A 56,504-nucleotide genomic window follows, 5' to 3' on the forward strand; every position below is an offset into this window, starting at 1 on the left:
TTCAGACGTATGCTCTTCCGATCTGCCTTCACGCGCTTCGGGGGTGGCGACTGTCCAAAAGGGACATCAGCTCGCGCAAGAGAGTCCGATTCGGCCGCTTTGCGCCGGGTCGTGTGTGTTTTGGGTCGTTCCAGCCAAGGGTGTCTTAGGGGTACCTGCTAGCTCCTGGCCGCTGTTGATCCCGGGCCCGGTTCTTCTGGAGTCGGTGTCGCGAAAGCCAGGACGATGCCGGGCCCGGCAGTACATGAAGGTGAGCAAGACCTCGGTACCGATCGGGTCGGCTCTGGTCTCGTGACCGATCGGACGACACGCGTGATCCGGCGGACGACACGCGTGACTGGACAGACGACACGACCGCGGCCGGTGAGCGCCACGAGCCGTCCGCCCGATCACGCGTGTCGTCCGTCCAATCACGCGCGTCGTCCGTCCAATCACGCGAAAGCGCCATCCGTGCACCTGCAATAGGTACTCAAGACACGGTTGGCCCTAACCCTCCTCGACACTCATGACCCCACTCGAAATCCCGCATATAGGCATGAATGGGACAAATAACCGGCCCTCTGTGTCCACTGTGGACACCTTTGGCCAATTACGACCCCGACGACCAGGTCGCGACCATGGCGCCACGAGCAACTCATCCCCTACGAAGCCGCCAAAGGAAGTCTTCACTGACCTAACACCCGAAGCGGCCAACCGGCTCACGCCACCTTCCCCTTGACGCTCAGGGTGCGTTCGCTATAGGTTCTAACTATCGCGACAAGCGCTAACAAGCGAAGGAGAAAGAGACATGTCCCGCATCGCACGCCGCCGGATCAGCACACGCGCCGCCCTGCTCACGGTCCCGCTGGCCCTCGCCGGCGTCCTCGGCGCCACGGCGCCCGCCCAGGCGACCCCCGCCCACCACACCAAGCCGGCTTCGCTTACCTGCCAAGGAAAAAGCATCGATCGGTCCGCCAAGGTGCACTACCGGACCGAGACCTTCGTCAACGCGCCGCTGCGCACCATCTGGAACCTGCAGACCGACGTGGAGGCCTGGCCGTCCTGGCAGAACCCCGCCATCCCCGTCACCATGAAACGTCTGGACCACGGCCCGCTGCGCAAGCATTCCCGCTTCCAGTGGACCATTCCCGTCCCGCCCGGCATGCCCTACCCGCCCGGTGACGTGACCATCGTTTCCACCGTCCGGCAACTCCAGCCCGGCAAGTGCATCCGCTGGACCGGCCCCCTCGACGGCCCCGGCGGCGTGCACATCGACGGTGTCCACGTCTGGAATTTCGTCAAGGTCCCCGGTGGCGTCATCGTCCGCACCGAGGAGAGCCACACCGGCCCGCAGGTCGACAAGGACGTGCCCGGTTCCACGGCGATGCTCGGGCAGGGCCTCGAAATCTGGCTGAAGGATCTGAAGAAGGCCGCCGAAAGCCGGGGCCAATAAGCTCCTCGCATGCAGATCATCGGACCGGACGACGCTCTTCCCGGACGCCGGATCCGGCGGGCCGCGGTGGCGGGCCCCGCGGGATCCGGCAAATCGACGCTGGCGCGAACCCTGTGCGAGCGCATGGGGGTTCCGTTCGTCGAGTTCGAGTCCTTCTTCCACGCGCCCGGCTGGACGGTGCGGGAGACCTGGCAGGCCGACGTCCTGGACTTCATCAGCGGCGACGAGTGGGCCATCGAATGGCAGGGCGAGGAGGTCCGGGAGCGGATGACCGAGCGGCTGGACGTCCTGGTCTGGCTCGATCATCCGCGTGCGATGACCGTGGCCCGCACGGTCGTCCGGACGCTGAAACGCCGGGTGGGGCGCGGCTCGAAGATCGCCGGCGGCAACGTCGAAGGCCCGCTGCACACGTTCTTCACCGATCGCGACCACATCGTCAAGCTCGCCTGGCGCTACCACCCGCTCATCAGGGCCCGTGTGCACAAGGTCCTCGCCGAGAACCGGTATCCGGATCTCGTCGTCGTCCGCCTGCGTGGTCAGCGCCAGGTCGATCGCTGGCTCGACGGGCCCCTCGCCCGGAATCTCCGCTAGCGCAGATTCCGCACGCGCCGCACCACGCCGAGTTCGATTCGCTCCACCGTGAAACCCTCGCGTTCGCAGAAGGCTCCCGCGCGTACGTTCACCACGAAGTGCTCGGCGTACACCCGCTCGGCCTCCGCCGGCAACTGTCCGATGAGGACACCGAGCAAGCGCGCCCCCAGCCCGCCACCGCGATGCCGGGGATGCACGCACAGCTTGTGGATCACGTACTCGTCACCGTCGCGGCCGCGCTGCCCGACGCCGGCGAGGTATCCGCCTTCTTCGGCGACCACGACCGAACCGCGGGCCACGGCGCCGGCGATGTCCGTCTCGTTCCAGCACATCCGCACTTGTCTGGCAGCGGATTCTTCGCCGATCAACGGCACGTAGTGGGCCAGGGCCTGCTCTTCGCCGAAGCGGCAGACGGCCATGACGTCCTCTCGATCGGCGTTCCGCACGATCATCGTCCTGCCCCGATCCGCCACTTCCGAGGACCTTTCGGGCAGTTCCCGCTCACCGGGGTTGTCCCGAGCGAGCGCCCAGTGGTAACGATACGGGCGAATCGGCGGAACCGGGACGGCCGGTCTACCCTCCGTTCTGGAAGCCGGGGGTGTTCCGCCTCGTCGACCTCTCGATCGTGATCCCATCCCAACCAAGCCAAGGCGACGCATGCAACCCAATTTCGACGCAGGTGAGGACTTCGCACTCCTTTTGGAGCGAGAGGCCAAGAAACTCGAGGAAAAAGCCCATGCCCTGACGGCCGCGTTCACCGCCTCGGCGTCCACGGTGACTTCTCCCGACGGCTCGGTGACGGTGACGGTCGAGGCCAACGGCTCGCTGAGCGCCATCGAGTTCGGCAACCGGGCCACCGCGCTGGGACCGGCCCGGCTCTCCTCCCTGGTCATGCAGACGGTGCGCGAGGCCCAGCGCAAGACCGTCGAGAAGGTCACCGAGTCCTACACCGAGATCAACGGCGAAGACGAGGCCGCGCGGTTGGTCCGCACGTTCCTGCCGAAGGTGGAGGACGAGGCGCCGGACGACCCGGAACAGGACAAGTGGGCTCCCGAGGCGCACAACGAGCCGCCGCCGCCTCAGGCGGGGTACCGGCCGCCGCCACCACCGCAGGCTGGCCCCCCGATGCCCCCGCAGCCCGGCCGTCCCGTGCGGCCGCCGAACCCCCCGGCGCCGCGACCCCGGCGACCGGCCTCCCCCGACGACGACGAAATGAGCCCGTGGTGAGCGGATTCGGTGTCAAGACGGAAGCCCTGAACGAGTTCGCCGGTCACCTCGACAAGCTCGAAGACGCGCTGCGGAAGAGCGCCGGCATGGTGGGCAGCTGCGTGGCCGACCCCGGCATCTTCGGCATTTTCGGCGGCCAGATCTACGGCGCCGGCGCGAGCATGCACTGCGCGAAGGCGCGGGACCACCTGAACAAGTACTCGGAGAACGTGCAGGAGTTCTCCGACAGGGTGCGTGAGGCCGCGAAGAAGTACGACGCCAACGAGCAGGAGGCGGAGAAGCTGATCACCGACGCCGGCAAGGGTATCGACGAGGTGAAGGTCAAGTGAGCGACGAGTACAGCCGCAACGACTTCGGGAACGGCAGCGGCACCAAGGCCGACGACTTCAAGGACGAGAATCGCAGCTTCCTCGCGGGCAGCGGGGACACGGCGGGCGCGGGTTTCTTCGATTCCGCGTTCTCACTGAAGAAAGCCGTCGACGACGGCGACAGCCTCAGCATCGGGCTGGCCTCGGCGGGGATGGCGATCGAGATCCTCGGCATGGTCGTCGACCCGATCGGGTCGCTGCTCACCGCCGGGATCGGCTGGCTGATCGAGCATATCGTCATCTTCCGCTGGCCACTGGACTTCCTGCTGGGTGACCCGAAGGGCATCGAGGCGGCCAAGACGGCGATCTACAACGAGGGCAAGGCCGTCAAGGAGTGGTCTGAGGATCACGCGGCCGCCACCAAGAAGTTCATGGAGAAGTGGGACGGCGAGGCCGCCGACAAGTTCCGTGCCGACATGGAAGGCGTCGCCGCCCAGATCGACGCGCTCGCCGAGTACATCAACTTCGCGGGCAAGCAGATGGGGATCGCCGGTGCCGTGATCGGCGCGGTCCGCGGCATCGTCCGCGACATCATCGCCATGACGCTGGCCGGCATCCTCAAGGCCGCGATCGTGGCGGTGGCGCTGGCGCCCGTCACCTTCGGCGGTTCGATCATCGCGGCGATCGCCTCCATCATGACCACGGTCGGCGTGGCGATCGCCAAGATCGCCAAGCAGATCGCCGACACGGCCAAGAAGCTCGCCGAGATGATCAAGATCCTGGCCAAGACGCGCGGCGCGGCCGACGAGGTCGTCAAGCTGACGCTCGCCGGCGGCAAGGTCACGCTGCCCAAGCCGAAACCCGGTGGTGGCACCCCGATGCCCGGCGGCAAGAAGCCGATCGAAGGCCCGCCGACCAAACCGTCCGACACCACTCCGGACGCTTCGCCCAAGCCCCCTCGGGAGAAGCTCAGCGACATGCCCCTCCGGGTCGTGCGCGAGAAGCTGACGAAGGTGCTGGAGGGGCGCCCCGAGGCGGCGGACATCCTGAAGCGGTTCGACTACTGGAACAGCTTCCCGATCGGCGATCTGCACAAGCGGTTCCCCAAGGTGGCGGACGCGATCGAGAAGACGACCAAGATCCTCAGCGACCCGACCTACGGCGCTTCGGGCATGGCCGGGAAGACCATCGTCGAGCTGACGAAGGCCATCCCGCCGGCCGCGAACGAGAAACCGCCGGAGGACAAGGAAGAGCAGTAAAGACCAGGGGGTCCATCGCGGTGATGTTGGGGTCGGTGCCGGCGCGCTCGTGGGCGCCGCCGAGGCTGTCCTCCCAGTTCGCGCCCCATTCGAGGCTCATCGGTTCCCCGGTGAGGGCCGACCTCGGTTGCTTGACCGGGGTGTCGGTGAGCCCGCCGGGCGCGGTGACGAGGACGTCCTTGTCGAAGGTCGCGGGCTCGTAGTAGTCCTCGAGCGTCGGAAGGTCGGGGTTGGCGAAGATCCGCGAAAGCCGCTTCGCGCGTCCGCCGGAGCGCAGGACCAGCCGTCCCTTCTTGTCGAGCTTCCAGCCGCCCTTCCAGCGTTCCTGGTCCTCGTAGTGCTTGGGGTAACCGATACCGGGTTTGGTCTCGACGTTGTTGAACCAGACGTACTCGGTGCCTTCGCGGTTGGTCCAAGTCTGTTTGCAGGTCACCGAGCAGGTGTGACAGCCGATGCACTTGTCGAGGTTCATCACCATCGCGACCTGGGCGCGGATGCGCATGTCAGTACTCCACTTCCTGGCCGCGGCGGCGGATCACGGTGATCTCGTCGCGCTGGCTGCCGATGGGGCCGTAGTAGTTGAAGGCGTAGGTCATTTGGGCATGGCCGCCCGCGAGATGCGTCGGCTTGATGAGCAGCCGGGTCATCGAGTTGTGGTAGCCGCCGCGNGTGAAGGCCTCCTTCCCTACCTTCAGAGTAGGGAAGGAGGCCTTCACTACCGCCTTGGCCTTCAAGCGAAACCCGACCGGCCGCTCAGGCGGGCGGGGTGAACCCGGGCGGCATCACCATCGGCCTCCCGGTGTTCAGGCCGCCGTCGACGAGAACGGAAGTCCCGGTCAGGTAGGCGAAATCCGGTGACGCCAGGGCGAGGACGGCCGAAGCGATCTCCGCGGCTTCCCCCATCCTCCGCAGACCGTGGACGTTCAGCGGCCCCCAAGCCTCCTTGAACCGCGCCCACAGGTCGTCCGGGATACCCGGCGGGCGCACCAGCCTGGTGTCGATCGTCCCCGGATCGATCGAGAACACCCGGATCCCCCTCGCGCCGTAGTCCAGCGCGGCCGCGCGCACCAGGCCTTGCACGGCGCGTTTGCTCGAGGTGTAGGCGGCGTGCCCCGGCCTGGTCTGGTCGGCCTGCGCCGACGCGGTGCAGACGATCACCCCGCCGCCGGCCTTCAGCAGATGCGGCACCTCGTACTTGATCGAGAGGAACACGCCGCGCGCGTTGGTGCGCTGCACGTCCTCCCACTCGTCGAGGGAGATCTCGTGCAGCGGCTTGCCGAGGTGGATCCCGGCGTTGTTGAACGCGATGTCGAGCTTGCCGTACCGCCGGACGACGGCGTCCACAAAGGACTGAACCTGTTCGGGAACCCGGACGTCCGCCCGGAGATAGATCGCCTCCCCGCCCGCACGGCGGATCTCCCGCTCGACCTCACGCCCGAGCTCTTCCCGCCTGCCACAGAAACCGACCTTCGCACCGGCCGCGGCGAAGGCGATGGCCGTCGCACGGCCGATCCCCGACGTCGCCCCCGTGACGATCACGACCTTGCCCGCGAACCGCCGCCGGTCTTCCCCCGCGGCGGCCGTGTTCGCCGCCAGCATCGTGACACCGGCCGCCATCGCGCCCCCGAGCACGGCGCGCCTGCCCACTGTTCCGTCCACGATTCCCTCCAGATGGATAGCCTCACTTCCCATAACAGAAAGTAGAGCTATCCATCTGAGGGAACTCTCAAGAATCGATCTCCGGCGTGATCCCGCCCGCCGCGGCCAGCGCGCGATGCAACGCCAGCTCCGCCGTCGGCCCTTCGGCGAGGACGATCCCGGTGCACGACCGCTGATCCGCGAGGTGCCGGATCTCGTCGCCGGGGCTCGCCGTCGGATACCACTCCGGCGAACCGGGCAGGCCGGGCAGCCTGTCGAGCCCCGACCATCCCGTCAGCACGCCTTCCGCGGCCGGGTATGCCAAGACGAACCCGATCCCGGGTCCCCCACCGACTTCCTGGGTGAGCAAGGCGGGTTCCTCGCCCAGCGCCATGGCGATCATCGCGGAATAGACGTTGGTGCCCAGCGACCGGCACAGGGCCTCGCCGAGCATCGCTCCGCCGATCCGGATGTTGATCTCGACGACCTCCGGGCCGTCGGCGGCGAGCACGAATTCGGTGTGCGCGAAGCCCTGCTCGTGTCCGGCGGCCTTGAGCACCCTGCCGATCCAGTCCGCCAAGCCCGCGTACTCGGCCGCGGGGAAGGCCACCGGGAACGCCGCGGCTTCCTCCCGCCGCACCGGCTCGGGCGACAGCTGGCGGGAGAGGATCCCGAGCAGCCGGGTACTTCCTTGCCAGGTGACGGTTTCCGCGCTGTAGAGCGGGCCCGCGAAATACGGTTCGGCGATCAGATGCCCCTTGAGCGGCGTGGTCTTCGCCTCCAGTCTGGCTCGTTCGAGTTCGGCCTGATCGCGGACGAGCCAGACGCCCCGCGACGACGTTCCCGAAGAATCCTTGACCACCAGGGGAAACCCGAGCTCTTCGGCGACCATGACCGGCACCGGCCTGCCGCGGGTGAGCCCGTGTTCGTACAACCGGTCGCGTACCGCGCCCTTGTCCCGCAGCACCCGCACGGCGGCCGCGTCCGGGCCGGGCAGGCCGAGCCGGGCGGTGAGTTCCGCGCCGGGCAGTGCCCACGTGTCGGTCGAGTTGATGATCCCGGCGAGGTCCGGGATGGCGCGCAACGCGGTCTCACAGGCCGCGATGTCGGCGGTGTCGATGTCGACGACCTCGACCCGGTCCGGCCCGAGCGTGCCGAGTTCGTAGCGGTAGATGTCGCGATTTCCGGTGAACAGCACCAGTTTCCGCCCGGCCTCCGCCGCCGCGTCGGCGAGCCTGCCCAGGCCGAAGGTGAGTGCTTCCAACAGGACGACGGTCACGAAACCCGCTCCTTCCGGTACAGCGGCTGTGCGGGTATCCCGAATCGGCGGCGGCTCCAGTCCATCGCCGCCCACGGCAGGGCGAGTTCGTCCAGTGAAGCGATCTCGCGCGGCGCGAGGCCCGCCGGGTCCACGGCTTCCCGATGCCGGGCGAAAACCCTTGCGGTGTAACGATGTCCGGTGTCCGCGCCGATCACGACATGGGTCCGCTCCGGATTCCGCGCCGCCTCCCAGCCCGCGACGAGATACGCCGCACCGGTGGAAAGCCCGGCGAACACGGCGTGCTCACGCATGAGGCCGATGGTCGCGGCCATGGCGTGCACGAAGTCCAGCCAGTGGATCCGGTCGTACAGTTCGTGGTCCACGTTGCCGAACGGGATGGCGGAGCCGATACCCGCGATGATCGCGTCCGGATCGGTGAACCGTTCGCTGCCGAAGGTGACACTGCCGAACGGCTGGACGCCGGTCAGGCGGACTTCCGGATCGCGTTCGCGCAGCGAGCGCGCGATCCCGCCGGTCGACGCGCCGGTGCCCACACTGCCGACGACGGTGAGCGGCCCGGACGGCAGCGCGCGGGCGACGAGATCGGCGACCTCGGCGTAGCCCAGGTAATGCACGGGATCGTGGTACTGGCGCATCCAGTGCATGCCCGGATGCCGTTCCAGCAGTTCGCGCACGCGCGCGACGCGGCGCCGCTGGTCGAGGCGGAGGTCGTCCGATGGCGGCATCTGGTCCACTGTCGCCCCCAGGATCTCCAGCTGCGACCGCATGGTGAGGTCGACGGTGGTGGACGCGACGATATGGCAGCGCAGGCCGTAACGATGACAGGCCATCGCCAGCGCGAGCGCGTAGATCCCGCTGGAACTGTCGATCAGCGTCTGTCCTTTTCGGACAGTGCCGTCGGCGAGCAGCGACCGGACCGCGCCGAGTGCCGCGTAGACCTTCAGGGTCTCGAAGCGGATCAGCACGATGTTCGGTTCGAGCCGGATCAACGCGGGCGTCTTGATCGCGTCGGTGACGTGTTCGTGGACCAGCGCGGACATCGCGGTCACCGGCCGATCGAGCGCAGATAAGCGGCCAGCGACTCGGCGCCCGCCGCGTTGCGCGGGCCGCTCACGAGGTCCCCGTACGAGATGACGTGGAACCGGTTGTCGCGCACGGCGGGCGTGTTCTTCAGCTGCGGCGCGGATTTGATGAACGCGATCTTGTCCTGCGCGGGCTGGTCGGCGTAGTCCACCACGACGATCACCTCGGGTTCGGTCTTGACCACGGCTTCCCAGCCGACACTCCCCCAGCCGTCCGGCAGATCGCGGAAGACGTTCGTCCCGCCGGCGGCGTCGATGATGTCGTCGGGAGCGGCGTGTTTTCCGGACGTGAACGGCTGGTCGGTGCCGGAGTCGTAGACGAACACCTTGGCCGGCGGTGTCTTCGGTGCTCCGGCGCGGACCTTGTCGAAGCGCCCCTTGAGTTCCGTGACCAGCTCGTCGGCCCGCTGGCGGACACCGAAGATGTCGCCGAGATTGCGAAGGTCGGTGTAGAGCGCTTCGAGCGGCGTCACCTCCTGCTTCGCCGTCGGATATTCCCAGCAGGTCTCGGTGTGCAGGTAACTCCGGATGCCGACCTGCTCCAGCAGTTTCGGGGTGATCCCGCGTTCCTCGCTGAACCCGGAGTTCCAGCCCGCGATCACCCAGTCCGCCTTGGCGTTGACCAGGATCTCTCGGGTGACCCGCGAGGTGCCGAGGCGTTCGACCTTGGCGTAGTCGTCCTTCCACGGCGAACCGGCGATCGACGGGTCGCCCAGCGAATTCATCACGTAGCCGCGCATGCGGCCGGCGAGCCCGAGCGCGAACATCTTCTCGGCACCCGAAACGTCGTAGGCGACGGGACGTTGCGGCGCCGGAAAGGCGACCTGCGCACCGCAATTGGTCACCGTGGCCTGTGCCGGCGCGGTCGGTCCGGCCTCGACCTGGGCACCGCAGGCGCTCAGGAGCAGCGCCGCGGCGAAGAGCGCGGTCATCCTGGACGGCTTCATCGTGTGATCCCCTCGGTTTCATCGGCGGGAAGGTCGTACAGCAGTTGGAGCGCCCCGGTCACGGGGTGGGTCACCTGGGTGACCTCGACGCCGAACACGGCGCGGACCGTTCCGGGGGTGAGCACTTCGGCCGGGGTCCCGCTGGCGGCGAGCGATCCGCCGCGCAGCAACGCGATCCGGTGACAGACTGCGGCGGCGAGATTGAGATCGTGCAGCGCGACGAGCACGGTGAGCCCGCAGTCGCGCAGGAACTTCAGCAGTTCCACCTGGTGGCGGACGTCGAGATGGTTGGTCGGCTCGTCGAGGACCAGCACCTCCGGTTCCTGCACGAGCGCCCTCGCCACCAGGACCCGCTGCCGTTCGCCACCCGACAGCGTCAGCACACTGCGCTGGGCGAGATGGGTGATGTCCATCCGCCGCAACGCTTCCCGGCACAGCGCGCGTTCGCGGGCCGACAGCCGGAGGTTGCCGCGCTGATGCGGCGACCGCCCGAGCGCGACGATCTCCTCGACGGTGAAGTCCAGATCGGCCCGGCTGTCCTGGGTGAGCGCGGCGATCCGGCGGGCGGTGTCGCGCAGACTTTGTTCGGCGAGGTCGGTCCCGTCGAGCAGGACCGCGCCGCCGGACGGCGACAACGCCCGGTAGACGCAGCGCAACGCCGTCGACTTGCCGCTGCCGTTGGGGCCGAGAAGGCCGACGACCTCGCCCGCGCCGACGTCCAGGCACAGCTCGCGGATCAGCGCCGACCCGGCCACCTCGACGGAAAGTTCGCGCAACGACAGCATCAGCGACCTCCGAACGCGTAGCCGCGGCGCCGCATGACGACGAGGAACACCGGAACGCCGATGAGCGCGGTGATCACGCCGAGCGGGAGTTCCTCGGGGGCGACGAGCGTGCGGGCGAGCAGGTCGACCCACACCAGGAAGACCGCGCCCACCAACGGCGCGAGCGCCAGCACCCGGCGGTGCCCCGAACCGGCGATCATCCGCACCACATGCGGCAGGACCAGCCCGACGAACCCGATCGAGCCGCTGACCGCCACCAGCAAGCCGGTGACGACCGCGGTGAGCAGGAAGAGCCAGCGGCGCAGCGCGGCCGCGTCGGTACCGAGGCTCATCGCGGTCTCGTCGCCCATGGACAGGACGTCGAGCGCGGTGCCGTAGCGCAGCAGGACCACGACGGCGATGGCCACCCCGAGCGCGGCCAGCGGAAGGGAAGCCCACGTCGCCGCGCCGAGGCTGCCGAGCAACCAGAACAGCACGGTCTGCGCGGCCTGGCCGTTCGGCGACAGGTAGACGAGCACGCTCATCACGGCCTGGAAGGCATACGTGAGCGCGACGCCGGTGAGCACGAGGCGCAACGGTGTCAGGCCGAATCTGCCGCGGGCGGCGAGATAGACGATCGCCGTCGCGCCCAGTGCGCCGAGGAAGGCGGCCGTCGACAGCGCCAGCACGCCGAGCCCGGCGAACAGGCCGAACACCACGACGGCGGCGGCACCGACGGAGGCGCCCGACGAGATCCCGAGCACGAACGGATCGGCGAGGGCGTTGCGGACCAGCGCCTGTACCGCGACGCCGACCACCGCGAGCCCCGCGCCGACCACGGCCGCCAGCAGCACCCGCGGGGTGCGGACCTGCCAGACGATCGAGTACCCGGTGACCTCGTCGCCGGTGATGGTTCCGCCGGTGATCGCCTTTCCCAGGTAGCGCAGGACATCCGTGAGCGCGACGTTCGACGGGCCGAGCGCGATGCCCGCGATCAGCGAGATCAGGAGCGCGACCGACAGCAGGATCACCGGGCCGGTGAGCCCGAGCGGGCGTGTGATGTCGTCGTCCGGTTCCGCGAAGAGGCGGAGAGGTTCAGCCGTCACGTTCACCACGCACGATCAGGCGGCGCGCGTGGTTGTCGTACGGCGAGCCGTCGAAGTCCCCGAAGCACTCGACGCCGGTGAAGCCCGCCGTCTCGAACAGCGCCTTCAGTTCCGCGGCGCTGTACAAGAAGGAAAGGATCGACGCCTGCTTCGCCTCGCCGTCGCGGACCAGGGTCCACTCGGTCCTGAGCCGGGTCCAGTCGTCGAGAATGGTGTCGCGCATGAACACCGTCCCGCCGCCGACGTCGACCGCCTTGGGTCGGCCGACCCAGCCGGCCAGCACCTCCTTGCCGAGTACGTCGATCAGCAGCCTGCCGCCGGGCGCGAGACTGGCGTAGGCGTTTCGCAGCACCGTGAGGTTGTCTCCGGGCTCGGTGAAGTAGCCGAACGACGTGTACATGTTGATGATCAGGTCGTACGCGGCGGGCTCGGTGTATTCGAGCATGTCGGCCTGGATCAGCTTCGCGGCGACTCCCGCGTTTTCGCAGGCTTCGCGCGCGCGTTCGAGCATCGCCGGGCTGAGGTCGACGCCGGTCACGTCGGCGCCCCTCCTCGCCAGCGGCACGACGTGGATCGCCGGGCCGCACGCCAGATCGAGCACCTTCGCGCCGTCGGCGACTTCGAGCAGCGGTGACGTGGCCGTCAGGCGTTCGGCCTCTTCGGCCCGGCTGGGCGGGAACATCACGTCCGCGAAGCCGACCCACAGGTCGTCGTCCTCGTACCAGTGCATCTCTCTCCGCTCGCCGGGCCGCACGATTCAGCCCCACAAGTCGTCGAAAGGTCGTCTTCGGTTCCCGGCTCCGCCACCTTTCTCGTGGAGTGATCACGGGAGGCGCGTTCGGGCCGCTCCGTGAAGGCCTCCTTCCCTACCCTCAGAGTAGGAAAGGTGGCCTTCACGGACGTGGGCATGTCCTGGAGGCCCCCTTTGAGACGCTGGATGTCTTCAAGGGAGCCTTGAAGACATCGGGGGGCGTCACAGTGAGCACCGAACGAGTCACCGGCGCCCTTGCCAAGGTGTGAAGGTCGAGTTTCCTCGGCTGAGCCGAGGGAAGGGGTCCTTCACGCGCGGCCGCTGTGCCTGCTGTGGTCGCCGGTGTACCTGACCCACGATCAGCCGCAGCCAAATCCAGTAGGTACCACCCCGGCCCGGGGTTCACGGCGGCGGGATCAGATCGATGAGGAACGTCTGGTCGGGCGCGCCGGAACAACGCTCCCGGACCACCTCCGTACCCGCGACGGTGTCCAGGTCGCGCAGGCCGAGACACTGGCTGGTGCCGACGGGCCGGATGACGAACCGTCCCGGCTCCGCCGGATCCAAGGGGGCGATGGTGAACAACTGGTCCATACCATCGTCGTCGCAGTCGTCTCGGGACTCGATCAGGTCGTGCCCGAGCCCTTCGTTCACGACCGTGAGGCAGCCGACCCCGGTCTCCGGATGGTGCCACTGGAACTGCACGGCGTTCTCTTCCCCGACAGGATCGATGAACAGGCGTGGCGCCGCGTCACCACCGCAGATCTGCTGGGCGACGATGGCACCGGAATAGAGCCTGGTCCGATCCCGCCCTTCGGCGAGACAGAACTCGGGCGACCGGGCGGGGCGGATCTGCGCCCAGCTGCCCACTTCCCGCACGTCCAGCCCCGGCACCACGGCCGCGGTTTCCTTGGCCTTCGAGGACGCGCCGAAGGACCGCGTCAGATATCCCAAGGTCCCGACGAGGACGATGCTCACGATCGCGGCCACGATCATCGGCGCGCGCCAGCGCCGTCGGGGTCGAGGTTCCGGCTCCGGCTCGGGCTCCGGCGGCGGGGGGACGGCTTCCACCTTCGTCTCGTCGGCGGGCCGCGGCGGAGTCCCCATCGCGATCCGGGTCCGGGCGTCGAGCCACCGCCGTACCTCTTCGTCGTTCAGCCCGCACGCGCGCGTGAACGTCTCGACGAACGATTCGCGAGGGAGTGTGGTGCGGCCGAGAGTGGTCGCGACCGTACTCGCCGGAAGTGTTCCCCCGAGTTCTTTCGCCCGCCCGGCCAACTGTCGATAAGTCAATCCGGACCACGTTCTCAATACACGCAGTGCTGCTGTGAACTCAGCCGGTGAAGCCGTCGAGTCCGGCGGGTGAACCGTCGCCGGCGACTCCCCGTCGTCGCCCCCCTCATCAACGATCATCGCTCTAGATTGACTGAGCCGATCTCAGCCGCGATACCGCCATTCAGCGGCGCCGGAAACAGCTGTTCGGACCACTCGAACGATTTCGAACAAGGCCGAACTGGCCGAAGGTTGCCCCTGCGCTGGTCAGGAAGTCAGGCTGGCCCCAGTCGGCCTCACCGCCGATCGAAACTGGGGAGACCCGGGAAAGCCGGGCCGAAGAAAATGAGCAAACCAGAGGCACCCGCACGATCATCGTCAAGGGCGACGGTGAACCCGGCGGAAACTCCTGGTTCATCTCGGAAGGCGTCCACTGAAATCTCCGCACTGAAGACCGGATGACGCCGGCATCGCCCGTATGGGGCGGGCGATGCGCTGATTCCGAAGAAAGACCCTCGTGCGCCGCACATCTGAGCACACACGAGGAGTGAACGCTGCGATTCCCGCAGTGAACCGACTGTTCGGCGCCCGTTCGAGGGCATAACCCTTCGCCATGCCCTCCGGCGGTACGCCCCGGTCTTGTTCGAACTCGGTCGTCCCTGAATTGGCGAACATCGGATTTGTGGAGCGTTGTTGATGGATAACGGTCGAAATACCGTCGCCGAAAGGCAGGTAGTCGTCGTCGGCGCCGGTAATGCGGGCCTCTGTGCGGGAATAGCCGCACTACAGGCGGGTGCGACGGCGGTCAGCGTCCTCGAAGCCGCACCGGAACAATTACGCGGCGGGAACAGTTCCCTGACCAGGACCATGCGTTTCTCGTGGCAGGGAAGCCCTTTCATCACCTCCCTGTTGCGGGAGGCGGACAAGGGCCGGGTCGACGAGATCCTGGCGGGCCGGACCGGGTACGCCGACGAGCAGTACCTCGCCGATTGGCTGGCGGTGTCCGGCGATCAGGTGGACGTCGCCCTCATCGAATCGATCGTCCGCCGTTCGACGGACACGATCACCTGGATGCGCGACTTCGGGCAGCGCTGGGCCCCGAGACCGACGCCGCTGCCCGGTGACGTGCCGATCGTCCTCGACGGCGGCGGCCAGAGCCTCCAGGACCGGAACTTCGCGCGGTTCGAACAGCTCGGTGGAACGGTCTTCTACGACAGCGCGGTCACCGGTTTCGAGAAGACCGCCGGCGACCGGTATCTGCTCCACGGTTCCGGTCCCGCGTTCCCGATGCTCGCCGACGCGCTGGTGCTGGCATCGGCCGGTTTCGAGGCGAACACCCGGCTGCGTGAACGCCACCTCGGCGTGGAGTGGCGGGAAGTGAAGCTGCGCGGTGTTCCGTTCAACGAAGGCGCCCCGCTGGCGGCGGCCGTCGACCTCGGCGCCGACACCGCGGGCAACTGGGAAAAGTGCCACACCACACCGCAGGGCATCAACCTGCCCGACCACATGCTGCCGGGGCAGATGCACAAATCCCACGGCCTCGCCCGCTACGCCTACCCGCTGGGCGTCGTGGTCAACCGGGAAGGGCGCCGATTCTTCGACGAATCCGGCGGCTACAGCAACCTCACCTACGTCACGCTGGGCCAGAAGATCCAGGAACAGCCCGGAAAGATCGCCTTCCAGATCTTCGACGACAAGGTCGTCTCGGCGGGCGCGCTCCCGAAGGGCTACGTCGGCGACCCGGCGTCGGTGTCCGTCTCCTCGCTCGAAGAAGGCGCCCGGCGGCTCGGCATCGACGCGGCGAACCTGACCGCCGAAATCCAGCGGCTGCACGACGGCCAGGCGGAGAAACGTCTCGACACGCCTCCGTTCCTGTTCGTCCCGGTGGTCTGCGGGCTGACGTTCACCTACGGCGGGTTGTCCGTGACCCCGGACGCCGAGGTGCGCGGCGGCGGCGAACCGATCAGCGGTCTCTACGCGGCGGGCGTGATCGTCGGCGGCCTTTACGACCAGGGCTACCCGGGCGGCACCGGCCTGATGGCCGGCGCCGTGCTGGGCCGGGCGGCGGGCACGTCCGCCGCCCGTCACGCCATCCGGTCGCGAGGAGGGGAAGCCCGTGTCGGCACCGCCGCTGGCTGAGAAGAAGATCGTGATCGTCGGGCTCGGCAAGATCGGCTCGCTGTACGCCGCGTGTTACGGACAGGCGGGGCATCGGATCGGCACCGTGGACCTCGGCGACGGCGCGGACTGGGAGCGGGTGGCGCAGGTTCCCGATCCCTCGTCGGTCGACGCCTGGGTGGTCGCCACCCCGACGGCGACCCATCTCGAGGTCGTCGACGAGATCCTGCGGCGGCAACCCGATGCCCGTGTCCTGCTGGAGAAACCGGCCTGCTACCCGGACGACCTCGCCGGTCTCGGTCGCACGGTCCGGCGCCACCCCCGTGCCCGGATCATCGTCAACGACGTGTATTCGCACAGCGAAGCCGTACAGCGCTTCGCGGCGTCGGCGCGGGACCTCGCCGGCTCCGATCCGATCAGGAAGATCACCGTCGAATTCACCAAGAACCGGGAATTCGACGTCGCGAACGGCAGGTTCGTCGACACCCGATACGGCGAAGCCGGCTATGAGGGCTTCCACATGTTGAGCATCCTGCGAGCGATCCTTCCCACCTCGGAATACCGGACGTATCTGCGCACGGTGCCGTCTTCGGTGACACCGGAGATGCGGGTGCGGACCACGGCGCCCGGTATCCCGGAGGTCGAGCTCTACACGTCGTCGACCGGCGCCATCGCCTTCCCCGAACTGGCCGGATTCGCTTTCCCGGAAAGGGTTTCGAGGGAATTCATCGCCCCATCGGCGATCCCGTACGGGTCCGAGTTCCGGTATCGGTTCGCGGACGTCGAACTCTTCTCCGGGAAACACGTCACCCTGGTCTTCGAACCGTTCTTCGGCGCGGATCCCGACCACAAGAACATCCACGCCGTCCACATCCGGAACACCGCCGCTCCGGCGCGCCATTTCCTGATCGCCGTCAACCATTTCAAGGAGGCGCTTCTGACCCAGCTGGACCTTTTGCAGCACCTCGACGAGGGCACCACGGTGGTCCGCCCCGCCGAGCACCGGTTCCTCGCCGCGCTGGGTTCGGCGATGTTCACCGGAACCTTCCCGCAGACAACGGAAAACGAGAAGTTCGCACGAATTGGGAGCGAAGCATGACGCGAAGCATCGAGGATCTTTCGACACTGTTGCGGCCGGCCAAGGACATGTTGCCCGAAGTCTCGGAACGTGAAGTGGCGCTGGCCGAGGTCACCGGCCAGATCAAGAACGACGACGCCGCCCGCGCGCTGTTCGCGAAGGCGTGCCGGTTCGAGGCACCCTTCACCGCGAGCTGGATCCACGGCCCCGGTGACGAATCCCCTTACCTGTCCTTGGAGCTGGCCGCGTCGTCGCTGGACGACGACCGGTATCGCGCCCTGCTCGCCGACGTCGTGCTGTCGACGTCGACCTCGATCCCTTACGACTACCGGGCTTTGGCCGCGGAAAAGCTCGTACAGATCGGCACGGGCGAGTACGCCGGCGCCCTCCGAGAGGTCGTCGACTCCTACGAACCGCTGCCCGCCCGGGGATTGCAGGCGAAGATCGCCGTCCCCACCGACGGCATCGACCACCTCTTCGACATCCCCGAAACGGTGACCGGCAGGCTCAACCTCCTGATCGCGGCCAGCCGCGCGAAAACGCTGGAGAGCAGGCATATGCTCGCCGTGCGGATCCTCGCGAACGGTGTCCTGCCGTCGGAGCCGGTCGGCGAGGCGGAGCGGCTCATCCTCGAAGACGTCGGGACGAGCATGGTGGCGGCGTCGGACTACCTCGTGCCGTGGGACCAGGAATTCCCCGGGGAGCACGGTTCCGGCCTCACCCTCGCGGAACTGGTGCGCATCACCTTGATGTGCGGGGAATTCTCGCTTCCGGACACCACCGTGCGGCCGATCCTGGTCGACTTCTACCGCTCGGTGCTGCGCACCTGCGGCCGCTCGATCATCGGTCTGTCGGCGGGTGTGTTCCATGTGGAGCACGGCACGCTCGCCACGCCTTCGTACTACTACCAGGGCCGCGACGCGATCCTCGGCAAGGGCTGCGTGATCGACTGCGTCGGCGGGGCGGTGCTGCAGGCGGGTTCGTTCCTCGGCGGCGGCTACATGCCGATCCTGATCCACACCCACAAGCACATCCGCAAGGGTGGCCAGGCCGCCGCCTCGGAGCGGAAGCAGATCCTTCCGTGCGTCTTCGCGGCGGAGGCGGGCGCCCGCTACCCGATGGACGCCATCGGCCTGTTCGAAACGGTGGACTACCTCGGCAGGGAGACCCCGTACGAGGGCATCAGGGCCATCCCGCACGCCAAGTGACTCACGGTTCGTCCTGCTGAAAATCCGTATCTCGCGAGGTCATCGGGCAGCGCGGCTCCGTGCTGCCCGATGACCTCGATGACTGGAGGGTAAGGGAATGGGTGCAACTATGGGGGCAGAGGTCGCCGTCATCGGCGCGGGCTACGTCGGGCTGACCACGGCCGCGTGTCTCTCGTCCTTGGGACACCGCGTCGTCTGCGCGGACGTCGACCAGGAGAAGGTCGACGCGCTGCGGCGCGGTGAGGCGACCATCAGGGAACCGGGGATCTGCGAACTCGTGGTGGACGGGCTGGCGTCCGGGCGGCTGCGGTTCGTCCTCGGCGCGAGCGCGGCGGCGGCAGGGGCGGATATCGTGATCCTCTGCGTGCCGACCCCGATGGGCGCGAGCGGCGCGGCGGATCTGTCCACTTTGGAATCCGTCGTGGCCGAGGTGCGGGATCTGCTGCCGCCCGGCTGCGTCGTGGTGAACAAGTCGACGGTCCCCGTCGGCACGGCGGCCCGCGTCGCGGACCTGATCGATCGCCCCGACGTGGCGGTCGTGTCCAATCCCGAGTTCCTGCGCGAAGGGTTCGCGGTCTACGACTTCCTGAACCCCGACCGGATCGTGGTCGGTTCGGCCGACCGTGACCCGGTCCCCGCACGCCGGGTCGCCGAGTTGTACGAGCAGCTCGACACCTCCGTGCTGGTGACCGATTCCGCGAGCGCGGAGATGATCAAGTACGCGTCCAACTGCTACCTCGCGACGCGTCTGTCCTTTGTGAACACCGTCGCCGAACTGTGCGAGTACCTCGACGCGAGTATCGACGACGTGACGACCGGGATGGGTTACGACGAGCGGATCGGCAAGTCGTTCCTGCGACCGGGCCCGGGCTGGGGCGGCTCCTGCCTGCCGAAGGACACTTTCGCGCTGCTGCGCACCGCGGAATCGGCGGGCAGCGATTTCGCCTTGCTGCGAGCGGCGATCGAAACCAACGTGAAGCAGCAGGAGCTCGTGGTCGGCAAGGTGCGCAAGGCCGTCGGCGGCGACCTCGCCGGCGTCCGGATCGGCCTGCTCGGCTTGACGTTCAAGGCCGGGACGGACGATCTGCGGGATTCCCCGTCACTGGCGATCGCGGCGCTGCTGGCCGCCGAAGGCGCTGTACTGACCGGCTACGACCCCAGCGTCCACGCGCCGGTGGCGGGCGTGACGGACGACGTGCGGATCGCCGGGACCGCCTATCACGCGGCGAACGGGGCGGCGGCGGTCGTGCTGCTGACCGAGTGGCCGGAGTTCCGTGCCCTCGACTGGGGGCGGATCGCCGACCGGCTCCACGGCCGGTCCGTCATCGACACCCGGAACCTGCTCGATCCGAACACCGTGGCGCGGACCGGGCTTTCGTATCAGGGAATCGGTCGTCCGGACAGCGTCTGGGCCCCCGTGGCGAACGTCGTCGAAATGGTCACGCAAGCAGGATGACCCCGGGGCGGACGGCGAGCGGCCCTGCTCGTCGTCCACCCTTCCAGCGCCGGAACAGGAGGACGGATGGCGAAGCGGACCCGGCCCTGGCCCGCGCTTTTCGCACTGTGCCTGGGTTTCTTCATGGTCATGCTCGACATCAGCATCGTGAACATCGCGGTGCCGTCGATGGTGCGCGAACTCGGCACCGAGCTGACCGCGGTGATCTGGGTGACCAGCGTGTACCTGCTCGCCTACGCCGTCCCGATCCTGCCCGCCAGCAGGCTGGGCGACCGGTTCGGGCCGAAGCGCGTCTTCGTCGCAGGGTTGCTGGTGTTCACCGCGGCGTCGCTCTGGTGCGGGCTTTCCGGTGACGTCGAGACGCTGATCGCCGCCCGCGCGGTGCAGGGTCTCGGTGCCGCGTTGATGACCCCGCAGACCACGGCCTTCATCACGCATCTGTTCCCGCCGGACGAACGCGGCCCGGCGATGGGCGCCTGGGGCAGTGTGGCGGGGCTCGCCATGATCGCCGGCCCGGTACTGGGCGGTGTGCTCGTCGACCATCTCGGCTGGGAATGGATCTTCTTCGCGAACGTCCCGGTCGGGCTGATCGCGCTGGCGCTCACCGTCGTCCTCGTCCCCGACTGGCGGCCGGGGAATTCGCACCGCTTCGACGTTCCCGGGATCCTGCTCTTCGGCGCGGGTCTCGTTTGCGTCGTCTTCGGTATCCAAAATGGACAGACCTACGGCTGGGGAACGGCCTTCGAGGTCATCGGGGCAGGGGTGCTGCTGCTGGGCGGTTTCGTCCTGTGGCAACGGGCCAACCGCCGCGAACCGCTACTGCCGTTGCGGATCTTCCGCCACCGCGACTTCTCGCTGGGTGCCGCGTCCGCGGTGACGGTCGGTTTCACGATGACCGGCATGCTTCTGCTGTTCGTCATCTACGTCCAGTCGGTGCTCGGCCTGTCCCCGGCCGACGCCGGGCTGCTCATCGCGCCGCTGGCCGTGGTGTCCGGCGGCGTCGCGCCATTCGCGGGCAGGCTCTCGGACCGGGTGAATCCCAAGTACCTGCTGGCGTTCGGGCTGCTCTCGTTGAGCGGCGGCCTGTGCCTCGTCTCGCTGGTGATCATCCCGGCGAGTTCGCCGCAGGCCCTGCTCCCCGGACTGCTGCTCTGCGGTCTCGGGGTCGGGTTCACCTTCTCGCCGATGAACAACGTGACCCTCAACTCCGTCGAGCGTTCGCTGGTCGGCAGCGCGTCGGGCATCTTCAACACCGCGCGCCAGGTCGGCGGGGTGCTCGGCGGCGCGGCCGTCGGAGTCCTGGTGCAGGCGCGGGCAGGCGCCTCGATGACGGCACGGGCGAACGAAGCGGCGGCGGCGTTGCCCGCCGAGTTCCGGCAGCGTTTCGTCGACGGTTTCACCGGGGAGGCCGGGGCGGAGGTCGCCGCCGGCGAGTTCGGCGGCACCCCCGAGCTCCCCCTGGATCTGCCGTCCGAGATCGCGGCCCAGGCACGGGAACTCGCCGCGCAGGTCACCGGCGCCGCGCTCACGGACGGGGTCAAGACCGCTTTCCTCCTTCCCGTCGGCGCGCTGATCCTCGGACTGTTGTGCTCGGTGAACCTGCGCGGGCCGATCGGGCAGCGCAGATCGCCCGATCGAATGACCGCGACCCGGTGATCACCGGCGCGGACCTGGTTACCGTCGCTCCATGACTCTCGTACCGACGGTCGACCTGAGCACCTGGCACGGCGGCGACCGCACTCAGCTCGCGCACGCCGTCGACGAGGCGTTGAAGCGCGTCGGGTTCCTGCAGGTCGTCGGGCACGGCATCCCGCGGGCGACGATCGACGACATGCGCGGAGCGACCGCCGCCTTCTTCGCGCTCCCTGTCGAGGAGAAGCTCCGATCCGCGCCCGCCGACCGCGCCTCGGATCGCGGGTACGCGGCCGAAGGCACCGAAGGGCTGGCGTACAGCCTCGGTGAGACGACGCCACCCGACCTGTCGGAATCGTTCGTCATCGGCGCGGAGCACATCGACGGCGAGGACCCCTATGGCTTCTTCGCCCCCAACATCTGGCCCGACCTGCCGGAGAACCTACGTCCCGCGCTCACCGCGTACGCCGACGAAGCGCACCGGGTCGCGCGAGTGCTGCTGGAGATCTTCGAGAAGGCACTCGGGCTCCCCGACGGCTACCTCGGCGCGTACACCCGGCACCCGACACGCACCTTGCGGGTGAATCACTTCGAGCGCCGCGCCGGAGCGCCCGAGCCCCTGCCGGGCCAGATGCGGCTCGGCGCGCACACCGATTACGGCATCGTCACCGTCCTCTACGCCGACCCCGTCCCCGGCCTGCAGATCCACGGTCCCGACGGCGCCTGGCACGACGTCGTCCCCGCCGAGGACGCGCTGGTGGTGAACCTCGGCGACCTCACCGCACAGTGGACCAACGACCGCTGGCGCTCCACCCTGCACCGGGTCGTGCCGCCATCCGGGCCGGGGCCGTCACGGCGGCGAAGCGTGGCGTTCTTCTTCGACGGCGACCACGACCCCCGGTTCGAATGCCTTCCGACCTGCCAGTCCGCCGACAACCCGCCGAAGTATCCGCCGGTACTGGGCGGCGAGCACCTCTACGCCAAGATCACCGGTGGACGGACCCTGGAACCCGCCGACGCGATGAACACCGCGGCCGACCGCGGCTGAGGAAGAATCCCCGGCGGACCATGTCCGGTCCTGTCCGGCGGCTCCGACGTCCCCGGCAGAAGGCACCGGAGCGGTGCCCGCCGAGAGGAGAGAACCGTGAAGTACATGATCATGATGTTCGGGTCGCAGAAGGACCTCGTCGACATCGCCGGCGCCTGGAGCGCCGACGAAGTCAAGGCCCTGCACGAGTTCATGAGCAAGTGGAACAACGACCTGGTCGAGTCCGGCGAGTTCGTCGACGCTCAGGGCCTCTCCCAGCCGACGCACGCGCGCCGCGTCTCCCTGCGGGACGGCGCGCTCGTGGTGACGGACGGACCGTATGCCGAGACGCAGGAGGTCCTGGTCGGATACACGACCGTCGACTGCGCGAGCTACGACCGCGCGACCGAGATCGCGGCCCAGCTGGCGAACACCCCGCATCCGGAAGGCAGCGACCTCGGCCGCGACTGGTACGTCGACATCCGGCCGTGCGCCGACAGCTTCGAAGAACTGGAGCTCTAGGTGCCGGACAGCGGCGTCGAGGATCTGCTGCGCGAGCTGTCGCCGCAGGTCCTCGGCGCCGTCGTCCGCCGCTACGGTCACTTCGACCTGGCGGAGGACGCGACGCAGGAGGCGCTGCTCGCGGCCGCGACGCAATGGCCTGCCGAAGGGCTGCCCGAGAATCCGCGCGCATGGCTCATCACGGTCGCCTCACGGAGGCTGACCGACCTCCTGCGTGCCGAGCAGGCGCGGCGCCGTCGCGAGGACACCGTCGTCCAGCGCACTTTGCCGGAGGAGCACCTCGCCCCCGCTGCGGACCGGCGTGCCGCCGACTCCGACGACACGCTCGTCCTGCTCTTCCTGTGCTGCCACCCGTCCCTGTCGCCCGCGTCGCAGATCGCGCTGACCCTGCGCGCGGTCGGCGGCCTCACCACGGCGGAGATCGCCCGCGCGTTCCTGGTCCCCGAAGCGACGATGACCCGGCGGATCAGCCGCGCGAAGGCCGGCATCAAGGCCGGCGGCGTCCCGTTCGGCATGCCGCCGGAAGCGGGACGGCTCGACGCGGTGCTCCACGTGCTGTACCTGATCTTCACCGAGGGATACGCCAGCACGTCCGGTCCCGATCTGGTGCGGAACGACCTGTCCGCCGAAGCCATCCGGCTGACCAGGATCGTCCACCGGCTGCTGCCGGACGACAGCGAGGTCGCCGGGCTGCTCGCGCTGATGCTGCTGACCGACGCGCGCCGTCCGGCGAGGACGGGGCCGGACGGCGCGCCGATCCCGATGTCCGAACAGGACCGGGGCCGGTGGAACACCGAGTACGTCGCCGAGGGCGTCGCGCTGCTGTCCGAAGCGCTGCCGCACGGGCCGACCGGGCAGTACCAGATCCAGGCGGCCATCGCCGCGCTGCACGACGAGGCGCCGAACGCCGAGGCGACGGACTGGCCGCAGATCGAGGCGCTGTACCGGCTTCTGCTGCGGCTCTCCGACAATCCGGTGGTGGCGCTGAACCACGCCGTCGCCGTCGGAATGGCCCGAGGGCCGCGAGAAGGCTTGGCGGCGTTGGAAAAGCTCGGTGACCGGATCTCCGGCGACCACCGGTTCCACGCCGCTCGCGCGCATCTGCTGGAGATGGCCGGCGACACCGCCGAAGCCGTCGAGTCCTATGTGGAGGCCGCGAGGCTCGCCACGAGCCTGCCGCACCAGCGCTATCTCCACACCCGCGCCGAACGCCTGCGCTGAGCATGAGTGGCGAGCCGGGCTTGGGGTCGTGAGTGGTGAGGACGGTTCTAACCGTCTGTCTGAGTTCAGGACATGTCGGACAGTTGATGTTTCAGGACCTCACGGACACTGACCGGCTTGTCGGCGTGGTGACCAGGGCTTGTGTGGTGATCATGCGGCGATGGGCAGAGCAGGTTTTCCGATGGATCCTGAGTTCGTCGCCGCGATCGTCAGGTCGGCTGCGGGCGAGAAGATCAACGTGGCGCGGTTCTGTCGCGAGCACGGGGTTTCCCGTGACACCTTCTATCGGTATGTGGCTCGGTTCCGGAGCGAGGGGACCGTCGGGTTCGCCTGCCGCAGCACCGCTCCGCTGAGCCATCCGTCCGCGCTGGGTGAGGAGGTGGCCGAGGCGGTGCTGCGGGCCCGTAAAGAGCTCGAGGAGGAAGGCCTGGACAACGGGCCGATCTCGATTCGCTGGCGTCTGGAGGACGCCGGGATGCTCCCGCCGCCCTCGCAGTCGTCGATCTACCGGATCCTGCGTGATCGCGGCCAGATCGAACCCGAGCCACGCAAGAAGCCCCGCACGCGGCGCCGGTTCCAGTACCCGGACCCGAACGGCTGCTGGCAGATCGATGGGACGGAGCACTACCTGGCCGACGGCACCAAGGTCTGCATCATCCAGATCCTGGATGACCATTCCCGCCTCGATGTCGGCTCCTATGCCGCGGTCAGCGAGAACGGTGCTGACACCTGGACCGCAGTGCAACTGGCCATCGCCTGCTACGGGGCGCCGGTGAAACTGTTGTCCGACAACGGGCTGGCTTTCTCCGGCAAACACCGCGGCTGGATGGCCGATCTGGAACGTCACCTCGCCGAACACGGCGTCACCACGATCGCCTCGTCGGTCTATCACCCGCAAACCTGCGGCAAGAACGAACGCGTCCATCAGACTCTGCAGAAATGGCTCGCCGCCCGGCCCCCGGCCGAGAATCTTGCCGCCCTGCAACAGCTGCTCGACGACTACCGCACAATCTACAACAACCGAAGACACCAGAGCCTCGACGGCCAGACCCCGCAGCAACGCTACGACGCCAGTCCCAAAGCCACTCCACCCGAAGGCTCCACAGCTCCCAGCGGAACCACCCAACGCCCCGTCTCCAGCACCGGGGTCATCGCCTTCTCCGGCTGCTCCATCGTGCTAGGCCGACACTGGGCCGGCCAGAGCGCCACCGTGTTCTGGCAGGGCGACCGCGTCGTCATCATGATCGGCGACACACTCGCCCGCCAGCTCACCCTCAACAGAGCAATACGCTACCAACCACTGACCAACCCAAAACTGTCCGACAAGTACTGAAACACATCTGTCCGTGAGGTCCTGAAACAGGACAGACGGTTAGAACCGTCCTCACCACTCACGACCCGCCCAGCCCATGTGACACCCGGTGCTAGCAGCTGACGAGGAGCCCGGTGACCGCCGTGCAGGTCGACGACGCGGTGTCATTGGCCGCGTTGGGGTCGGCGACGGAACTCTGCGTGATCTTCGCGGTCGTCTTGACCGGTCCGACGGTCAGCAGCCCGGTCGCCACCGAGAACTTGGCCGTGGCACTGGCGCCGGACGCGAGGGACGAGAAGTCACAGTTGACGACCGTCGTGCCGCTCGGGTTCGAGCAGGCCGGGGAGCCGGTGAAGCGCAGCCCGTTGCCGAGGGTCGACGCCACCCGGATCCCGGACGCCGCGGCCGGGCCCGCGTTCGTGACCTTGACCGTGTAGTCGATCGAGGACGTCAGGAGGCCGCGCGGGGAAGCGGTCAGCGTGACCCCGAGGTCGGCCGTGCTCGGCGTGTCGGTGATGGTCAGCACAGGGCCGTCGAGGATCTCGAAGCTGTAGTTGTCACCGACGAACTGGTGCTGCAGCGTGACATCGCCCAGCGGGGCGTCGTCCTTGACCCGGAAGGTGAACACCACGGTCTTGCTCTGTCCGGGGGTCACGGTGCCGACGCCGCCGCGGATGCTGCCGCCGAGCATGTCGCAGGCGAACGCGCCGGGACAGGACACCAGGTCGACGATCCCCGGGAGTGGGGATTCCTTTCCGTAAAGCGTCGCCTTGCCGCCCTCGATCGTCGACGTCGCGTCGGCGTTGTAGACGGTCTGCGTCACGGTGAATGTCTGTCCACGTTGGACTGTTGTCGGCGAGACCTCCACCGCACTGGTCGGCGGGGCGGCGAGTGCAGAGGTGGGCGTCACGAGCATGATCGTGGCCACCGCGGCCACCAGAGACAGAATTGAGGCTCTTCGAAGCTTCATTCGGTTCTCACTATTCCGGTCGGGGGCGTCGCGCCGATCGGTGCGGACAACGATCAGTCGCCCAGGAACGGACCTTCGTTACTGGCGTTTCCCACCGGCCGTCCCAACGCTCTCACCCGCTCGGAGCAACCCGCTCGCGTGTCCCAGGTGCACAACACGCGTCTTCGGTCAGCAGTTCGATCACCACGCTCGTTCCCAAGCTGTGACAAAACGGCGGCTAGCTCGCGCCGTCACCGCGGAGCGCGGGAAGCAGATTCGCCTCCTCGTAGGCGAAGTGCTCTTCGAGTCCCTTCACGACGCGCTCGAACTCCTCTCGCAGCACGGCGCGTTCGATCTTCCCCTTACCCTGCAGCAGTTGATCGAGATCGCGCAGTGCGCGGGACACGGTTTCGTGCTCCTGACGCAGCCGCTTCAGCGCCGGCGCGAGCCTGGGGTGGGCCTTCTCGATCGCGGTGAACGCGCCGTCCTCGCGAAGATGATGCATGCGCAGGTCGTTGCAGAAGGTCACGCAATGGCCGAGCAGCTCGCGCCGCGGATTCCGCCGGTCCGCGATCGGCGCGCCGTCGAGTTCGGCCCGCGCGGCCGCCAGCGTCTTGCGGAGCTCCCCGTGGTGGACGAGCAACTGGTCGGCGATCGCCCGGCCGCGGGCGGCATCGACTTCCAAGAGATGCAGCGTGAAACCCCGCTCCCCGCCTTCGAGCGGCACGGCACGCGCGGCATGCGGCACGCCGTCGATCTCGAGTGTCGCTTGTGGACTGACCAGAAGGTCGCGATACCAAGGCGAATCGCCGTCGGGCGCGAACGCCAGATACCGGCTCCCGGACGGGCGGCAGTCGACACGCGTGGTGCGGGGACGCCCCGTTTCGGCGTCCGCGGTGGTCATCAGCACCGGTACTCCCCAGGTAGCATCATCGTGAAAGCTATTTTGCTTTGCAAGCAAAGCCTCTTTGCCTGCAAAGGTATCCAGGAGGGTGCCCGGTGTCAACCGAGGACATGGAAGTCGACGACGCCGTGCGGGCTTTGCTGCTGCTCATGCCGCGGATGGTCGGACGCGCGAAGCGGATCAAGATCCCCGAAGAACTCCAGTCACTGTCGCTGGCTCCGCGTCATCTGTCGCTGTTGTCGTACCTGCTCTTCGACGGGCCCATGACGGTGAACGAGCTGGCCGAACGGCTGGAGGTCGCCCCGACCACGGTGAGCCTGATGGTCGGCGAACTGACCAAGAAGGACGTGCTCGACCGGCGTGAGGACGAAACGGACCGGCGGCGGCGGATCGTCGCCATCGCCGAGCCGATGCGGCCCGCGATCGACGGCTGGCTCGCGCAGGGCGCCCGCGCCTGGCAGAAGGCGCTCACGCCGTTGACCCCGGCCGAACGGCGCGTGTTCATCGATACCCTGCGCGCCTACGAAGACGGACTGACCGACTAGGAGGAGCGGTGCGTTACCTGCTCATGCTCTGCGGGACCGACGGCGATCCGGCCGTGAGCACCGACATCACCGAGTCCTGCCGCGCGTGGGGCGAAGAGATGACGCGGCGCGGTCTGCGTGTCAACGGGATGGGACTGCACGCGCCGGACTCGGCGACGACCGTCCGCGTCCGCGGCGGCGAGGCACTGCTCACGGACGGGCCGTTCGCCGAGACGAAGGAACAGATCGGCGGTATCAACATCCTCGAATGCGACAGCCGCGAACAAGCCGTCGAGGCGGCGAAGACCCACCCGTGGGCCGCGATCGGCACGATCGAGGTCCGCGAACTGCTTTAGGCGATCCGGACGGTGACCTGGTTGTCGGCGTAGGTGTAGGCCACGTATTCGAATTCGACGCCGGTGCGTTCGACGTACTCCAGCCACGCCTTGTGCTCGTGCCGCTGCCAGCCGGGGTAGTTGAAGAATTCGTCGAAGTGCACGATGCTGCCGGACCGCAGACGCGGGCCCACCAGATCGAGTACGGTTTTCGCGGAGCTGTACAGATCGCCGTCCACGTGAAGGAAATCGACGACGCCTTCGTGCCGCGCGAGAAAACCGGGAAGCGTGTCGGCGAAAAGTCCGACGACGAGTTCGGCGCCGGGGACGTCCGGCAGGTCGTCGCGCGCGAACGAACCGGCGGGCATCCCGTTGAGCCAGTTCTCCGGGAGTCCCTGGAACCAGTCGAATCCGTAGGTCTCGACACCACCGCGGGCCTTGGCGATCGCGCGCAGCGTGTTCCCGCTCGCGACACCGAATTCGAGAGCCATTCCCCCGGACGGAGCAAGGGAAAGCGCGTACGCGAGAGTCTCTTGCGGACGCGCGAAATGCTTGGTCCCGGTCAGATGCTCACGGGCGAAACGATTGCTGTCCCTGGCCGCGTCCTGGTCGCCGGCGTAGATGATGTCGCGACGGCTCCGGATTTCGAACTCGACGATCCGATCGAAACAGCGATCCCCTTGGCGGACGATCTCCTCCCGCAGTTCCGCGGCGACCCGTTCCAGTTCCTCGGTATAAGGATCATGGAATCGGCGGGCGAGCCGGTGCAGGCCCCGGCCGAGCGTGCCGCGAGCCGACCGGCTCAGGGTTTTCAGGGCTGAATGGGGTACCAGGTGACGCATCCCGGGACGATACACCAGCACCATCCGGGTGAACGGCTCCAGAACGCGCGGGGCCGGTTTCGTTGCGGTAACCGAGGGGGCCGCTCCTAGCATCGCGATCGCCGCCGGTACTCGGGTGCCGGCACCGGAAAAGGGAGCACGATGAGCAGGATCGTCATCTTCGGGGCGGGTGGACGCGGCGGGCGCCGCGCCGTCGCCGAAGCCGTGAGCCGCGGGCACCAGGTCACCGCCGCCGTGCGGGATCCCGGCCGCCACCCGGATCTCGCCGGGGACAACGTCACCCTGATCGCCGCCGACGTCACCGTCGCGGACGACGTCGCGAAGGCCGCCGCCGGGCACGACGCCGCGATCAGTTCCATCTACCGCGCGGACCTCCCGTCACGCGAGTACTACCCGGCCGCCGCGCACGCGCTGATCGACGGCCTCGGCCGGGCCGGTGTCGCGAGGCTGGTCGTCGTCGGCGTCGGGTCGGCGCTGGAGGTCGCTCCGGGCGTCGCCTTCCACGACCAGCCGGGCTGGCCGCCCGAGCACCGCGAGTTCTCGCTCGGGCACACGGCGGAACTGGAGGTCTTCCGTGCGTCCGGCGGCGCGCTCGACTGGGTGGTCATCGCGCCGCCGCCGGCGATGATCGACGAACACGCCGAGCGCACGGGCTCGTACCGCAGCGGGGACCACCGGGTACTGCCGCGCGCGGCGGACGCGGGGCCGTTCTCCTACGCGGATCTCGCGGTCGCGCTGGTCGACGAGATCGAGCGGCCGAAGCATTCCCGGGTGATGGTCGCCATCGACCACTGACCGGCGTCGTGAGTGGCGATGTCGCGTGATCCGGCGGACGACACGCGTGACTGGATGGACGACACGCACGTGGCCAGGGGGCCGCCGTGTGTCGTCCGCCCGAACACGCGAGTCGTCCGTCCAGTCACGCGAAACCGTCGCCCGCCAACCGGCAGAACGCACGTAAGCGAGCGTGACAGCCCCAGAGGTGGTGAAGGGGGCCTTCATGTACTTACAGACCAACGCTACTGGAGCCTTCAGCGCTCCGGGGTCTCCCCGCCGTTCTGCTCGGCCAGGAACCGCTCGAACTGGTTGCCCAGTTCCTCGGCGGTCGGCATGTGCTCGACCGACTCCGCGAGCAGGCTCTCCTTGCCGGACGCCTCCATGAACGTGTCGTACTGCTGCTCCAGCGCGCGTACGACGTCGGCGACCTTCTCCGATCCGGCGACCTGGCGGGCGATCTCGGCCTCCGCCTCGTGCGAGGCCTCCCGCAGGTCCCCGTCCGGCAGGTTCAGCCCGGTCGCCGCGGCGACGGCGCCGAGCAGGTTCAGCGCGGCGCTCGGGTACGTCGAGTCCGCCAGGTAGTGCGGCACGTGCGCCGCGAACCCGGACGCGTCGTGCCCCCACTCGCCGAAACGGAACTCCAGCAGCCCGGCGATACTGCCCGGCACCTGCATCCGGTTCGGCAGCGGACGGTGTTCGCCGACGAGTTCGTTCCGCGTCGCGTGCGCGGTCACGCCGAGCGGACGGGTATGCGGCGCGCCCATCGGGATGCCGTGGAAACCGGTGGTGAGCCGGACGTCCCAGCGTTCGACCAGCCCGCGCACGGCCGCGCAGAACCGCTCCCAGTCGTGGTCCGGTTCCGGCCCGGTGAGCAGCAGGAACGGCACGCCGTCGGCGTCGTGCAGCAGGTGGACGACCAGTTCGGGGGCGTCGTAGGCCTCCCAGTGGTCGATCGAATAGGTCATCGCCGGGCGGCGCGAGCGGTAGTCGATGAGGCGGTCGACGTCGAAGCGCGCGATCACCCGGTGCTCGGAGGAGTTCAGCAGCTGCTCGGCGACGAGCTTGCCCGCCGAACCCGCGTCCATGAAGCCGTCGAAGTAGTGCAGGAGCACGGCCCCGCCGAGGTCAGGGACGTCCGAGTCCACCTCGTACAGGTCTTCCGGGTCCAGCGCCACCAGATCCTCCAGGTTTCGTGGGTACGACCGTCTAGCAGGTGGCAACGCCCCGATAGGGGGTATCCATTCCGCCGACGGTGGCTTGGATTCTATCGGTCCGTGACAGCTGTCGTGGGCGGTCCACACGGACGTGGTGCAGGCTGGAGAGGTGACAGAAGAGACGCTCGGCCTGCGCCCGCCCGCCAATCGGGTGAGCAGGCGCGCCATCGGCTACTGGACGGTGTGGGCCGCGGTCGGCTGGGTGATCCTCATCGGCGCGCAGGCGGTGTTCGTGATCACGAGCGACGACGCGCCGACGTGGCTCACGGTGACCTTGACGATCTCCTGCGTGGTCGCGCCGCTGCATCTGCTGGTCATGCCGCAGTGGCGCTACCGGATCCACCGCTGGGAGGTCACCGGCGAGGCCGTGTACACCCAGGAAGGCTGGCTCAGCCAGGACTGGCGGATCGCGCCGATCTCGCGGATCCAGACCGTCGACATCGAACGCGACCCGGTCGAGCAGTTGTTCCGGTTGGCGAAGATCACCGTGACGACGGCGTCGGCCGCGGGTCCGGTCAAGATCGCCGGTCTCGACCACGCCGAAGCGCTGAAGCTCGCCGCGGAACTCACGAAGACCACGCAGGCCACTCCCGGTGACGCGACATGAGCACCGAGGCACCACCGGACGCCGCCGTCGGCCGGTGGCGCCGGCTCGATCGCCGGATGCTGCTGATCAGGCCGGTGCTCGACGTCGTGAAATCACTGCCGGTGCTGATCGGGACGGTGATCCTCGGCCGGGGCAACGGCTGGGAATGGTTCGGGCTCGGCGTCACCGCGCTGACCGTGCTCGTCGGTGTCTCGCACGTGCTCACTTCCCGGTACCGCATCGCCGACGGCCAGGTGGAATGGACCACGGGGCTGTTGCTGCGCAAGCATCGCGCGATCCCGCTGGACCGGGTGCGCACGGTCGACGTCACCTCGGAACCCAAGCACCGGTTGTTCTCCCTCAGCGCCGTGCGCATCGGCACCGGACGGCATTCGCCCGCACAGGGCGCGAACGGCGATCAACTGGTGCTCGACGCCGTCAGCCAGGCCGAGGCCCACCGGCTGCGCACGGTTCTCTTGCACCGCAAGGAGACCACTGAGACCGCCCCGCCTCCCGAGCAGGTCGTGGCCGAAGTCGACCGCAAATGGGTGCGATACGCGCCGTTCACCCTGTCCGGGCTCGCCGTGGTGGGCGCGATCTTCGCCGCGGTCTGGCATTTCGCGCACCAGCTGAACATCGCCCCGGAGAACGTGGGCCCGCTGCGGGATCTCATGGACGATCTGGCGAACACGGCGGTGTGGCTGATCGTGGTCGTCGCGGCGGTCGCCCTGCTCGTGGTCGTCTCCCTGCTCTCCGTCGGCGGCTACGTGCTGTCGTTCTGGAACTTCAAGCTCACCCGGGAGACGGAAGGCACCCTGCACGTCCGGCGCGGGCTGATCACCACGCGTTCGGTGTCCATCGAAGAAGACCGGCTTCGCGGCGTCGAGGTGAAGGAGCCCCTGCCGCTGCGGATCGCCGGCGGGGCGCGGCTCACCGCGATCGTGGGCGGGCTGCGTGAGGGCAAAGGCGGGGACAAGGGCGGCGGGCTTCTGCTGCCGCCCGCGCCCGTCGGCCGGGTCCACGAGGTCGCGGCCGAAGTGCTGCGGGAGAACTTCGACCCGGCCACCGTCCCGCTGAACCGGCATCCGCGGCGGGCGCTGACCAGGCGGCTCACCCGCGCGGTGGGCGGCGTGCTGATCCTGGCCGCCGCCCTGTTCGGCTTGGCGTGGATCGATTTCCTGCCGTCGTGGATGTGGCAGGTCGCGCTCGGCCTGGTCCCGCTCGCCGCGCTGGTGGGCTGGGACCGCTACCGCAACCTCGGCCACGCGATCGTCGGGCGGTACCTGGTCAGCCGATCGGGTTCCCTGGCGCGGGCGACGGTGGCGATCCGGCGCGAGGGGGTCACCGGCGTCGTCGTCAGCCGTTCGTTCTTCCAGCGCCGTGCCGGATTGATCACCGTGACGGCCCCGATCGCGGCGGGCAAGGGCGGTTATCAGGTGGTCGACGTCGGCGAATCGGCCGGGCTGGCGATGGCGGAGCAGGCCGCACCCGGTCTGCTCACGCCGTTCCTGCGCCGGGAGGTTCAGCGGTAGCCGGTGACGTCCGCGGGCAGACCGGGGTCCTGGACCTCGACGAGATAGCGCCAGCAATCGGGACGGCTGCCGTCGAGGTCGGTGAATCCGTATTCCTTCGCCAATTCGCCGCTGGACACCGATTTCCCGTTCCAGCGGGCGACTTCCGCGTCACCGGCCAGCGCGGCGACCGCCCGGCCGACGAACGCCGGGCTTTCAGAAATGGCGAAATGCGGCTGCACCTTCGTCGCGTCCCGCCAATTCTCTTCGGTCACCCGATAAGCGTCGAGCATCGCTTCGGAACGCAACCAGCCCGGCGTGACGGCCACCGCGGTACCGCCATGCGGTTCCAACTCGTGCCCGAGCGCGAACGCCATCCGGTTCACCGCGGTCTTGGCGAGGTCGTAGAAGAACGAAACCCGGTAGTTCTCCGAGTTGTACCCGGCGGTCCCGTCGTTGACCTCGACGACCAGCGCGCCCGGATTCCTGATCATGAGCGGGAGCGCGAAATGGCTGGTGATGGCATGGGTGTCGACGGCGAGCCGCAGCGTCCGCAGTCCGACGTCCAAAGTGGACTCCCAGACCGTCTTGCCCCATTCGATGGGCGCCCCGTAGATATCGTTGACCAGCACGTGCAACGCGCCCTGTTCGGCGTCGATCCGTTCCACCAGTTCGCGGACCTGGTCCGCCGCCAAATGGTCCACACCGATCGCGATCCCACGCCCGCCCGCTTCGTCGACGAGCGCCGCGGTCTCCTCGATCGTCTCCGGGCGATTCATTTCCGATCGCCGGGAACCGGTACTGCGACCGGTCGCGTAAACGGTCGCGCCCGCGGCGCCCAGCTGGACCGCTATTCCCCGCCCGGCCCCGCGAGTCGCCCCGGCGACCAACGCGATCTTGCCTGCCAAGGGCTTTTCCATGGGCCGAACCTAGCAAGAAGTCCGCTTGTTCGTGGACCAAAGACCCTGGTCGGCGATTCACACAATGTGCTAGTTTCTTGACTCTTCGTGATTCTCCGGCGAGAGGTCGAGATGACGCCTGCCGCACGATCCCTGGACACCACCGCCCCGCCGAAACGCACCCCCGGCGCCAGCAGCTCGCGCAAAGTACTGCAGCTGCTGCTCTCCTTTTCCGAACGCCGCTGGGACGCGAGCGTCGCCGAACTCGCGGCGAGGATCGGCACCCCGGTCGCCACGACCTATCGCTATGTCGCGCTGCTGAAGGAACTCCAGCTCCTGGAGGAGGGCAGGACGGGGCGCTACCACGTGACGAGCCAGGTGATGCCGCTCGCGCGGGCCGCGCAACTGGCCAACGACCTCGCCCGGCTGGCCCGTCCGGCGATGGAGGAGGCGGCCCGCGACCTCGGCGAGACAGTGCTGCTGTTCCAGCATTTCGGCGAATCCGCGGTCTGCGCGGACCGGGTCGAATGCGAACGCGCGATGCGCTTCACCTTCCAGCCGGGGCATTCAGTCCCGCTCGGCACCGGCGCGTCGGGCAAGATGCTGCTCGCCATGCTGCCGGAGGGCGAACGCGAAAGGCGCCTTTCGTCGATCGTCCAGCGCCGCGGCCCGAGCGTGCGGGAAGAGGTCAAACGCGCCGGGGCGAACCGGTTCGCGGTCAGCTGGGGCGAGCTGGACGACGGCGTCTGGTCGTGTTCCGTGCCGATCCCGAGCACCGGGCACCGGCCCGCGGTGCTGACCCTGGCCGCCCCCGCCACCCGGATCGGCGACGACGCGAAGCGGGCCGCGATCGTCGCGCTCCAGTCGTACGCGAGCAGGATCCACCGCGCCGTCTCATCGTTCGCCCTCTGATCACGCGAGATCGCTCCCCAATCACGCGAGTTCGCCCCCCAATCACGCGTGTCCCCCGCCGAAGCCCCTAATTCACGCGCCTCCACGCGCCGCGGCGGGGTAGAACTCGATCCGTGATCCGACTCGCCACCTCCGAAGACCTTCCCGTACTCCAGGACATCGAACGCGCCGCGGGCGAACCGTTCCGCGCGCTCGGCATGGCCGCGATCGCCGACGACGACCCGCCGTCGATCGCGGACCTCACGGCCTTCCAGCGCGCGGGCCGGGCCTGGGTGTGGGACACGGGCGACGGGCCGGTGGCGTACCTGCTCGCCGAGGTCGTCGACGGCCACGGCCACATCGAGCAGGTGTCCGTCCATCCGGCTCACGCGCGCCGGGGCCTCGGGCGGCGGCTGATCGAGCACGCCGCGGAGTGGGCTTCGCGCGAAGGGCTCGCCGGGCTGACGCTGACGACGTACGCCGAGGTGCCGTGGAACGCGCCGTACTACGCCCAGCTCGGCTTCGCGACGCTAGACGAGGAGACCCTCACAGGGGGCCTGCGCGCCGTCCGGGACCACGAAATCGCCCGTGGCCTGGACGCGTGGCCGCGGGTGACCATGCGGCGATGACCCTCCCGGGGGGCTGGATTGGCGACCAGTGTCGAACATGTGTTCTACTGTCGGCGCCGGCCCCGGAGGGGGAAGCTCCGCGGGCCGGCACCGGACTTCAGGGAGGCACGGATGGCGGTCAAGATCACCCATCTCACCAACGGGCAGCAGGTGCGCTTCGCCAACGCGGACGGCGCTCGTCGCTACGCCGAGATCATCGGCGGCGGGGTCGACAAATGGCGGTTCACCGTGGTCAGCGGGCATGACCGCCCGGAATTGTCGGGGCGGGTCGTTAATGTGCCGGTATGGCGTATGACTTCCAGGTGACCGTGGACTCCGCTCATCCGCACGACCTCGCCGACTGGTGGGCCGAGATGCTCGGGTGGCGGGTCGAGGAGAGCAACGAGGAGTTCATCCGCGAGATGATCGCCAAGGGGTATGCCTCCGAGGAAGCGACGACCACGCACAACGGTGTCCTGGTGTGGAAGGACGGCGCGGCGATCGTCCACCCGGAGACCGGACAGCGGTTCCTCTTCCAGCTGGTACCCGAGGGGAAGACGGTCAAGAACCGGCTGCACCTCGACATCCGGATGGGGGCGGGCAAGATCGAGGCCGAACTCGAGCGGCTGACCGCGCGCGGTGCGACGTTCCTGCACCGCGGCAAGCAAGGGCCCGCGGAGTGGATCACCATCGCGGACCCGGAGGGCAACGAACTCTGCCTCTCCTGAGGCGGGCCCGCGAGGGCCCGCCACTGGGGGTGTCATGAAGGGACCTGGTCCCGTCGGCTGTGCCCTTCATGACCGAGCGCGCGGCCCTCGTGCGCGGCTCGTGAGTGGTAAGGACGGTTAGAACCGTCCTTACCACTCATGAGGCTTTGACTAGACGAGCTTGTCCAGCGCACGCGGCAAAGCCGTCGCGAGCAGGTCGAGTTCGGTCTCACCGGCGATCAGCGGCGGTGACACCGCGATCCCCTTGGCCAGGTTCCGCACGAGGACGCCTTCGTCCCGCGCCAGCCGCTGCAGCCGGTTCGCCGCGCCGGGGTTCGCCTCGATGACTTCGGCCTTCAGCTCGACAGCGCCGAGGAAGCCCAGCCCGGCCCGGACCTCCGCCACCAACGGATGCGAAGCCAGCCCGGAAAGCGCGTCCGCCAGCGGCTTCTCCAGCTCCCGTCCGCGCAGGATGAGCCCGTCGCGCTCGTAGATGTCCAGCGTCGCGTTCCCCGCGGCGCACGCGACCGGATGCCCGGCGTAGGTCGCGCCGTGCCGCAGCACCGGCGCACCCGGCGCGCCGGTGAAGAACGGTTCGGCCACCGTCGGCGCGACGATCAGCGCGCCGAGCGGGATCGTGCCGCCGGTGATGCCCTTCGCGGTCGTGATCATGTCCGGTTTCACGGCCCACCGGTCGATCCCGAACCAGGTTCCGAGCCGCCCGAACGCGGCGATCACACAGTCCGCGACGAACAGCACGTCGTGTCTGCGGCAGATCTCGGCGACCGTCTCGATGTATCCGTCCGGGGGAAGCAGGACGCCGCCCGCACCGATCACCGGTTCGCAGAAGAAAGCCGCGACCCGCTCCGGGCCGACCCGCAGGATCTCCGCTTCGAGCGCTTCGGCACTGTCATAGGGCACATGCGAGATGTCACCCGGCAGCGGCCCGAAACCCGCCGCGTTGGCCGCGATGCCGCCGACGGCCGTGCCGAAACCGTGTGTGCCGTGGTACCCCTGCACTCGGCCGATGACGTGCACCTTCTCCGGCCGCCCGAGGTGCGCGAAATACGAACGGGCGATCTTGACCGCGGTGTCGATGACGTCACCGCCGCCCGATCCGAAGAAGACCTTCGAGCCCGGTTCGGGTGCGAGCGCGGAAACGCGCTCGGCGAGCTTCAGCGCGGGCTCGTTGGCGTTGTAACCGAACAGGTTGTACGAATCGAGCGTCCGCAATTGGTCCGCGACGGCCTGCGTGATCTCCTCGCGCCCGTGCCCGAAGTTCGCGTACCAGAGTGACGCCGTCGCGTCGAAATACCGCTTGCCCTCGTCGTCCCAGACGTAGGAACCCTCACCGCGGGTGATGACGAGCCGGTCGCCGTCGACCGCTCCCATGTCCGCGAAGGGGTGCCACAGCGGATTGCGCGCGGACGCCGACGAAACCATGATCTTCCTCCTCGTGCTCGTGCCCCCATCCTCACCCGGATCCGGCCGGGACGCGAACACTCCATCGTGCACAGTTCGCGCTCCGGACCTGTCCGGCAACCTCCGGTTAATTTCCAACACCATCCCTTCGGCTGCTTGACCTGCGGCGATCGATCCTGTTGCTTAGTGATTGAGTTTGTTCAAAGTTGAGCACTCTGGAGGAACTTATGCGTCGTCTCGCTGGCGCTCTCGTCACCGCCTGCACGCTCACCGCCCTCTGCGCCGTTCCGGTGGCGGCCGCCGAGAGCCCGCCACCGGCCGTCTCGACCCCTCCGTTGGGGTGGAACAGCTGGAACAAGTTCAACTGCGACATCACCGAGCAGCTGATCCGGGAGACCGCCGACGCCATGGTGTCGTCCGGGATGAAGGCCGCGGGCTACCAGTACGTCAACATCGACGACTGCTGGGCCGAGAAGAACCGCACCCCCGACGGGAAGTACGCACCACACCGGACCCGTTTCCCCAGCGGCATCAAGGCTTTGGCCGATTACGTGCACGGAAAGGGCCTGAAACTCGGCATCTACACCAGCGCCGGCACGGAAACCTGCGCGCGGACCATGCCCGGTTCGCTCGACCACGAGGAGGTCGACGCGCGGACGTTCGCGGAGTGGGGAGTCGACTACCTCAAGTACGACAACTGCCACAACCAGGGCCGCCCCGCGCTGGAGCGGTACACGAAAATGGGCGAGGCACTGAAGAAGACCGGCCGTCCGATCGTCTACGCCCTGTGCGAATGGGGCGAGAACAAGCCTTGGGAGTGGGGCAAGAGCGCGGGGGCCCAGTTGTGGCGCACCACCGGCGACATCAGCGACACCTGGTCGAGTATGACCGGCCTCCTCGACCAGCAGGTCGGCCTGGAAGGCTATGCCGGGCCGGGCGGTTGGAACGATCCGGACATGCTCGAAGTGGGCAACGGCGGCATGACCGACACGGAATACCGCTCCCACTTCGCGCTCTGGTCGTTGCTCAACGCCCCGCTGCTGGCGGGCAACGATCTGCGCTCGATGTCCGAAGCGACCAAGAAGATCCTGCTGAACAAGGATCTTCTCGCGGTCAACCAGGACTGGGGCGGCAAGCAGGGCCACAAGGTCCGCGACGACGGCGACACCGAAGTGTGGGCCAAGCCGATGTCCGACGGCTCGAACGCCGTCGTGCTCTTCAATCGCGGCGGCGCCCCGGCGACCCTGTCAGCCACCGCAGGCGAGATCGGCGCGCCCGCCGCGTCCGGCTACCGGGTCCGGGATCTGTGGACCGGCGCGGAGACCGAATCCGCCGGCACCTTGCGAGCCGGGCTGCCGAGCCACGGATCCGCGGTGTTCCGCGTCTGGCCGTCGCACCAGCCGAATGCCGCGCCGCATACGACGCTTTCCTTGACCTCGCCCGAATACGCGGCCGTCGACAAGCCGTTCACCACGACACTGCGGGTGTTCAACGACGGCCGGGCGCCGGTCCGGTCGGGCGTGGTGAAGCTGGCGGTCGGCGCGGGATGGAAGCCCGACGGTGACACCGAAGCACGCATTCCCGCTGTCGCGCCGGGGAAGTCGTGGGAACGGACCTGGTCCATGCGGCCGTCGTCCCCCGGTGGCGACCGGGTCGAGGTCTCCGGCCGGTTCGGCTACCGGACGTCCTGGGGTGCGCGGTCGTTGTCCGTGGACGGAAGCGCTCCCCTCGTGAGACCGCCCGCCGCCGGGACGAACGCGCTGTCCAAGGCGGTGTTCATGACGGCGGACAACGGCTATGGCCCGGTGGAACGCGGGACCAGCAATGGTGAATCGGAAGCAGGCGACGGACGCCGGATGAGCATCGGCGGGGTGACCTACGACGACGGGCTGGGCGTCCACGCGCCGTCGAAGGTCCGGCTCTACCTCGGCGGTGGCTGCGCGTCGTTCACCTCGTCCGTCGGAGTCGACGACGAGAAGGCCGGAGGCAGTGTGGCTTTCGAGGTCGTCGGCGACGGCAAGCGGCTGGCGAACACCGGTGTGCTCAAGCGCGGCCAGGCGGCCGAGAAGCTTTCCGTGCCGCTCAGCGGGGTTCAGGTGCTCGATCTGGTCGTCACGGACGGCGGTGACGGAGCCGACTCCGACCACGCGGACTGGGCGGACGCCACGCTGCGCTGCTAAAGCTCTTGAGTGGTAAGGACGGTTCTAACCGTCCTTACCACTCACGAGTCCCGGCGGCCGTAAGCGGCCAGAAGCTGCTTCTCCGCATCCCGCAGGTACTGCTCCAGCGCCGTCTCAGCCGGTCCGAAGCGCCCCCGCTCCAGATCCCGCAGGATCCGCTCGTGCCGCTCCAAAAACGGCTCGAAGAACGCCCGCGTGTTCTCCGCCAGCACGAAGAACAGCCGCGTCTCCGCCAGGACCTGGCGCATCGTAGTGCTGACCCGCTCGCTGTCCGCCAGGTCGCCCACCGCCTGGTGGAACGCGATACTCGCGGTCCCGACGGCCTGCCAATCGCCTTCGTCGGCCGCGGCACGGCCCTCCCGGACCGCGGCCTCGATCGCCGACAGATCCACAGTGGACAGCTCGGCCGCGCGCCGCAGCGCACCGCATTCGGTGACCCTCCTCATCACGTAGAGATCCGAGATATCCTGCGCGGTCAGTTCGCGGACGAATACGCCGCGGTTGAGTTCGTGCACCGCGAGCCGTTCGTGCGCCAGGAGCTGGAAGGACTCGCGCAGCGTGTTGCGCGAGACGCCCAGTGCGGCGCTGATCGACGGTTCCGAAAGCCTCGACCCGGGCGGAAAGACGCCTTCGGTGATGCGCTGGCGCAGGATCTCGGCGACCCGTTCCGCTGTGCCGCTCCGTTCGAGCAAGGGTCTGTCGCGGGCCAGTGTCTCCTCGGCGGCAGGAGTGGACATGGCTTTACCTGACACCGAGTTCGAAGTCGAGGCTGTACCGGTTGCCCGGCATGGCGCCGGCGGCCTTGGCGCCGTCGATCGGGAGGGCGACCCCGTTGACGAACCGCGATTCGTCGCTGGCCAGGAAGACCACCGCTTTCGCGACCTCCCACGCCTCGCCGACCCGCGCCGCCGGTGTGCTCGCGGTCAGCTGGTGTCGCTTGGCTTCGAAGTCCTCCGGCGACGCGAGCGTGCCGCGCAGCATGTCCGTGTCGATCGCGCCCGGGTTGACCGTGTTCGCCCGGATCCCCTGGTGCGCGTGCGCGACGGCGATCGACTTCGTCATGCCGACCAGCGCGTGCTTGGTGGCGTTGTACACCGGGTCGCCGGGGCGGCCCATCACGCCGCCGTTGGACGACGTCGTGACGATGCTGCCCGCCTTGTTCGCGATCATGTGCGGCAGTACCGCCCGCGTGCCGAGGAAGGCCGCGCGCACGTTCAGCGCGAAGATGTTGTCGAATTCCACCAGTGTGGTGTCCACCAGTGGTTTTCCGAGGTGGATACCGACGTTGTTGAACAGTACGTCGATCCGTCCGGTTTCGGCGATCACACCGCGCACGAACTCGTCGACCTGGCCTTCGTCAGTGGCGTCCACAAGGGACTGACGGGCGCCTTCGACGGCTTCCGCGGGCTCGCGGATGTCGCTGGAGAACACGGTCGCGCCCTCGGCGACGAACTCCTTCACGGTGGCGAGACCGATGCCCCTCGCTCCCCCGAAGACCACCGCGACCTTGCCAGCCAGCCGGCCCATGCTCATTTCCTCCCTCTCGACGAAACCGCTTTGTAGTCCTCCGGAAGACGCACCAGCGCCTCGGGATCTCCGTGATAGGTGACCTCGACGCCGTACAGTTCGCGCGCCGCTTCCACCGAGACGTACCCGTCGACGACGTCGGCGAGCACGGCCTCCGGATCGCGCTCGCGTGGGTCGCCGTAACCGCCGCCTCCCGGGAGGATCACGTTCACCACGTCGTCGGGGCGCAGGTTCACCCGGCTCTTCGACGGCGAGGGGCCGCGGGCCAGCTCGAACCGGCCCACCGCGCCGTCGTGTCCCGAGTCCACACCGGACGCCGGACGGCGCACCCGGTCGACGTTCCCGTTGACGCTCCACGAGATCTCGCCGCGGGCGGCCATGGCGGTGCACTGGCCGAGGCCGCCGCGCCATCTCCCGGCGCCGCCGGAATCCGTGCGCAGCACGCGTTCACGCTGGATCAACGGCGCCATCGTCTCGATGACCTCGGTCGGCGTGGACCGCAGGCCGCTCGGGAACCCGGTGGTGTTGAGACCGTCCTTGGCCGCCCGTGCGCCGATCCCGCCGGTCTGGAACACGTTGAGCATGAATTCGCGGCCCTCGGCGTCGGTCCCGCGCCAGATCGTCATCCACAACGCGTCCGCGCTGTGCGCCAAGGCGTTGCCGGGCAAGGCTTCGTGCAGGGCGGTGATCAGCAGTGAAGGCAGGAAGTGCCCGATCAGGTGCCGCGACGCGACCGGCGCGGGCGGCGTGCAGTTGAGCACCGAGCCCTCCGGCGCGGTGACGTGCACCGGCCGGAACGAACCCGCGTTGTGCGGCACCTCCGGCGAGATGGCGGCCTTGATTGCAAACGACGCGTACGCCCTGGTGTAGTTCAGGACGACGTTGATCCCGCGGCGGCTCTGCGGCGACGAGCCGGCGAAATCGAGGTGGATGTCCTCGCCGTCGATGGTCACGGCGACCTTGAGGACGACCTCTTCGTCGTCGAACCCGTCGGTCACCAGCTCGCTGGTGTACGTGCCGTCCGGCAGTTTCGCCAGCGCGTCCCGCAGCGCCCGCTCGGAGCGGTTCATGATCTCCGCGGCGACGTCGTCCAGCGAATCGAGGCCGAATTCCTCCAGCAGCCGCACCAGGCCGGCGGCGCCGACCTCGTTCCCGGTGACCTGCGCGTACAGGTCGCCGATGGTCTCCTCCGGGGTGCGGACGTTCGCGCGGATCAGCAATTCGAGATCCGCGTTGACCTCGCCCGCGCGGAGGAACTTCATGATCGGCAGGCGCAGGCCCTCTTCGAAGACCTCGCTGGCCTCGGCGGAGACCAGGCGCCCGCCGATGTCCGGGGCGTGACAACAGGAGGCGAACCACGCGACCAGCCGTCCCCGCAGGAACACCGGCGTCGCGACGGTGATGTCGTTGATCTGTCCTGCCGTCTGCCACGGGTCGTTGGTGAGCAGGACGTCGCCGGGTTCCAGTGTCTCCGGCGGGTACGCGGCGACGAAATGGCGCATCCCGGTCGCCATCGCGTTGATGTGGCCGGGCGTCCCGCCGACGGACTGGCCGATCATCTCGCCGCGGGAGTCGAACACCGCGCAGGCGAGGTCGAGCGATTCCCGCACCACGGACGAGAACGCCGTGTTGACGAGCGCGTTCTGCTGTTCGGCCAGGATGGAATGCAGCCGGTTTCCCAGTACCCCGACCAGAATCGGGTCGACGCTCATACCGTCACCACCAGGCTGGCATCCTCGCCGACGACACAGCGAGCCCCCGGCGGAACGACCACGGTGGACTCTCGTTCCTCCACAATGGCCGGTCCTTCGACGCGATCACCCGGCTTGAGCCGGTACCTGTCGAACACCGCCGTGTCGGCAAAGCCACCTTCGGCGGGGAAGTACGCGGGACGGGTCCCCTTGCGCGCGTCGCCCTCGGCCTCGGCGCCCGCGAGTTTCAGTGTGACCTCGGGCGCCGGGCCGCTGGAGACGACGCGCCAGTTCAGCACCTCGATCGTGACGTCCGGCCCGGTCCGCCGGTACAGCGTCCGGTAGGTCTCGGTGAACGCGTCGATCAACGACCCCGGCCAGTCCCCGCCCTCGACCGGCACCCGGATCTCGTAGCCCTGCCCGGAATACCGCATCTCGGCGATCCGGCGGTGCGTCACGTCCGCACCGTCCACACCGGATTTCTCCAGCAGCTCCGCGCCCTCGGCCTCCATCTCTCCGAACAGCGCGTCGACTTGTTCCCGGGAAAGGTCGAGTACCGCGGAACGCGCCGAACGCACGAAGTCGAAAGCCAGTGGCGCGGTGAGGAAGCCCGCCGCGCTGAGCACCCCGGCGGCGGGCGGCGCGACCACCTCGGGCGCTCCGAGCGCCCGCGCCACCCCGACGCCGTGCACCGGTCCGGCTCCGCCGAAGGTGAACATCGGCAGCTTCGCCGGATCCTTGCCGCGTTCGACGGCGTGGACCCGAGCGGCATTGGCCATGTCCTCGTTGACACTGGTGTGGATGCCCCAGGCGGCCTCTTCGACGCTGACGCCGAGCGGCCCGGCTATCTTCGAGCGGATCGCCTCACGCGCGCCTTCGAGGTCTAAAGTCATTCCGCCGCCGAGAAAATATCCCGGATCGAGATAGCCGAGCACGAGGTCGGCGTCCGTCACGGTCGGCTCGGTGCCACCTCGGCCGTAACAGACCGGGCCGGGCTCGGATCCCGCCGAATCGGGCCCGACGGTGAGCAGGCCGAGCGCGTCGATCCGCGCGATCGAGCCGCCGCCGACCCCGATCTCGATCATGTCCGTGACCGGTACCTTGACCGGCAACCCGGAGCCCGGCAGCAGCCGGTACTTCCGGTCCACTTCGAACTCGTGCGTCACCAGCGGCGCGCCACCGGAGATCATGCACAGTTTCGCCGTCGTGCCGCCCATGTCGAAGGCCAGCAGACCCTCGACGCCGGCGGCCGCCCCGATCGCGGACGCGGCCAGCGCCCCGCCCGCCGGCCCGGATTCGAGGAGGCGGATCGGGTAGCGCGCGGCGGTGTCGACGGTCGCGATGCCCCCGTTGGACAGCATGATGTGCGGTGACGGCCGCACCCCGGCCTCGTGGAGGCGTCTCTCCAGGTCACGCAGGTAACGTTCGGTGAGGTCCTGGACGTAGACGCATCCGACCGTGGTCGACATGCGTTCGAACTCGCGGATCTCGGGGACGACCTCGCTGGAGAGCGCGACCCGTAACCGGGGCGCGGCCTCCCGCAGCACCTCGGCCGCCCGCCTTTCGTGCGCGGGATTCGTGAAGGCATGCAGGAAACAGATCGCGACCGCGTCGATCCCCCTGGCGTCGAGCTCCCGGCCGAGTCGCGCGACATACTCCTCGTCCAGTCCTGTGTGGACGGTCCCGTCGGCGAGGATCCGCTCGGGGACGTCGAACCGCAGGTGCCGTGGCACCAGCGGGGCCGGCAATTCGATGAGCAGGTCGTACAATTCGTACCGGTGCTCGCGCCGCATCTCCAGCACGTCACGGAAACCGGCCGTCGCCAGGAGGGCGGTACGCGCTCCCTTGCGTTCGATCAGCGCGTTCGTGACCAGTGTCGTGCCGTGCACGAACTGCTCGACGTCGCCCGCGTCCAGCCCGGCGTCCGCGAGTGTCCTCTTGAGACCTTCCTCGACCGCGCGAGCGGGTTCGTCGTGCGTCGTCAGCACCTTGCCGACGGCGACGACGCCGGACTCGCCGAGAACGCAGAGATCGGTGAACGTGCCGCCGATGTCCACGCCGACGCGGAGCCCGGTCACGGGGATTCCTTGCGGTACCAGCGCGGCGAGGTGTTGAGCGGCGGAGCCATCTTCGCGCGAACGACCAGCACGTTGGGCTCGTCGGACTCGACGAACTCACCGAGCAGCCGCCGGAACGCACGCCCGAATCCGGAAACGCGGTCCGCGTGCACCCCGAAAGACCGCGCCAGGCCGACGAAATCGGGACTGTCCCAGTCGACGCCCCGGCGCGGCAGCCCGGCGCGATCCTGGTCGTAGCGGAGCATCCCGTAGCCGCCGTCGTCGACGAGGATCACCGTGACCGGCAGCTGTTCCTGCGCCAGTGTGTGCAGATCGCCGCAGCCGAAAAGGAACCCGCCGTCACCGCTGACGCAGATCGCGCGGCCGACGCCCGCGGCACCCGCGCCGAGCGCGGCGGGGAAGCCGTAGCCGAGGGTGCCCCAGCCCATCGGATACGCGAGCTTGCGCGGCGCGCGGACGCGATGGAATCCGCCGATCCAGTACCCGGCCACGCACATGTCCGCGACCACGACCGCGTCCTGCGGCAGCACCTCGTCCAAAGTGGACAGAAGGTCCGCGGCCTGCGGCTCCTCCTCCTTGATCCGCCGCCGGACCCGGGCGGAGACCTTGGCGAGCCTGCCGACGAGTGCCGCGATACCGGGCCGTTCCTCGACTTTCAGCGCCTCGACGAGCACCCGGGCGTCACCGACCAGCGTGATGTCCGGCCGGTAGTTCTTGGCCGCGTCGTCCGGGTCGACGTTGATCGCGATGAGCTTCTTCGGCTGCGGCATCAGCCAGTTCTGCGTCATCAGCCCGTCGAAGTCGGTGCCGATCGCGAGGACGACGTCGGCCTCGTCCCACAGCGCGCCGACCTCGGGCGCGTGCACCGGATTCGGGGCGAGGCAGGGATGATCGACCGGCAGGAGCCCGCGAGCGCCGAACGTGGTGAGCACCGGCGCGGCCAGCCGTTCGGCGAGTTTCCCGATCGCCTCGCCCGCGTCGGCGCGCAGGGCGCCGCCGCCCGCCCAGATCAGCGGCCGGTCGGCGGCGGCCAGGAGCGTCTCGGCCTCGGCGAGTTCCGGGATCTCGAACGGCCGGGCGTGCGACCGCGGCGGGCGGCGCGCGGGCGTCCGCTCCGACAGGAAGTCGGCGGGGATGCCGAGGTAGACCGGCCCGCTCTGCGGCTGAAGCGCGAGCCGGGCCGCGCGATGGAGGGTGGCGGCGACCTGGTCGGCACTCGTCACGGTGAACCCGGCCTTGGTGACCGGCGCGAACATCGCCTGCTGGTCCGACGACTCGTGCAGCACGCCGCGGACCACGCCCGGCCGCCGGAGCGTGGACGGGATGTCGGTCGCGATGATCAGCACCGGCGCGGCCGACGCCATGGCCTCGCCGACGGCGGCGAGCGTGTTCGCGGCGCCGGGCCCCGTGGTCACCAGCGCGACGCCGAGCTTCCCCGTGGCGCGGGCGTACCCGTCGGCGGCGTACCCCGCCGTCTGCTCGTGCCGGACCCCGACGAGCCGGATGTCCGTATCGGCCAGCGCCTCCCATAACGGCAGGTTGTGCACGCCGGGGAGACCGAAGACGACTTCGGTCCCCAGAGCGGTCAGCGCGTCGGCGAGATGCTGGGCTCCGGTGGGTGCAGGCACCTCGCCGATAGTGCCAGATCGTTCAACGATCCAGCAACCACCGCGCGGCGCCTCGTGAGTGGTAAGGACGGTCAGGGCCGAGGGGGCCCTAGGTATCTACGTGGCTTCCGGCTGAGGGTCGGTCCCGGTCCGGTCCAAGTGCCGAGTGGGCGACCCGCATGACCAGGACCGAAGGTTCCCATCGCTGCATCAGACGCGGTGAAGGGAGCCTCCACCCCACCACCGACCCCACCCACGAGCTCAGTACAGGCCGGCCGAGTAGGCGGCGGGGGCGTAGTACGCCTCGAGGTCGGCGAGGGAATCCTCCGGCCGCTCGAAGGTCTTCGCGATCGCCGCCCGCGACGGCAGCGCGCCGGGCGTCCAGCTCTCCGGCGACCACAGCTTCGACCGCAGGAACGCCTTCTGGCAGTGGTGGAAGATCTCGTCGATGTCGACGACCAGCGCGAGCTTCGGCCGGTTGCCCTTCACGATCATGTCGTCGAAGAACGGCGCCTCCCGCACGAGTCGCGCGCGGCCGTTGATCCGCAGCGTGTCGCCGCGGCCAGGGATCAGGTAGATCAGCCCGACATGCGGATTCGACAGCACGTTGTGGAACCCGTCGGCACGCCGGTTGCCCGGCCGCTCCGGGATGGCGATCCGCGTGTCGTCCAGCACCAGCGTGAACCCGGCCGGGTCGCCCTTCGGCGAGACGTCGCAGGTGCCGTCGGCCGCCGACGTCGCGATCAGCACGAACGGCGACTCCGCGAGCCACTGGCGGTCCAGCTCGTCCAGCTTCGGGCGCGCCTTGTTCGCGGTCCGTTCCAGCGGCGGCGGCAGGATCTCGCGCAGCTCGGCCTCGGTGGTCACTTCGACGAACTCAGACAATGTTGTGCTCCCTCGTCACGGCCCGGTCGCCGGCGAACCGGCGGACGTCGAGCCCGGTGATGTCGATGGCCGGGACCCGCCCCAGGTAGAGGTCCCGCACGAGCTCCCCCACGGCCGGGCCCATCTGGAACCCGTGTCCCGAAAAGCCGGTCGCGTAGAAGAACCTCGACAGGTGGACGCTTTCCCCCACGATCTGGTTGCGGTCGGGGGTGACCTCGTACAGTCCGGCCCAGCCGCCGCGGATCCCCGCGTCGAGCACCGCGGGCACCCGGCGCGCGGCGATCTCGGCGAGTTCCGGCAGCCAGTCGCCCGGCTGGTAGCGGGTGTCGAAGCCGGGGTCGCCGTCACCGTCGCAGAAGGACATCGCCAGGCCGGGGCCCTCACGGTGGAAATAGAAGGCGGACGGCATCTCGATGGTCAGCGGCACGGACCCGGGCAGATCCGCGACCGGGCCGGTGAACACGACCTGCCGCCGAAAGGGCCGCACCGGGAGGTCGACACCGGCCAGTTCGCCGATCCGGCCCGACCACGCGCCCGCCGCGCAGACCACGGCTTCCGTCCGCACGAAACCATCGCCGGTCCGGACGCCGGTGATCTCGTCGCCGTCGCGTTCGATCCCGACGACCTCGACGCCGGTCCTGAGCACCGCGCCGTGCCCGCGGGCCGCCCGCGCGTAGCCCTGGACGGCGGAGTCCGGGGTCGCCTTGGCGTCGTCCGGCGACCACAGTGCCGCGACGACACCCTCGGTGTCGATCAGCGGGGAGAACCGCCGCGCTTCGGCGGGCTCGATGAGGCGGCTGCGGACACCGTAGGAGTTCTGCAGTTCGGCGCAGCGCTCGAATTCGGGCAGGTCCGCGGGGTCGGTGACCAGGTACAGGTAGCCGTCGCGGCGGAAGTCGATCTCGGTCCCGTACGTCTCGGCGAAGGAGGCGTACTCGGCCAGCCCTCGCAGCCCGATCTCGATGTTGACCCGGGTGGTGAACGACGACCGGATCCCGCCCGCCGCCTTCGCCGTCGAGCCCGCGCCCAGGATGTCGCGTTCGAGCAGCAGGACCGAGACCCCGGCGGCGGCGAGCCGGTACGCGCAGCCGACCCCGATGATGCCGCCGCCGATCACGACGACGTCGGTGCGCTCAGGAAGTGGCTCCATCCGTGTCCCCGATCCGTTCGTCCTCGGGCGGCGGTCCCGGCGGCGTGCCGTCGCCGAACGGGCGCCCGCCCAGTTGCTCCCGGTGGTGCGGCGTCGTCCAGCCGGACAGGTCCGGTCCCAAGGGGACGATCCGGGTCGGGTTCACCTGCTCGTGCACCGCGTAGTAGTGCCGCTTGATGTGGTCGAAGTCGACGGTGTCACCGAAGCCCGGTGTTTGGAAAAGGTCGCGGGCGTAGGCCCACAGCACCGGCATTTCGGTCAGTTTGTCCCGGTTGCATTTGAAGTGCCCGTGGTAGACGGCGTCGAAGCGGACGAGGGTGGTGAACAACCGGATGTCCGCTTCGGTGATCGTGTCACCGACGAGGTAGCGCTGCTTTTCGAGCCGATCGGAAAGCGCGTCCAGCATGGCGAAGAGACGGGTATAGGCGTCCTCGTACGCGGCCTGCTTGGTCGCGAAACCGGCTTGGTACACGGCGGCGTTGACGTCGGCGTAGACCCCCGCGTTGACGTCGTCGATCTCGCCACGAAGTCGCTCTGGGTAAAGGTCGGGCGCGCCGGGCCGGTGGAGGCTGGTCCATTCGGTGGACAGATCGAGGGTGATCTGCGGATAGTCGTTACTCACCAGCCGTTTGCTCGGAATGTCCACAATGGCCGGAACGCTGATCCCGCCCATGTAGTGCGGATCGGCCGCGTGATAGGCCTCGGCCAGGTACTTGATGCCGAGCACGGGATCCCGGTCGCCGGGATCGAGGGTGAACCGCCAGCTCTTCTCGTCCTGGATCGGGTCGGCCACGGCCACGCTGAGCGCGGACTCGAGGCCGAGCAACCGCCGGACGACCAGGCCACGGCCGGCCCAGGGACAGGCCCGGCTGACCACCAGCCGGTATCTCCCCGCCTCCACCGGCCAGCCGTCGCGGCCGTCGGCGGTGACACGAGCGTCGAAATGGTTGGCGGACCGGCGGAACTCACCCGTCTGCGGATCGGTCGGGATCGTCATGTGAGCCACCCTAAAGCGTGAGATGGTGGTTTCGGTGTGCGTAGACTCTGGCACCCGGCGTGTTCGCACGCCGCCGCGCGGAAGGTGGTCCGACGATGCCGTTCATGCCCGTGACCGACTCGATGTTCCTTCTCGTGGAAACGCGCGAACATCCGATGCACGTCGGCGGACTGCAACTGTTCAAGAAACCCGAGGGCGCCGGCCCCGACTATCTGCGTGACGTCCGCAAGAGTCTGCTCGAGTCCGACAACATGCGCTCGGTGTTCCGGCGCCGTCCCGCCCGGCCGGTCAACACCGCCGGGCATATCGCCTGGGCGACCGACACCGATCTCGAACTCGACTACCACTTCCGCCATTCGGCGCTGCCCCGGCCCGGCCGGATCCGCGAACTGCTGGAACTCACCGGACGGTGGCACAGCACCCTGCTCGACCGGCACCGCCCCCTGTGGGAGATCCACCTGGTCGAGGGTCTCCAGGACGGCCGGTTCGCGATCTACAGCAAGATCCACCACGCGCTGATGGACGGCGTCTCGGCACTGCGGCACCTCCAGGGCACGCTGTCGGACGACCCGTTCGACCTCGACTGCCCGCCGCCGTGGGGGCGCCGCGCCAAACCGGACGGCGGCCGCAACGGCAAGGCGTCGCCCTCGGTGTTCAGCACCTTCGGCAAGACGGTCAACCAGCTCGCCGGCATCGCGCCCGCCGCGATGAAGGTGGCGCGGGAGGCGTTCCAGGAGCACACGCTCACGCTGCCGTCGCAGGCGCCGAAGACGATGCTGAACGTGCCGATCGGCGGGGCCCGCCGCTTCGCCGCGCAGTCGTGGTCGCTGGACCGGGTGCGCAAGGTGGCGACCGCCGCCGGAGTGTCACGCAACGACGTCGTCCTCGCGATGTGCTCGGGCGCGCTGCGGGACTACCTGATGGAGCAGAACGCGCTCCCCGACGCGCCACTGACCGCGATGGTCCCGGTTTCCTTGCGGCGCAAGGACAGCGGTGACGCGGCGGGGAACAACATCGGCGCGCTGCTGTGCAACCTCGCCACCCATCTGACCGATCCGGCCGCCCGGCTGGCGACGATCAACGCGTCCATGCGGAACGGGAAGAAGCTCTTCTCGGAGCTGACCCCGCTGCAGACGCTGCTGCTGTCGGGGATCAACGTGGCCCAGCTCGGCGTGTCGCCGATCCCCGGCTTCGTGAACAACACGAAACCGCCGTTCAACCTGGTGATCTCCAACGTGCCGGGGCCGCGCAAGCAGATGTACTGGAACGGCGCGGCGCTCGACGGCATCTACCCGGCGTCGGTGCTGCTGGACGGGCAGGCGCTGAACATCACGCTGACCAGCAACGGGGACAACCTGGACTTCGGTGTCACCGGCTGCCGCCGGAGCGTGCCACATCTGCAGCGCATCCTGACCCACCTGGACACCGCGCTCGCCGAACTCGAACACGCCGTCTCCGTCGGGCACGACTGGCCCCGTCTTTAGGCCATTCGGCCCGTCAGCCTCCCGCCGGATGGCCGCTACCGGATCGCGGCTGTTACGTTCCGGCCTCCGGAGGAGGCGCGATCAACCTTGACCGACGTCAAGCCCTCACCAGCCTGGCACTCGCCGCGGGCGCGGGCGTCCTGTCGGGGCGGCCTGCCAACGCCGAGTTCTGGGGACAGGTGGCGCCGACCGGCTGTCCGACATCGATCCTTGCTATCGCGACGAAAGCTTCCTCCGGACGACATCCGTTCCCGCGTCCACTCCGGAACCATGGACATCGCCCCACTGCTCACCCTGCCGGCCGCCCTCGGCCTCCACGAGGCCATCGGCTTCGCCAACGAACAGGCCCGCCTGCGTTACCCGCGCGACCGCTGGGTCCACCAAGTCCGCCATCTCGACGACATCAAGATCCTCATCCCGGAAGATCCAGCCCTGTACGGAGCCATCACCGCGTTCCGCGTCAAGGGCCGCACCACCAAGGACGACAACGAGGCCATCGCCCAGTACTTAATGGACAGACACCCGCGTCTTCACCGTCCCCAAGGCGGAACGGCCGCGGGCTACTGCCGGCCAGGTCGACCAGCTCGCCGAAGCACTTCCTGACGTGGCCATCGGATTCCGAAGGTAACCTCGCGATCCGGTTCCTTTCGGCGCGAGCGATTTCCTACCGAACGCCAAGCAGAGCAAGGTACCGCCATCCGGCAGTCATCCATCCGCCGGATGGTGACCGCAAGATCATCGCTGCTACGTTCCCGTGCCTGTGAGAAGCACATCGGTCATTTCACGTCGCACTCGTTGGCGGGTCGCGCTTGCGGTCACCGTGCTGCTGTCTTTCGTCTTCCTGTACCTGACTCCCTGCGGAATGTCGCATTCCCACCACCACAACGAAACGGCGGAACAAGCGACAACCTCCGCAGCCGATACCGAGACCGTCCACGTGTCCTCGCGGGACGGTGATACACCGGACCATCACCACACCTGCCACGGTGCAGGTGAAATGTTCTGCGCGGCGACACGTACGGCGAATGGTTTCGCCTGGCTTACCATGCTGCTGGCGGCGGTCGCCACACTCGTCATCATGGCGGACGGCCATGGCGCGACCGGTTCACTCCGATGGCGCGTGGACAGAGATCTCGGCCGCTCCGGACGGCTCGTTCTCCTGCAACTCTGCGTCACGCGGATCTGATCGGTCTCATCCCCCAGACCACAAGTCAGAATTCTTGCGCCGTATTCCCGGCGTCCGCGTGAAGTGAGAACTCGATGCCCTCCATCCTGTCGAACAACGCAGTCGTGAGCTCGTCTCGGTCCTCTACAGCACAACTGATCAGCAGCGCGCCGCGCTGCCACAATCCCGCCACCACCGCGGGCAACACCCCGGTGCTCTGGATAGATCAGCCCTTCGCCCCGCCCGGGCGCGGATTCTGGGCCAAACTCGAAGGATTCAACCCCGGTGGCGTGAAAGACCGCCCCGCTCTGCACATGATCGCCGCAGCCAAGGAGCGCGGTGAGCTGCGCCCCGGCGCCAGGATCGTCGAGTCCACCAGCGGCTCCTTCGGCCTCGGGCTCGCCCTCGCGGGCACCGTGCACCGGCACCCGGTGACGCTGGTGACCGATCCCGAGCTGGAGCCGAACATCCACCGCATGCTGACCGCCTACGGCGCCCGCGTGGAGACCGTGTCCGAACCCGACCCCAGCGGCGGCTGGCAACAAGCCCGCCGCGAACGCGTTCAGGAAATCCTCGACGCGACCCCTGACGCCTATTGCCCGGACCAATACCACAATCCCGACAACATCACGGCCTACGCTCCCTTGGCGCTGGAACTGGTTTCCCAACTCGGCCGCGTCGACATCCTCGTGTGTTCAGTAGGCACCGGGGGCCACTCGGCCGGCATCTCTCAGGTACTGCGGGAGTTCTTCCCCCACCTGACCCTGATCGGCGTCGATACCATCGGGTCCACGATCTTCGGCCAGCCTGCCCAAAGTCGCTTGATGCGCGGACTCGGGTCCAGCATCTACCCCCGCAACGTCGACTACGCCGCCTTCGACGAGGTCCACTGGGTCGCTCCCGCCGAAGCGGTATGGGCCTGCCGGGCACTCGCGACCACACACCACGCCAGCGGCGGATGGAGCACGGGAGCAGTCGCGCTTGTCGCCGGCTGGGCGGCCCGAACCTGCGACCTCGACACCAGGATCGCCGCGGTGTTCCCGGATGGACCGCACCGGTACTTCGACACCGTCTACAACGACGATTACTGCGCCCACCACGATCTGCTCACCGTGTCACCACCGTCCACACCGGACACCATCGCCCGCTCCGCCGACCGGATCGTCTCGCGCTGGACCCGCTGCGGCAACGTCGTCGACCCGATCCAGGCAACGGAAATCATGCGACCGCGGATGAGGATTCTCCCGTGAAGCAGATCCTGACCCGGTTCCGCTCCTTCGACCACCCGGTCCGACTGCTGCTGAACCAGTTCACCATCAACGCCGGCTTCTACATGCTGATGCCCTACCTCGCCGCGCGCCTGTCCGGCGACCTCGAACTGGCGGACTGGACCGCCGGCCTGATCCTCGGCGTCCGGAACTTCTCCCAGCAGGGCATGTTCCTCATCGGCGGAACACTCGCCGACCGCTTCGGCTACAAGCCCCTCATCGTCGCCGGCTGTGCCCTGCGCACCGGCGGGTTCGCACTGCTCGGCCTCGCCACTCCGTCCCGGCACTGCTGATGGCGTCCGCCGCAACCGGTTTCGCCGGGGCGTTGTTCAATCCGGCCGTACGCGCCTACGTGGCACAGGACGCCGGAGAACGCCGCGTGGAAGCGTTCGCATTGTTCAACGTCTTCTACCAAACCGGCATCCTGCTCGGACCCGTCATCGGGCTCGCGTTGACCGGCCTTGCCTTCCAGGTCACCTGCCTGACCGCCGCCGCGGTGTTCGCCGTGCTCACCGGGCTACAAGTCGCGGTTGGTGACACTGGTCTTCGCGATATCCGGACAGCTGCGCATCACCGCGTGGTGCCGGACGAGGTGGAGTGCGGGCGGCCGCCTTCATACCCCGGCTTGGCCTCCGATGGCTTCCACTGCTCATCTCCGCCGCGCTGCTGGCGCCGGGCACGATCGTGGTGTTTCCCTTCGAGATGGACACCATCGTCGGACTGTCCGGCGACAAGCTCGTCGCCACGCATTAGGGACTTTACAACACCGTCGTCGGGTCGGCACCTGGCCGCCGTTCCGGTGCGATAGCCGGCGGTAGCGTCCCGCCAGGTTCGAGATCACGCGTGCCCGCGACGCGCACCGAGCTGTGACGTCTTCACATTGCCCTGTGCCGCAAGAGAGCCGCCATGAAGTCGCGGAGCCATGCCGCTGGCTCCTTGCGGCCGCTTGTCCAGGACCGTCATGCTATCGACGTGACATCCGAACCGCCGCATGCCAGGAATGCCTCGCGCCGTCACCTTTGGCGCGACCAAGCAGGTTCTCTCACCTTATCTGTCCACATTGGATGAATTGATGGTGCCGGGAAGGCCACCTGACCGGACAGCGCCGAGTGAGCTCGGGTGCCTGCCGGGCGGAGGACGTCGATGACGCCTTGCAGTGCCAATCGACTGCCGGGGTATCCGGCGGAGCCACCCGTGGATTCTGCTCGATACGGTCGATGCGCGCGACCTGAACCGTGACGGGCTTCGTCGGCGAATTACCTACGTGCCGCAAGAAGAACCGCTGTTCGGCGAGACCGTGCGCGAGGAGCACTCCGCACCTTGGGGACCGCCCTCGCCGTCACTCACCGCGAAGGCGGATCGGATCGTGTTGATCGACGAAGGCGGGCTCGTGCCATAGGCAGTACACGGCGCCGCTGAGAGCCGGCCCCACCTATCGTGAACTTGCTTTCAGTCCCGGGCGATCCGAGCCCGGTGGATCTTAGGAGATGATGCGATGTTCGGCCGGTTTCGCGCGTTCGCCAGTCTGGCAATGGCCGTCGGACTGGCGATGGTGCTCGGGGGCACCGCCTGCGCGATCGAGGGTGGCGCCGAGGTGCCCCCTGGCACCTATCCATGGCTGGTGAGGGTCGGGAACCCGGCGGAGGGCTACTGCTCGGGTTCGCTGGTGTCGCCCCGGCACGTCGTGTCGGCAGCGCATTGCTTCGCCAAGAAGCCCGACAAGCCCGAGGGCATGTTCGCCTACTTTCGCACCGAGACCCGGGCCTACACGGTCAAGGTGGTCCGCGCGGAACGCCACCCGTGGGGTGCGGGTGATGCCCGTACCGCCGACGTCGCGGTGGTGACGCTCGAGCATCCGGTGCGGACCACGCCGATCAAGCTCATCGCCCCCGGCGACTTCTATCCGACCTGGCCCGGCATGAAGCTCACGGTCGCCGGCTACGGCAGTACCGGTCATCAGCGGCCGGAGCATGCCCACGAGTTGCCTTTCACCGCGACCTACCGGTGCGCCAAGCCTGGCCCGCAATGGTTCTGCGCCGACGCACCCCGCCCGGGGACCGGTGTGCGCCCGGAGGACAGCGGTGGCCCCGCCTTCAGGAAGGCCAGAGGCGGCGGGGGCCGCCACGTGCTGGTGGGCACGGTCAGTAACCATCGCGATCACCACACCTGGTTCACCAACTTGGCGCAGCCGCCGCTGAACGAATGGATCCGGTTCAAGATCTTCGGAGGCTGGTCCGCGTCTCGTGACCGTGGCGCGGCGAGTGTGGCCGGGGAGCCGCAGCCCTGATGGCGGGCGTGTCAGCTGCCGTCGGAGACGTACAGACCGCCCGGCGTGATCGTGTACAGCTGCCCGTCCGGTCCGGCGACCGCGTCACGCGTGCGGCCGAGGTTGGTCCAGAGCTTGCCGCCGTTGCCGTTCAGGTCGAGCTTGTACGTGCCGCCCTTGAGCGACGCCATGTACAGCGAACCCTTGTAGGCCGCGAGCCCGCTCGGCGTCGCCGAGGACGTCGGCCAGGACTTGACCGGGTTGGTCATCCCCGCCGTGTTGCACGGGCCTTCGCACGTCGGCCAGCCGTAGTTCTTGCCCGGTTCGATCTTGTTCAGTTCGTCGAGCTTGTTCGCGCCGATGTCGGAGACGTACAGCTGCCCGTTCGCCCAGGTCAGACCCTGGACGTTGCGGTGGCCGTAGGAGTAGACGCGGCTGTTGAACGGGTTGCCCGGCGCGGCCGCCCCGTCCGTGGTGACACGCAGGACCTTGCCGCCGAGGGAGTTCTTGTTCTGCGCGTTGGCGCCGTTCTGGCCGTCGCCGGTACCCGCGTAGAGGTAGCCGTCCGGGCCGAACCTGATCCGCCCGCCGTGGTGATACTGCGAACCACGCGGGATGCCGGTGACGATCGGCGTCGGCGTCTGGCCCAGCTTCAGCTTGGCGATCCGGTTGTCGGAACTGGTCGTGTAGTAGATGAAGACCGTCTGGTCGGTGGCGTAATTCGGCGAGACGGCGATGCCGAGCAGACCGGCCTCCGCGGTGACGCTCACCCCGGGGACGGTCTGGACCGTGGTGACCTTGCCC

At 68.5% G+C, this 56,504-nt stretch carries 57 protein-coding genes and 2 pseudogenes (1 of these 59 cut by a window edge); 33 read left to right on the top strand and 26 right to left on the bottom strand.

All coding sequences use genetic code 11. The annotated features are described in order from the left end of the window. Positions 1-787: 787 nt before the first annotated feature. On the top strand, positions 788-1,432 hold the full coding sequence (locus tag LCL61_RS35515; protein ID WP_340683788.1) for an SRPBCC family protein: 645 nt from the start codon (positions 788-790) through the stop codon (positions 1,430-1,432). A gap of 9 nt (positions 1,433-1,441) precedes the next feature. Further along, complete coding sequence (locus LCL61_RS35520; RefSeq protein WP_340683789.1) at positions 1,442-2,023, top strand: adenylate kinase; 582 nt, start codon at positions 1,442-1,444, stop codon at positions 2,021-2,023. Here the strand turns inward: LCL61_RS35520 and LCL61_RS35525 are convergent. Next, entirely contained in the window at positions 2,020-2,496 is a 477-nt protein-coding gene (locus LCL61_RS35525; protein ID WP_340683790.1) for a GNAT family N-acetyltransferase, read from the bottom strand. The two genes, LCL61_RS35520 and LCL61_RS35525, sit on opposite strands and share 4 nt — an antisense overlap. A 184-nt stretch (positions 2,497-2,680) precedes the next feature. Between LCL61_RS35525 and LCL61_RS35530 the strand changes: the two genes are divergently transcribed. The 3 genes from LCL61_RS35530 to LCL61_RS35540 are packed head-to-tail and all read left to right on the top strand — an operon-like array spanning position 2,681 to position 4,817. Continuing rightward, positions 2,681-3,250, top strand: coding sequence for a YbaB/EbfC family nucleoid-associated protein (locus LCL61_RS35530; RefSeq protein WP_340683791.1), 570 nt, complete (start codon positions 2,681-2,683; stop codon positions 3,248-3,250). Then, entirely contained in the window at positions 3,247-3,579 is a 333-nt protein-coding gene (locus LCL61_RS35535) for a type VII secretion target (protein ID WP_425341953.1), read from the top strand. The genes LCL61_RS35530 and LCL61_RS35535 overlap by 4 nt, the downstream gene beginning before the upstream one ends. Then, positions 3,576-4,817 carry a hypothetical protein gene (locus tag LCL61_RS35540; protein WP_340683793.1) on the top strand — a complete coding sequence of 414 codons (1,242 nt, stop codon included), beginning with the start codon at positions 3,576-3,578 and terminating at the stop codon, positions 4,815-4,817. The genes LCL61_RS35535 and LCL61_RS35540 overlap by 4 nt, the downstream gene beginning before the upstream one ends. Before the next feature lie 22 nt (positions 4,818-4,839). Here LCL61_RS35540 and narY read toward each other — a convergent pair. From narY to LCL61_RS35590, 10 genes and pseudogenes are all read right to left on the bottom strand, one after another. Continuing rightward, a pseudogene (gene narY / locus LCL61_RS35545) lies at positions 4,840-5,319 on the bottom strand (nitrate reductase subunit beta); the annotation flags it as partial. 1 nt (position 5,320) lies between these two features. After that, on the bottom strand, positions 5,321-5,464 hold the full coding sequence (locus LCL61_RS35550; RefSeq protein WP_340683794.1) for a hypothetical protein: 144 nt from the start codon (positions 5,462-5,464) through the stop codon (positions 5,321-5,323). Positions 5,465-5,570: 106 nt separating this feature from the next. Beyond that, a complete protein-coding gene (locus LCL61_RS35555; RefSeq protein ID WP_340683795.1) occupies positions 5,571-6,476 on the bottom strand; it encodes an SDR family NAD(P)-dependent oxidoreductase in 906 nt (301 codons plus the stop codon). Between the two features lie 67 nt (positions 6,477-6,543). Next, on the bottom strand, positions 6,544-7,734 hold the full coding sequence (locus LCL61_RS35560) for an ATP-grasp domain-containing protein (protein WP_340683796.1): 1,191 nt from the start codon (positions 7,732-7,734) through the stop codon (positions 6,544-6,546). Further along, positions 7,731-8,786 (bottom strand): cysteine synthase family protein, encoded by a 1,056-nt coding sequence (locus tag LCL61_RS35565; RefSeq protein ID WP_340683797.1) that lies wholly within the window; start codon positions 8,784-8,786, stop codon positions 7,731-7,733. Before LCL61_RS35565 ends, LCL61_RS35560 begins: the two co-directional genes overlap by 4 nt. Next, positions 8,783-9,766, bottom strand: a complete 984-nt coding sequence (locus LCL61_RS35570; RefSeq protein ID WP_340683798.1) for an ABC transporter substrate-binding protein — start codon at positions 9,764-9,766, stop codon at positions 8,783-8,785. The genes LCL61_RS35565 and LCL61_RS35570 overlap by 4 nt, the downstream gene beginning before the upstream one ends. Further along, on the bottom strand, positions 9,763-10,551 hold the full coding sequence (locus LCL61_RS35575; RefSeq protein WP_340683799.1) for an ABC transporter ATP-binding protein: 789 nt from the start codon (positions 10,549-10,551) through the stop codon (positions 9,763-9,765). The genes LCL61_RS35570 and LCL61_RS35575 overlap by 4 nt, the downstream gene beginning before the upstream one ends. After that, entirely contained in the window at positions 10,551-11,645 is a 1,095-nt protein-coding gene (locus tag LCL61_RS35580; protein ID WP_340683800.1) for an iron ABC transporter permease, read from the bottom strand. Before LCL61_RS35580 ends, LCL61_RS35575 begins: the two co-directional genes overlap by 1 nt. Further along, entirely contained in the window at positions 11,626-12,366 is a 741-nt protein-coding gene (locus LCL61_RS35585) for a class I SAM-dependent methyltransferase (protein WP_340683801.1), read from the bottom strand. Before LCL61_RS35585 ends, LCL61_RS35580 begins: the two co-directional genes overlap by 20 nt. A 423-nt stretch (positions 12,367-12,789) precedes the next feature. Further along, positions 12,790-13,680, bottom strand: a complete 891-nt coding sequence (locus tag LCL61_RS35590) for a hypothetical protein (protein WP_340683802.1) — start codon at positions 13,678-13,680, stop codon at positions 12,790-12,792. Between the two features lie 675 nt (positions 13,681-14,355). Here LCL61_RS35590 and LCL61_RS35595 point away from each other — a divergent pair. The 9 genes from LCL61_RS35595 (at position 14,356) to LCL61_RS35635 (ending at position 25,254) form a co-directional block, all read left to right on the top strand. Continuing rightward, positions 14,356-15,798, top strand: a complete 1,443-nt coding sequence (locus LCL61_RS35595) for an FAD-binding protein (RefSeq protein ID WP_340683803.1) — start codon at positions 14,356-14,358, stop codon at positions 15,796-15,798. Next, positions 15,776-16,876, top strand: coding sequence for a Gfo/Idh/MocA family oxidoreductase (locus LCL61_RS35600; RefSeq protein WP_340683804.1), 1,101 nt, complete (start codon positions 15,776-15,778; stop codon positions 16,874-16,876). Before LCL61_RS35595 ends, LCL61_RS35600 begins: the two co-directional genes overlap by 23 nt. Then, the gene (locus LCL61_RS35605) at positions 16,873-18,063 is read left to right on the top strand and encodes a hypothetical protein (protein WP_340683805.1); all 1,191 of its coding nucleotides are present in this window, start codon (positions 16,873-16,875) and stop codon (positions 18,061-18,063) included. The genes LCL61_RS35600 and LCL61_RS35605 overlap by 4 nt, the downstream gene beginning before the upstream one ends. A 109-nt stretch (positions 18,064-18,172) precedes the next feature. After that, entirely contained in the window at positions 18,173-19,519 is a 1,347-nt protein-coding gene (locus tag LCL61_RS35610) for a UDP-glucose/GDP-mannose dehydrogenase family protein (protein ID WP_340683806.1), read from the top strand. 66 nt (positions 19,520-19,585) lie between these two features. Continuing rightward, positions 19,586-21,175, top strand: a complete 1,590-nt coding sequence (locus tag LCL61_RS35615; RefSeq protein WP_340683807.1) for a DHA2 family efflux MFS transporter permease subunit — start codon at positions 19,586-19,588, stop codon at positions 21,173-21,175. Between the two features lie 31 nt (positions 21,176-21,206). Beyond that, complete coding sequence (locus LCL61_RS35620; RefSeq protein ID WP_340683808.1) at positions 21,207-22,199, top strand: isopenicillin N synthase family dioxygenase; 993 nt, start codon at positions 21,207-21,209, stop codon at positions 22,197-22,199. A gap of 105 nt (positions 22,200-22,304) precedes the next feature. Continuing rightward, entirely contained in the window at positions 22,305-22,700 is a 396-nt protein-coding gene (locus tag LCL61_RS35625; protein ID WP_340688754.1) for a YciI family protein, read from the top strand. After that, entirely contained in the window at positions 22,701-23,921 is a 1,221-nt protein-coding gene (locus tag LCL61_RS35630; RefSeq protein WP_340683809.1) for an RNA polymerase sigma factor, read from the top strand. It begins immediately after the preceding gene. 181 nt (positions 23,922-24,102) lie between these two features. Continuing rightward, a complete protein-coding gene (locus tag LCL61_RS35635) occupies positions 24,103-25,254 on the top strand; it encodes an IS481 family transposase (RefSeq protein WP_340681357.1) in 1,152 nt (383 codons plus the stop codon). Between the two features lie 91 nt (positions 25,255-25,345). On the opposite strand, the gene LCL61_RS35640 is transcribed toward LCL61_RS35635, so the two are convergent. Together LCL61_RS35640 and LCL61_RS35645 are read right to left on the bottom strand one after the other, a co-directional pair. Further along, positions 25,346-26,203 (bottom strand): DUF11 domain-containing protein, encoded by an 858-nt coding sequence (locus LCL61_RS35640; RefSeq protein WP_425341954.1) that lies wholly within the window; start codon positions 26,201-26,203, stop codon positions 25,346-25,348. Between the two features lie 217 nt (positions 26,204-26,420). Continuing rightward, positions 26,421-27,086: a nitroreductase/quinone reductase family protein gene (locus LCL61_RS35645; protein WP_340683810.1), complete on the bottom strand. Its 666-nt coding sequence runs from the start codon at positions 27,084-27,086 to the stop codon at positions 26,421-26,423. 110 nt (positions 27,087-27,196) lie between these two features. Between LCL61_RS35645 and LCL61_RS35650 the strand changes: the two genes are divergently transcribed. Beyond that, positions 27,197-27,631: a MarR family transcriptional regulator gene (locus LCL61_RS35650; protein WP_340688756.1), complete on the top strand. Its 435-nt coding sequence runs from the start codon at positions 27,197-27,199 to the stop codon at positions 27,629-27,631. 8 nt (positions 27,632-27,639) lie between these two features. Further along, positions 27,640-27,966, top strand: coding sequence for a YciI family protein (locus LCL61_RS35655; protein WP_340683811.1), 327 nt, complete (start codon positions 27,640-27,642; stop codon positions 27,964-27,966). Here the strand turns inward: LCL61_RS35655 and LCL61_RS35660 are convergent. Then, on the bottom strand, positions 27,963-28,787 hold the full coding sequence (locus tag LCL61_RS35660) for a class I SAM-dependent methyltransferase (RefSeq protein WP_340683812.1): 825 nt from the start codon (positions 28,785-28,787) through the stop codon (positions 27,963-27,965). The genes LCL61_RS35655 and LCL61_RS35660 overlap by 4 nt on opposite strands. 141 nt (positions 28,788-28,928) lie before the next feature. Between LCL61_RS35660 and LCL61_RS35665 the strand changes: the two genes are divergently transcribed. Then, on the top strand, positions 28,929-29,582 hold the full coding sequence (locus LCL61_RS35665) for an NAD(P)-dependent oxidoreductase (RefSeq protein WP_340683813.1): 654 nt from the start codon (positions 28,929-28,931) through the stop codon (positions 29,580-29,582). Positions 29,583-29,818: 236 nt separating this feature from the next. Here the strand turns inward: LCL61_RS35665 and LCL61_RS35670 are convergent, their stop codons facing one another. After that, on the bottom strand, positions 29,819-30,739 hold the full coding sequence (locus LCL61_RS35670) for a PAC2 family protein (protein WP_340683814.1): 921 nt from the start codon (positions 30,737-30,739) through the stop codon (positions 29,819-29,821). Positions 30,740-30,845: 106 nt separating this feature from the next. Here LCL61_RS35670 and LCL61_RS35675 point away from each other — a divergent pair, with 106 nt between their 5' ends. After that, positions 30,846-31,385: a PH domain-containing protein gene (locus tag LCL61_RS35675; protein ID WP_425342078.1), complete on the top strand. Its 540-nt coding sequence runs from the start codon at positions 30,846-30,848 to the stop codon at positions 31,383-31,385. Then, positions 31,382-32,896 (top strand): PH domain-containing protein, encoded by a 1,515-nt coding sequence (locus LCL61_RS35680; protein WP_340683816.1) that lies wholly within the window; start codon positions 31,382-31,384, stop codon positions 32,894-32,896. Before LCL61_RS35675 ends, LCL61_RS35680 begins: the two co-directional genes overlap by 4 nt. Here LCL61_RS35680 and LCL61_RS35685 read toward each other — a convergent pair. Next, positions 32,887-33,795 (bottom strand): SDR family oxidoreductase, encoded by a 909-nt coding sequence (locus LCL61_RS35685; RefSeq protein WP_340683817.1) that lies wholly within the window; start codon positions 33,793-33,795, stop codon positions 32,887-32,889. The two genes, LCL61_RS35680 and LCL61_RS35685, sit on opposite strands and share 10 nt — an antisense overlap. A 111-nt stretch (positions 33,796-33,906) precedes the next feature. Between LCL61_RS35685 and LCL61_RS35690 the strand changes: the two genes are divergently transcribed. The 4 genes from LCL61_RS35690 (at position 33,907) to LCL61_RS35705 (ending at position 36,001) form a co-directional block, all read left to right on the top strand. Next, on the top strand, positions 33,907-34,686 hold the full coding sequence (locus tag LCL61_RS35690) for an IclR family transcriptional regulator (RefSeq protein ID WP_340688757.1): 780 nt from the start codon (positions 33,907-33,909) through the stop codon (positions 34,684-34,686). A 113-nt stretch (positions 34,687-34,799) separates the two neighbouring features. Then, positions 34,800-35,294 carry a GNAT family N-acetyltransferase gene (locus LCL61_RS35695; protein WP_340683818.1) on the top strand — a complete coding sequence of 165 codons (495 nt, stop codon included), beginning with the start codon at positions 34,800-34,802 and terminating at the stop codon, positions 35,292-35,294. A gap of 111 nt (positions 35,295-35,405) precedes the next feature. Beyond that, positions 35,406-35,600 carry a hypothetical protein gene (locus LCL61_RS35700; RefSeq protein ID WP_020631236.1) on the top strand — a complete coding sequence of 65 codons (195 nt, stop codon included), beginning with the start codon at positions 35,406-35,408 and terminating at the stop codon, positions 35,598-35,600. Then, positions 35,579-36,001: a VOC family protein gene (locus LCL61_RS35705; RefSeq protein ID WP_340683819.1), complete on the top strand. Its 423-nt coding sequence runs from the start codon at positions 35,579-35,581 to the stop codon at positions 35,999-36,001. Before LCL61_RS35700 ends, LCL61_RS35705 begins: the two co-directional genes overlap by 22 nt. Before the next feature lie 150 nt (positions 36,002-36,151). Here the strand turns inward: LCL61_RS35705 and LCL61_RS35710 are convergent, their stop codons facing one another. After that, a complete protein-coding gene (locus tag LCL61_RS35710) occupies positions 36,152-37,423 on the bottom strand; it encodes an aspartate aminotransferase family protein (RefSeq protein WP_340683820.1) in 1,272 nt (423 codons plus the stop codon). Between the two features lie 206 nt (positions 37,424-37,629). On the opposite strand from LCL61_RS35710, the gene LCL61_RS35715 reads away from it, so the two are divergent. Then, entirely contained in the window at positions 37,630-39,582 is a 1,953-nt protein-coding gene (locus LCL61_RS35715) for an NPCBM/NEW2 domain-containing protein (RefSeq protein ID WP_340683821.1), read from the top strand. A gap of 41 nt (positions 39,583-39,623) precedes the next feature. On the opposite strand, the gene LCL61_RS35720 is transcribed toward LCL61_RS35715, so the two are convergent. From LCL61_RS35720 to LCL61_RS35755, 8 genes are all read right to left on the bottom strand, one after another. Then, entirely contained in the window at positions 39,624-40,319 is a 696-nt protein-coding gene (locus LCL61_RS35720) for a GntR family transcriptional regulator (RefSeq protein ID WP_340683822.1), read from the bottom strand. Between the two features lie 4 nt (positions 40,320-40,323). Continuing rightward, complete coding sequence (locus LCL61_RS35725) at positions 40,324-41,109, bottom strand: SDR family oxidoreductase (RefSeq protein ID WP_340683823.1); 786 nt, start codon at positions 41,107-41,109, stop codon at positions 40,324-40,326. A 2-nt stretch (positions 41,110-41,111) separates the two neighbouring features. Next, the gene (locus LCL61_RS35730; protein ID WP_340683824.1) at positions 41,112-42,821 is read right to left on the bottom strand and encodes a hydantoinase B/oxoprolinase family protein; all 1,710 of its coding nucleotides are present in this window, start codon (positions 42,819-42,821) and stop codon (positions 41,112-41,114) included. Further along, on the bottom strand, positions 42,818-44,878 hold the full coding sequence (locus tag LCL61_RS35735; protein WP_340683825.1) for a hydantoinase/oxoprolinase family protein: 2,061 nt from the start codon (positions 44,876-44,878) through the stop codon (positions 42,818-42,820). The genes LCL61_RS35730 and LCL61_RS35735 overlap by 4 nt, the downstream gene beginning before the upstream one ends. After that, the gene (locus LCL61_RS35740) at positions 44,875-46,506 is read right to left on the bottom strand and encodes a thiamine pyrophosphate-binding protein (RefSeq protein WP_340683826.1); all 1,632 of its coding nucleotides are present in this window, start codon (positions 46,504-46,506) and stop codon (positions 44,875-44,877) included. Before LCL61_RS35740 ends, LCL61_RS35735 begins: the two co-directional genes overlap by 4 nt. Positions 46,507-46,746: 240 nt before the next feature. Continuing rightward, positions 46,747-47,370 carry an MSMEG_1061 family FMN-dependent PPOX-type flavoprotein gene (locus tag LCL61_RS35745; RefSeq protein WP_340683827.1) on the bottom strand — a complete coding sequence of 208 codons (624 nt, stop codon included), beginning with the start codon at positions 47,368-47,370 and terminating at the stop codon, positions 46,747-46,749. Beyond that, positions 47,363-48,520 (bottom strand): FAD-binding oxidoreductase, encoded by a 1,158-nt coding sequence (locus tag LCL61_RS35750; RefSeq protein WP_340683828.1) that lies wholly within the window; start codon positions 48,518-48,520, stop codon positions 47,363-47,365. Before LCL61_RS35750 ends, LCL61_RS35745 begins: the two co-directional genes overlap by 8 nt. Further along, positions 48,504-49,517, bottom strand: coding sequence for a glutathione S-transferase family protein (locus LCL61_RS35755; protein WP_340683829.1), 1,014 nt, complete (start codon positions 49,515-49,517; stop codon positions 48,504-48,506). The genes LCL61_RS35750 and LCL61_RS35755 overlap by 17 nt, the downstream gene beginning before the upstream one ends. A gap of 95 nt (positions 49,518-49,612) precedes the next feature. Between LCL61_RS35755 and LCL61_RS35760 the strand changes: the two genes are divergently transcribed. From LCL61_RS35760 to LCL61_RS35790, 9 genes and pseudogenes are all read left to right on the top strand, one after another. Next, positions 49,613-51,001, top strand: coding sequence for a wax ester/triacylglycerol synthase family O-acyltransferase (locus LCL61_RS35760; protein WP_340683830.1), 1,389 nt, complete (start codon positions 49,613-49,615; stop codon positions 50,999-51,001). A gap of 270 nt (positions 51,002-51,271) precedes the next feature. Next, on the top strand, positions 51,272-51,604 hold the full coding sequence (locus LCL61_RS35765; RefSeq protein WP_340683831.1) for a hypothetical protein: 333 nt from the start codon (positions 51,272-51,274) through the stop codon (positions 51,602-51,604). Between the two features lie 217 nt (positions 51,605-51,821). Then, the gene (locus LCL61_RS35770) at positions 51,822-52,187 is read left to right on the top strand and encodes a hypothetical protein (RefSeq protein ID WP_340683832.1); all 366 of its coding nucleotides are present in this window, start codon (positions 51,822-51,824) and stop codon (positions 52,185-52,187) included. Between the two features lie 74 nt (positions 52,188-52,261). Further along, entirely contained in the window at positions 52,262-53,416 is a 1,155-nt protein-coding gene (locus LCL61_RS35775; protein ID WP_340683833.1) for a PLP-dependent cysteine synthase family protein, read from the top strand. Further along, positions 53,413-53,727, top strand: coding sequence for a hypothetical protein (locus LCL61_RS42725; RefSeq protein ID WP_425341955.1), 315 nt, complete (start codon positions 53,413-53,415; stop codon positions 53,725-53,727). The genes LCL61_RS35775 and LCL61_RS42725 overlap by 4 nt, the downstream gene beginning before the upstream one ends. Continuing rightward, positions 53,727-53,885: pseudogene (locus LCL61_RS42730) on the top strand (MFS transporter); the annotation flags it as partial. The gene LCL61_RS42725 and the pseudogene LCL61_RS42730, both read left to right, overlap by 1 nt. A gap of 146 nt (positions 53,886-54,031) precedes the next feature. After that, on the top strand, positions 54,032-54,187 hold the full coding sequence (locus LCL61_RS42735; protein ID WP_425342091.1) for a hypothetical protein: 156 nt from the start codon (positions 54,032-54,034) through the stop codon (positions 54,185-54,187). 511 nt (positions 54,188-54,698) lie between these two features. Continuing rightward, complete coding sequence (locus tag LCL61_RS35785) at positions 54,699-54,833, top strand: hypothetical protein (RefSeq protein WP_340683834.1); 135 nt, start codon at positions 54,699-54,701, stop codon at positions 54,831-54,833. Positions 54,834-54,929: 96 nt separating this feature from the next. After that, the gene (locus LCL61_RS35790) at positions 54,930-55,721 is read left to right on the top strand and encodes a S1 family peptidase (RefSeq protein ID WP_340683835.1); all 792 of its coding nucleotides are present in this window, start codon (positions 54,930-54,932) and stop codon (positions 55,719-55,721) included. Positions 55,722-55,732: 11 nt separating this feature from the next. Here the strand turns inward: LCL61_RS35790 and LCL61_RS35795 are convergent, their stop codons facing one another. Further along, a protein-coding gene (locus tag LCL61_RS35795; RefSeq protein WP_340683836.1) for a PQQ-dependent sugar dehydrogenase crosses the window boundary here: on the bottom strand, positions 55,733-56,504 show its 3' portion. Its footprint extends 215 nt past the window's final position; 772 of the gene's 987 nt are visible here — the last part of the coding sequence; its start codon lies off the right edge, out of view — the gene reads right to left on this strand; the stop codon is at positions 55,733-55,735.

The sequence above is a fragment of the Amycolatopsis coloradensis genome (genome assembly GCF_037997115.1).
Classification (GTDB): domain Bacteria; phylum Actinomycetota; class Actinomycetes; order Mycobacteriales; family Pseudonocardiaceae; genus Amycolatopsis; species Amycolatopsis coloradensis_A.

Coding starts and splice junctions, on each gene's coding strand:
- LCL61_RS35515 (WP_340683788.1), top strand. CDS start 788: ATGTCCCGCATCGCACGCCGCCGGATCAGCACACGCGCCGCCCTGCTC.
- LCL61_RS35520 (WP_340683789.1), top strand. CDS start 1,442: ATGCAGATCATCGGACCGGACGACGCTCTTCCCGGACGCCGGATCCGG.
- LCL61_RS35530 (WP_340683791.1), top strand. CDS start 2,681: ATGCAACCCAATTTCGACGCAGGTGAGGACTTCGCACTCCTTTTGGAG.
- LCL61_RS35550 (WP_340683794.1), bottom strand. CDS start 5,464: ATGACCCGGCTGCTCATCAAGCCGACGCATCTCGCGGGCGGCCATGCC.
- LCL61_RS35570 (WP_340683798.1), bottom strand. CDS start 9,766: ATGAAGCCGTCCAGGATGACCGCGCTCTTCGCCGCGGCGCTGCTCCTG.
- LCL61_RS35575 (WP_340683799.1), bottom strand. CDS start 10,551: ATGCTGTCGTTGCGCGAACTTTCCGTCGAGGTGGCCGGGTCGGCGCTG.
- LCL61_RS35585 (WP_340683801.1), bottom strand. CDS start 12,366: ATGCACTGGTACGAGGACGACGACCTGTGGGTCGGCTTCGCGGACGTG.
- LCL61_RS35595 (WP_340683803.1), top strand. CDS start 14,356: ATGGATAACGGTCGAAATACCGTCGCCGAAAGGCAGGTAGTCGTCGTC.
- LCL61_RS35605 (WP_340683805.1), top strand. CDS start 16,873: ATGACGCGAAGCATCGAGGATCTTTCGACACTGTTGCGGCCGGCCAAG.
- LCL61_RS35610 (WP_340683806.1), top strand. CDS start 18,173: ATGGGGGCAGAGGTCGCCGTCATCGGCGCGGGCTACGTCGGGCTGACC.
- LCL61_RS35615 (WP_340683807.1), top strand. CDS start 19,586: ATGGCGAAGCGGACCCGGCCCTGGCCCGCGCTTTTCGCACTGTGCCTG.
- LCL61_RS35620 (WP_340683808.1), top strand. CDS start 21,207: ATGACTCTCGTACCGACGGTCGACCTGAGCACCTGGCACGGCGGCGAC.
- LCL61_RS35625 (WP_340688754.1), top strand. CDS start 22,305: ATGATCATGATGTTCGGGTCGCAGAAGGACCTCGTCGACATCGCCGGC.
- LCL61_RS35635 (WP_340681357.1), top strand. CDS start 24,103: ATGGATCCTGAGTTCGTCGCCGCGATCGTCAGGTCGGCTGCGGGCGAG.
- LCL61_RS35640 (WP_425341954.1), bottom strand. CDS start 26,203: ATGAAGCTTCGAAGAGCCTCAATTCTGTCTCTGGTGGCCGCGGTGGCC.
- LCL61_RS35645 (WP_340683810.1), bottom strand. CDS start 27,086: ATGACCACCGCGGACGCCGAAACGGGGCGTCCCCGCACCACGCGTGTC.
- LCL61_RS35650 (WP_340688756.1), top strand. CDS start 27,197: ATGGAAGTCGACGACGCCGTGCGGGCTTTGCTGCTGCTCATGCCGCGG.
- LCL61_RS35660 (WP_340683812.1), bottom strand. CDS start 28,787: ATGCGTCACCTGGTACCCCATTCAGCCCTGAAAACCCTGAGCCGGTCG.
- LCL61_RS35665 (WP_340683813.1), top strand. CDS start 28,929: ATGAGCAGGATCGTCATCTTCGGGGCGGGTGGACGCGGCGGGCGCCGC.
- LCL61_RS35680 (WP_340683816.1), top strand. CDS start 31,382: ATGAGCACCGAGGCACCACCGGACGCCGCCGTCGGCCGGTGGCGCCGG.
- LCL61_RS35685 (WP_340683817.1), bottom strand. CDS start 33,795: ATGGAAAAGCCCTTGGCAGGCAAGATCGCGTTGGTCGCCGGGGCGACT.
- LCL61_RS35690 (WP_340688757.1), top strand. CDS start 33,907: ATGACGCCTGCCGCACGATCCCTGGACACCACCGCCCCGCCGAAACGC.
- LCL61_RS35700 (WP_020631236.1), top strand. CDS start 35,406: ATGGCGGTCAAGATCACCCATCTCACCAACGGGCAGCAGGTGCGCTTC.
- LCL61_RS35705 (WP_340683819.1), top strand. CDS start 35,579: ATGGCGTATGACTTCCAGGTGACCGTGGACTCCGCTCATCCGCACGAC.
- LCL61_RS35710 (WP_340683820.1), bottom strand. CDS start 37,423: ATGGTTTCGTCGGCGTCCGCGCGCAATCCGCTGTGGCACCCCTTCGCG.
- LCL61_RS35715 (WP_340683821.1), top strand. CDS start 37,630: ATGCGTCGTCTCGCTGGCGCTCTCGTCACCGCCTGCACGCTCACCGCC.
- LCL61_RS35720 (WP_340683822.1), bottom strand. CDS start 40,319: ATGTCCACTCCTGCCGCCGAGGAGACACTGGCCCGCGACAGACCCTTG.
- LCL61_RS35725 (WP_340683823.1), bottom strand. CDS start 41,109: ATGGGCCGGCTGGCTGGCAAGGTCGCGGTGGTCTTCGGGGGAGCGAGG.
- LCL61_RS35730 (WP_340683824.1), bottom strand. CDS start 42,821: ATGAGCGTCGACCCGATTCTGGTCGGGGTACTGGGAAACCGGCTGCAT.
- LCL61_RS35750 (WP_340683828.1), bottom strand. CDS start 48,520: ATGGAGCCACTTCCTGAGCGCACCGACGTCGTCGTGATCGGCGGCGGC.
- LCL61_RS35755 (WP_340683829.1), bottom strand. CDS start 49,517: ATGACGATCCCGACCGATCCGCAGACGGGTGAGTTCCGCCGGTCCGCC.
- LCL61_RS35760 (WP_340683830.1), top strand. CDS start 49,613: ATGCCGTTCATGCCCGTGACCGACTCGATGTTCCTTCTCGTGGAAACG.
- LCL61_RS35765 (WP_340683831.1), top strand. CDS start 51,272: ATGGACATCGCCCCACTGCTCACCCTGCCGGCCGCCCTCGGCCTCCAC.
- LCL61_RS35775 (WP_340683833.1), top strand. CDS start 52,262: ATGCCCTCCATCCTGTCGAACAACGCAGTCGTGAGCTCGTCTCGGTCC.
- LCL61_RS35790 (WP_340683835.1), top strand. CDS start 54,930: ATGTTCGGCCGGTTTCGCGCGTTCGCCAGTCTGGCAATGGCCGTCGGA.